The organism is Bradyrhizobium sp. JYMT SZCCT0428 (genome assembly GCF_018131075.1).
Lineage (GTDB): Bacteria > Pseudomonadota > Alphaproteobacteria > Rhizobiales > Xanthobacteraceae > Bradyrhizobium.
Window position 1 is genome coordinate 53,522 of the sequence record NZ_JAFCLS010000019.1, and the last position, 54,179, is coordinate 107,700.

The 54,179-nt window shown below is 62.0% G+C and carries 61 protein-coding genes, 1 pseudogene and 1 riboswitch (2 of these 63 running past the window's edge); of the genes and pseudogenes, 32 read left to right on the forward strand and 30 right to left on the reverse strand.

What is annotated here, in order from left to right:
• Positions 1 to 160: the 3' portion of a hypothetical protein gene (locus JQ575_RS44735; RefSeq protein ID WP_249166782.1), read on the forward strand. 38 nt of this gene lie to the left of the window's left edge; the window shows 160 of its 198 coding nt (coding positions 39-198); its start codon lies beyond the left edge, outside the window; its stop codon occupies positions 158 to 160.
• A gap of 461 nt (positions 161 to 621) precedes the next feature.
• Here the strand turns inward: JQ575_RS44735 and JQ575_RS20660 are convergent, their stop codons facing one another.
• The gene (locus tag JQ575_RS20660) at positions 622 to 1,185 is read right to left on the reverse strand and encodes a hypothetical protein (protein WP_212035118.1); all 564 of its coding nucleotides are present in this window, start codon (positions 1,183 to 1,185) and stop codon (positions 622 to 624) included.
• A 240-nt stretch (positions 1,186 to 1,425) separates the two neighbouring features.
• Between JQ575_RS20660 and JQ575_RS20665 the strand changes: the two genes are divergently transcribed.
• Positions 1,426 to 2,163 carry an SET domain-containing protein gene (locus JQ575_RS20665; RefSeq protein ID WP_212035037.1) on the forward strand — a complete coding sequence of 246 codons (738 nt, stop codon included), beginning with the start codon at positions 1,426 to 1,428 and terminating at the stop codon, positions 2,161 to 2,163.
• Positions 2,164 to 2,251: 88 nt separating this feature from the next.
• On the opposite strand, the gene JQ575_RS20670 is transcribed toward JQ575_RS20665, so the two are convergent.
• Complete coding sequence (locus tag JQ575_RS20670; protein ID WP_212035038.1) at positions 2,252 to 2,539, reverse strand: DUF6522 family protein; 288 nt, start codon at positions 2,537 to 2,539, stop codon at positions 2,252 to 2,254.
• Positions 2,536 to 2,970: an Rrf2 family transcriptional regulator gene (locus JQ575_RS20675; protein WP_212035039.1), complete on the reverse strand. Its 435-nt coding sequence runs from the start codon at positions 2,968 to 2,970 to the stop codon at positions 2,536 to 2,538. Before JQ575_RS20675 ends, JQ575_RS20670 begins: the two co-directional genes overlap by 4 nt.
• Positions 2,971 to 3,054: 84 nt before the next feature.
• On the opposite strand from JQ575_RS20675, the gene JQ575_RS20680 reads away from it, so the two are divergent.
• A complete protein-coding gene (locus JQ575_RS20680) occupies positions 3,055 to 3,516 on the forward strand; it encodes a group III truncated hemoglobin (RefSeq protein ID WP_312015978.1) in 462 nt (153 codons plus the stop codon).
• Positions 3,513 to 3,647, forward strand: coding sequence for a hypothetical protein (locus JQ575_RS45750; RefSeq protein ID WP_283842632.1), 135 nt, complete (start codon positions 3,513 to 3,515; stop codon positions 3,645 to 3,647). Before JQ575_RS20680 ends, JQ575_RS45750 begins: the two co-directional genes overlap by 4 nt.
• 25 nt (positions 3,648 to 3,672) lie before the next feature.
• Here JQ575_RS45750 and JQ575_RS20685 read toward each other — a convergent pair whose 3' ends face one another.
• The 7 genes and pseudogenes from JQ575_RS20685 to JQ575_RS20715 form a co-directional block, all read right to left on the reverse strand.
• Positions 3,673 to 4,104: a DUF1801 domain-containing protein gene (locus tag JQ575_RS20685; protein ID WP_212035040.1), complete on the reverse strand. Its 432-nt coding sequence runs from the start codon at positions 4,102 to 4,104 to the stop codon at positions 3,673 to 3,675.
• A gap of 44 nt (positions 4,105 to 4,148) precedes the next feature.
• Positions 4,149 to 4,627 (reverse strand): annotated as a pseudogene (locus JQ575_RS20690) (DUF1801 domain-containing protein).
• A 22-nt stretch (positions 4,628 to 4,649) separates the two neighbouring features.
• Complete coding sequence (locus tag JQ575_RS20695) at positions 4,650 to 4,856, reverse strand: hypothetical protein (RefSeq protein ID WP_212035041.1); 207 nt, start codon at positions 4,854 to 4,856, stop codon at positions 4,650 to 4,652.
• Between the two features lie 53 nt (positions 4,857 to 4,909).
• Positions 4,910 to 5,338: an SRPBCC domain-containing protein gene (locus JQ575_RS20700; protein WP_212035042.1), complete on the reverse strand. Its 429-nt coding sequence runs from the start codon at positions 5,336 to 5,338 to the stop codon at positions 4,910 to 4,912.
• The gene (locus JQ575_RS20705) at positions 5,335 to 5,658 is read right to left on the reverse strand and encodes a helix-turn-helix transcriptional regulator (protein WP_212035043.1); all 324 of its coding nucleotides are present in this window, start codon (positions 5,656 to 5,658) and stop codon (positions 5,335 to 5,337) included. The genes JQ575_RS20700 and JQ575_RS20705 overlap by 4 nt, the downstream gene beginning before the upstream one ends.
• Positions 5,659 to 5,932: 274 nt before the next feature.
• On the reverse strand, positions 5,933 to 6,331 hold the full coding sequence (locus tag JQ575_RS20710; protein WP_212035044.1) for a hypothetical protein: 399 nt from the start codon (positions 6,329 to 6,331) through the stop codon (positions 5,933 to 5,935).
• A gap of 39 nt (positions 6,332 to 6,370) precedes the next feature.
• The gene (locus JQ575_RS20715) at positions 6,371 to 6,580 is read right to left on the reverse strand and encodes a hypothetical protein (RefSeq protein WP_312015979.1); all 210 of its coding nucleotides are present in this window, start codon (positions 6,578 to 6,580) and stop codon (positions 6,371 to 6,373) included.
• A gap of 101 nt (positions 6,581 to 6,681) precedes the next feature.
• Between JQ575_RS20715 and JQ575_RS20720 the strand changes: the two genes are divergently transcribed.
• Together JQ575_RS20720 and JQ575_RS20725 are read left to right on the forward strand one after the other, a co-directional pair.
• Positions 6,682 to 7,503, forward strand: a complete 822-nt coding sequence (locus JQ575_RS20720; protein ID WP_212035045.1) for a helix-turn-helix domain-containing protein — start codon at positions 6,682 to 6,684, stop codon at positions 7,501 to 7,503.
• Positions 7,504 to 7,634: 131 nt separating this feature from the next.
• Complete coding sequence (locus JQ575_RS20725; RefSeq protein WP_212035046.1) at positions 7,635 to 8,447, forward strand: helix-turn-helix domain-containing protein; 813 nt, start codon at positions 7,635 to 7,637, stop codon at positions 8,445 to 8,447.
• Between the two features lies 1 nt (position 8,448).
• On the opposite strand, the gene JQ575_RS20730 is transcribed toward JQ575_RS20725, so the two are convergent.
• Positions 8,449 to 8,886 (reverse strand): MarR family winged helix-turn-helix transcriptional regulator, encoded by a 438-nt coding sequence (locus tag JQ575_RS20730; protein WP_212035047.1) that lies wholly within the window; start codon positions 8,884 to 8,886, stop codon positions 8,449 to 8,451.
• A 213-nt stretch (positions 8,887 to 9,099) separates the two neighbouring features.
• On the opposite strand from JQ575_RS20730, the gene JQ575_RS20735 reads away from it, so the two are divergent.
• The 7 genes from JQ575_RS20735 to JQ575_RS20765 all read left to right on the forward strand — a co-directional run bounded on the left by JQ575_RS20735 (position 9,100) and on the right by JQ575_RS20765 (position 16,554).
• A complete protein-coding gene (locus JQ575_RS20735; protein ID WP_212035122.1) occupies positions 9,100 to 10,236 on the forward strand; it encodes a substrate-binding domain-containing protein in 1,137 nt (378 codons plus the stop codon).
• A 144-nt stretch (positions 10,237 to 10,380) separates the two neighbouring features.
• Positions 10,381 to 11,895, forward strand: coding sequence for an amidase (locus JQ575_RS20740; RefSeq protein ID WP_212035048.1), 1,515 nt, complete (start codon positions 10,381 to 10,383; stop codon positions 11,893 to 11,895).
• A gap of 33 nt (positions 11,896 to 11,928) precedes the next feature.
• Positions 11,929 to 12,786 carry a branched-chain amino acid ABC transporter permease gene (locus JQ575_RS20745; protein ID WP_212035049.1) on the forward strand — a complete coding sequence of 286 codons (858 nt, stop codon included), beginning with the start codon at positions 11,929 to 11,931 and terminating at the stop codon, positions 12,784 to 12,786.
• A gap of 3 nt (positions 12,787 to 12,789) precedes the next feature.
• Positions 12,790 to 14,010, forward strand: coding sequence for a substrate-binding protein (locus tag JQ575_RS20750; RefSeq protein ID WP_212035050.1), 1,221 nt, complete (start codon positions 12,790 to 12,792; stop codon positions 14,008 to 14,010).
• 76 nt (positions 14,011 to 14,086) lie between these two features.
• A complete protein-coding gene (locus tag JQ575_RS20755) occupies positions 14,087 to 15,136 on the forward strand; it encodes a branched-chain amino acid ABC transporter permease (RefSeq protein ID WP_212035051.1) in 1,050 nt (349 codons plus the stop codon).
• Entirely contained in the window at positions 15,123 to 15,857 is a 735-nt protein-coding gene (locus tag JQ575_RS20760; protein WP_212035052.1) for an ABC transporter ATP-binding protein, read from the forward strand. The genes JQ575_RS20755 and JQ575_RS20760 overlap by 14 nt, the downstream gene beginning before the upstream one ends.
• 73 nt (positions 15,858 to 15,930) lie before the next feature.
• Positions 15,931 to 16,554 carry an ABC transporter ATP-binding protein gene (locus tag JQ575_RS20765; protein ID WP_249166792.1) on the forward strand — a complete coding sequence of 208 codons (624 nt, stop codon included), beginning with the start codon at positions 15,931 to 15,933 and terminating at the stop codon, positions 16,552 to 16,554.
• Between the two features lie 183 nt (positions 16,555 to 16,737).
• On the opposite strand, the gene JQ575_RS45755 is transcribed toward JQ575_RS20765, so the two are convergent.
• Together JQ575_RS45755 and JQ575_RS45760 are read right to left on the reverse strand one after the other, a co-directional pair.
• The gene (locus JQ575_RS45755; RefSeq protein WP_409364807.1) at positions 16,738 to 17,109 is read right to left on the reverse strand and encodes a hypothetical protein; all 372 of its coding nucleotides are present in this window, start codon (positions 17,107 to 17,109) and stop codon (positions 16,738 to 16,740) included.
• Complete coding sequence (locus tag JQ575_RS45760; protein ID WP_312015980.1) at positions 17,090 to 17,536, reverse strand: acyl-CoA thioesterase domain-containing protein; 447 nt, start codon at positions 17,534 to 17,536, stop codon at positions 17,090 to 17,092. Before JQ575_RS45760 ends, JQ575_RS45755 begins: the two co-directional genes overlap by 20 nt.
• A 161-nt stretch (positions 17,537 to 17,697) precedes the next feature.
• Between JQ575_RS45760 and JQ575_RS20775 the strand changes: the two genes are divergently transcribed.
• Positions 17,698 to 18,363: a DsbA family protein gene (locus JQ575_RS20775; protein WP_212035054.1), complete on the forward strand. Its 666-nt coding sequence runs from the start codon at positions 17,698 to 17,700 to the stop codon at positions 18,361 to 18,363.
• Between the two features lie 114 nt (positions 18,364 to 18,477).
• Entirely contained in the window at positions 18,478 to 19,116 is a 639-nt protein-coding gene (locus JQ575_RS20780) for an NIPSNAP family protein (protein WP_249166784.1), read from the forward strand.
• Between the two features lie 173 nt (positions 19,117 to 19,289).
• Here the strand turns inward: JQ575_RS20780 and JQ575_RS20785 are convergent, their stop codons facing one another.
• The 6 genes from JQ575_RS20785 to JQ575_RS20810 form a co-directional block, all read right to left on the reverse strand.
• On the reverse strand, positions 19,290 to 20,234 hold the full coding sequence (locus JQ575_RS20785; RefSeq protein ID WP_212035055.1) for a cupin-like domain-containing protein: 945 nt from the start codon (positions 20,232 to 20,234) through the stop codon (positions 19,290 to 19,292).
• A complete protein-coding gene (locus tag JQ575_RS20790; protein ID WP_212035056.1) occupies positions 20,231 to 21,436 on the reverse strand; it encodes a GNAT family N-acetyltransferase in 1,206 nt (401 codons plus the stop codon). Before JQ575_RS20790 ends, JQ575_RS20785 begins: the two co-directional genes overlap by 4 nt.
• 286 nt (positions 21,437 to 21,722) lie before the next feature.
• On the reverse strand, positions 21,723 to 21,926 hold the full coding sequence (locus JQ575_RS20795; protein ID WP_192734282.1) for a cold-shock protein: 204 nt from the start codon (positions 21,924 to 21,926) through the stop codon (positions 21,723 to 21,725).
• A gap of 299 nt (positions 21,927 to 22,225) precedes the next feature.
• Positions 22,226 to 23,149, reverse strand: a complete 924-nt coding sequence (locus tag JQ575_RS20800; RefSeq protein ID WP_212035057.1) for an aminotransferase class IV — start codon at positions 23,147 to 23,149, stop codon at positions 22,226 to 22,228.
• Positions 23,150 to 23,224: 75 nt separating this feature from the next.
• Positions 23,225 to 23,854: a ferric reductase-like transmembrane domain-containing protein gene (locus JQ575_RS20805; protein ID WP_212035058.1), complete on the reverse strand. Its 630-nt coding sequence runs from the start codon at positions 23,852 to 23,854 to the stop codon at positions 23,225 to 23,227.
• A 19-nt stretch (positions 23,855 to 23,873) separates the two neighbouring features.
• Entirely contained in the window at positions 23,874 to 24,362 is a 489-nt protein-coding gene (locus tag JQ575_RS20810; RefSeq protein WP_212035059.1) for a Twin-arginine translocation pathway signal, read from the reverse strand.
• 612 nt (positions 24,363 to 24,974) lie between these two features.
• On the opposite strand from JQ575_RS20810, the gene JQ575_RS20815 reads away from it, so the two are divergent.
• The 7 genes from JQ575_RS20815 (at position 24,975) to JQ575_RS20845 (ending at position 32,341) form a co-directional block, all read left to right on the forward strand.
• Positions 24,975 to 25,220 carry a hypothetical protein gene (locus JQ575_RS20815; RefSeq protein WP_212035060.1) on the forward strand — a complete coding sequence of 82 codons (246 nt, stop codon included), beginning with the start codon at positions 24,975 to 24,977 and terminating at the stop codon, positions 25,218 to 25,220.
• A gap of 148 nt (positions 25,221 to 25,368) precedes the next feature.
• The gene (locus JQ575_RS20820; protein ID WP_212035061.1) at positions 25,369 to 26,589 is read left to right on the forward strand and encodes a vanadium-dependent haloperoxidase; all 1,221 of its coding nucleotides are present in this window, start codon (positions 25,369 to 25,371) and stop codon (positions 26,587 to 26,589) included.
• A gap of 4 nt (positions 26,590 to 26,593) precedes the next feature.
• Positions 26,594 to 27,619: a hypothetical protein gene (locus JQ575_RS20825; protein ID WP_212035062.1), complete on the forward strand. Its 1,026-nt coding sequence runs from the start codon at positions 26,594 to 26,596 to the stop codon at positions 27,617 to 27,619.
• Between the two features lie 368 nt (positions 27,620 to 27,987).
• Entirely contained in the window at positions 27,988 to 28,269 is a 282-nt protein-coding gene (locus JQ575_RS20830; protein ID WP_212035063.1) for a PilZ domain-containing protein, read from the forward strand.
• 1,147 nt (positions 28,270 to 29,416) lie between these two features.
• The gene (locus JQ575_RS20835; protein WP_249166785.1) at positions 29,417 to 29,614 is read left to right on the forward strand and encodes a hypothetical protein; all 198 of its coding nucleotides are present in this window, start codon (positions 29,417 to 29,419) and stop codon (positions 29,612 to 29,614) included.
• Positions 29,615 to 30,496: 882 nt separating this feature from the next.
• Positions 30,497 to 31,075 (forward strand): hypothetical protein, encoded by a 579-nt coding sequence (locus JQ575_RS20840; protein ID WP_212035064.1) that lies wholly within the window; start codon positions 30,497 to 30,499, stop codon positions 31,073 to 31,075.
• Between the two features lie 381 nt (positions 31,076 to 31,456).
• Positions 31,457 to 32,341, forward strand: a complete 885-nt coding sequence (locus JQ575_RS20845) for a L,D-transpeptidase (protein ID WP_212035065.1) — start codon at positions 31,457 to 31,459, stop codon at positions 32,339 to 32,341.
• Between the two features lie 395 nt (positions 32,342 to 32,736).
• On the opposite strand, the gene JQ575_RS20850 is transcribed toward JQ575_RS20845, so the two are convergent.
• Complete coding sequence (locus JQ575_RS20850; RefSeq protein WP_212035066.1) at positions 32,737 to 33,498, reverse strand: IS5 family transposase; 762 nt, start codon at positions 33,496 to 33,498, stop codon at positions 32,737 to 32,739.
• A 296-nt stretch (positions 33,499 to 33,794) separates the two neighbouring features.
• On the opposite strand from JQ575_RS20850, the gene aroE reads away from it, so the two are divergent.
• Complete coding sequence (aroE, locus tag JQ575_RS20855; RefSeq protein WP_097677143.1) at positions 33,795 to 34,625, forward strand: shikimate dehydrogenase; 831 nt, start codon at positions 33,795 to 33,797, stop codon at positions 34,623 to 34,625.
• Positions 34,626 to 35,579: 954 nt separating this feature from the next.
• Here the strand turns inward: aroE and JQ575_RS20860 are convergent.
• Positions 35,580 to 35,987, reverse strand: a complete 408-nt coding sequence (locus JQ575_RS20860) for a hypothetical protein (protein WP_212035067.1) — start codon at positions 35,985 to 35,987, stop codon at positions 35,580 to 35,582.
• Between the two features lie 184 nt (positions 35,988 to 36,171).
• Between JQ575_RS20860 and JQ575_RS20865 the strand changes: the two genes are divergently transcribed.
• The 3 genes from JQ575_RS20865 to JQ575_RS20875 all read left to right on the forward strand — a co-directional run bounded on the left by JQ575_RS20865 (position 36,172) and on the right by JQ575_RS20875 (position 38,597).
• Positions 36,172 to 36,405: a hypothetical protein gene (locus JQ575_RS20865; RefSeq protein ID WP_212035068.1), complete on the forward strand. Its 234-nt coding sequence runs from the start codon at positions 36,172 to 36,174 to the stop codon at positions 36,403 to 36,405.
• 177 nt (positions 36,406 to 36,582) lie between these two features.
• On the forward strand, positions 36,583 to 38,013 hold the full coding sequence (locus JQ575_RS20870) for a caspase family protein (protein ID WP_212035069.1): 1,431 nt from the start codon (positions 36,583 to 36,585) through the stop codon (positions 38,011 to 38,013).
• 290 nt (positions 38,014 to 38,303) lie between these two features.
• Positions 38,304 to 38,597 (forward strand): HdeA/HdeB family chaperone, encoded by a 294-nt coding sequence (locus JQ575_RS20875; protein WP_212035070.1) that lies wholly within the window; start codon positions 38,304 to 38,306, stop codon positions 38,595 to 38,597.
• Positions 38,598 to 38,608: 11 nt separating this feature from the next.
• Here JQ575_RS20875 and JQ575_RS20880 read toward each other — a convergent pair whose 3' ends face one another.
• Positions 38,609 to 39,070: a PaaI family thioesterase gene (locus JQ575_RS20880; protein ID WP_212035071.1), complete on the reverse strand. Its 462-nt coding sequence runs from the start codon at positions 39,068 to 39,070 to the stop codon at positions 38,609 to 38,611.
• A 386-nt stretch (positions 39,071 to 39,456) separates the two neighbouring features.
• Here JQ575_RS20880 and JQ575_RS20885 point away from each other — a divergent pair, with 386 nt between their 5' ends.
• Together JQ575_RS20885 and JQ575_RS20890 are read left to right on the forward strand one after the other, a co-directional pair.
• A complete protein-coding gene (locus JQ575_RS20885) occupies positions 39,457 to 39,735 on the forward strand; it encodes a hypothetical protein (protein WP_211996369.1) in 279 nt (92 codons plus the stop codon).
• An 84-nt stretch (positions 39,736 to 39,819) separates the two neighbouring features.
• Positions 39,820 to 40,050 carry a hypothetical protein gene (locus tag JQ575_RS20890; RefSeq protein WP_212035072.1) on the forward strand — a complete coding sequence of 77 codons (231 nt, stop codon included), beginning with the start codon at positions 39,820 to 39,822 and terminating at the stop codon, positions 40,048 to 40,050.
• A gap of 9 nt (positions 40,051 to 40,059) precedes the next feature.
• On the opposite strand, the gene JQ575_RS20895 is transcribed toward JQ575_RS20890, so the two are convergent.
• The 5 genes from JQ575_RS20895 to JQ575_RS20915 form a co-directional block, all read right to left on the reverse strand.
• A complete protein-coding gene (locus JQ575_RS20895; protein WP_212035073.1) occupies positions 40,060 to 40,239 on the reverse strand; it encodes a hypothetical protein in 180 nt (59 codons plus the stop codon).
• Positions 40,240 to 41,078: 839 nt separating this feature from the next.
• A complete protein-coding gene (locus JQ575_RS20900) occupies positions 41,079 to 41,318 on the reverse strand; it encodes a PilZ domain-containing protein (protein WP_212035074.1) in 240 nt (79 codons plus the stop codon).
• Between the two features lie 408 nt (positions 41,319 to 41,726).
• Complete coding sequence (locus tag JQ575_RS20905) at positions 41,727 to 41,900, reverse strand: hypothetical protein (RefSeq protein ID WP_212035075.1); 174 nt, start codon at positions 41,898 to 41,900, stop codon at positions 41,727 to 41,729.
• A gap of 319 nt (positions 41,901 to 42,219) precedes the next feature.
• Complete coding sequence (locus JQ575_RS20910) at positions 42,220 to 42,399, reverse strand: hypothetical protein (protein WP_212035076.1); 180 nt, start codon at positions 42,397 to 42,399, stop codon at positions 42,220 to 42,222.
• A 773-nt stretch (positions 42,400 to 43,172) separates the two neighbouring features.
• Positions 43,173 to 43,328, reverse strand: a complete 156-nt coding sequence (locus tag JQ575_RS20915; protein ID WP_212035077.1) for a hypothetical protein — start codon at positions 43,326 to 43,328, stop codon at positions 43,173 to 43,175.
• 757 nt (positions 43,329 to 44,085) lie between these two features.
• On the opposite strand from JQ575_RS20915, the gene recA reads away from it, so the two are divergent.
• The 3 genes from recA (at position 44,086) to JQ575_RS20930 (ending at position 47,382) form a co-directional block, all read left to right on the forward strand.
• Entirely contained in the window at positions 44,086 to 45,174 is a 1,089-nt protein-coding gene (gene recA, locus JQ575_RS20920; RefSeq protein WP_192734187.1) for a recombinase RecA, read from the forward strand.
• 114 nt (positions 45,175 to 45,288) lie between these two features.
• A complete protein-coding gene (locus JQ575_RS20925) occupies positions 45,289 to 46,260 on the forward strand; it encodes a hypothetical protein (RefSeq protein ID WP_212035078.1) in 972 nt (323 codons plus the stop codon).
• Positions 46,261 to 46,335: 75 nt separating this feature from the next.
• A complete protein-coding gene (locus JQ575_RS20930) occupies positions 46,336 to 47,382 on the forward strand; it encodes a hypothetical protein (protein ID WP_212035079.1) in 1,047 nt (348 codons plus the stop codon).
• Between the two features lie 64 nt (positions 47,383 to 47,446).
• Here the strand turns inward: JQ575_RS20930 and gcvP are convergent, their stop codons facing one another.
• From gcvP to gcvT, 3 genes are all read right to left on the reverse strand, one after another.
• A complete protein-coding gene (gene gcvP / locus JQ575_RS20935) occupies positions 47,447 to 50,320 on the reverse strand; it encodes an aminomethyl-transferring glycine dehydrogenase (protein ID WP_212035080.1) in 2,874 nt (957 codons plus the stop codon).
• A 119-nt stretch (positions 50,321 to 50,439) separates the two neighbouring features.
• Entirely contained in the window at positions 50,440 to 50,805 is a 366-nt protein-coding gene (gcvH, locus tag JQ575_RS20940) for a glycine cleavage system protein GcvH (protein ID WP_192734185.1), read from the reverse strand.
• Positions 50,806 to 50,814: 9 nt separating this feature from the next.
• Complete coding sequence (gene gcvT / locus JQ575_RS20945) at positions 50,815 to 51,960, reverse strand: glycine cleavage system aminomethyltransferase GcvT (protein WP_212035081.1); 1,146 nt, start codon at positions 51,958 to 51,960, stop codon at positions 50,815 to 50,817.
• Between the two features lie 136 nt (positions 51,961 to 52,096).
• A riboswitch (glycine riboswitch) is annotated at positions 52,097 to 52,187 on the reverse strand.
• 200 nt (positions 52,188 to 52,387) lie between these two features.
• Between gcvT and alaS the strand changes: the two genes are divergently transcribed.
• Positions 52,388 to 54,179 carry the 5' portion of an alanine--tRNA ligase gene (alaS, locus tag JQ575_RS20950; protein ID WP_212035082.1) on the forward strand. Its footprint extends 884 nt past the window's final position, so only the first 1,792 of its 2,676 coding nucleotides appear in the window; the start codon lies at positions 52,388 to 52,390; its stop codon lies beyond the right edge, outside the window.

Consider the following 54,179-nt stretch of genomic DNA (forward strand, 5'->3'; position numbering starts at 1 on the left):
CTACCCGCTTTTCCGTGTCCGCGAGCGTCGTCTGAAGCGATACGATGGCTTCTTCGGGGTCGCTCTTGGCGAGAGACTGGACCGACGAGTCGAAACCAGCCTGCGCATCATGCGCGGCCACAACCCCTTGTCGCAGGCCCCGGAGGCGGTCCCGCAGTAATTTGTTCTGGCGCGCCAGGCCGTAAGCCTGCCAGACGGATGAGCCGATCAGCGCTAGAGTGGTCAGCATGATGGCGCCGAGCGCGAACCGCTGGGGACCTGGCAGCGCTGCAAGCTGAACCGATATCTGGGCTGGATCGAGTCCCAATGTCGCGCCTGCAAAAAACGCGCAAGCGCTGAACAGCACTATCCAGGCGATGATCGGAAACCACATACGGTGATCTAATCAGACTGTGTCGTAATCGATTGAAGGGGTGTTTTTTGAGGGCAAACCGGGTTGGATGCCCGTTTCCGCAAATCCACGTCCCCCTTTTGGTCGGGAACCATAACGGCTTTTGAGGTCCTGCGGTAGTCTTACAGCGCCTGCACACGCGACTTGGCGCCGCAACCCTGGCGCGTCCATGGAGAGAAGGCGGGTGGGGGTCGCGTGTCAGAACGGCGCCGGGCGCCAGACGTCATCCGCTAGCGCTTCGCCATGCTGACGGCGCGGCCGGTCTGGCCGATCACCTTCACTTCGTCCTTGCCGCAGGTGAAGCTGCGCGCGAGCTCATCTGCGGCCTTGCGGGCAAGCTCGTTGGGATTTGGGTTGGCCTGCGCGTCGATATAGGCGACGTGGCAGACGGCGCCGGGCGGCAGCCTGGTCACCGCCAGCATCGGCTTGGCGGTGGGGCGGCCTTCCTTGTCCGGATCGCTGTTGTCGGCGATGTGCCAGCGCTGGATGATCGCGAACGGCTTGCCGTCCACCGCCCGCCATTCGACGGTGTTGGTGGTCGAGTTGAACGGGCCGAACCAGCCTTGCGCGGCCGGCTCCTTGGCCGCCGCGGCGCGGTTGCGGCCGACCGAGACGGTTTCGCGTAAGTCGCCTTCGCTGATCAGCACCACCAGGCCCGCCGTGCCGGGGCAGACCCGCGTCGTGCTGCCGTCGAGCTCGCTCGGCTTGCCGATCATGCGGCAATCCTTCGGCGCCGTGGAGGTATAGAGGCTGCTGAATGTCTGGGCATTTGCCGGTGAAAACGGGCCAAGCATGGCGCATGCCGCACCGGCCAATGCCGTCAAATGCAGATTGCGGAGGTGTTTCATCCCTTGGCGTCCCTTGAGGTCCCTTGGGCCACCCCGGCCTTTGGGGGAACAATGACAGTCTGACGTGCGCAATCTGGGGAAGGTTCAAGGAAGCCAACCGAAATACCTGACATCGGCGCGGAATCGTCCTAGAAGGGCAGCTTCGCCATTCCCTTCACTCACCAGTGTGTCAGTAATTCAATCGTCATGGCTACCGTATCTGCGAACAAACCCTATCGCGTCGGCCGCTCCCGCACCGGGCTTGGCCTCTTCGCCACCAAACCGATCAAGAAGGGCGCCAAGATCGTTCGTTATTTTGGGCCACTATTGGATTCGAAGAAGAAAAAAGACGACGCGATCGAGAACAAATATCTGTTCGAGCTGACCAACCGCTGGACCATCGACGGTTCGGTGCGCGCCAACGTCGCCCGCTACATCAACCATGCCTGCAAGCCGAACGCGGAATCCGACGTCAAGCCGCGCAAGCGCAAGGTCATCATCCGCGCCATCAAGAACATCGAGCCGGGCGACGAGATCAATTACGATTACGGCACCGACTATTTCAAAGCCTATCTGAAGCCGATCGGCTGCAAATGCGCGGCCTGCGAAAAGAAGCGCAAGAAGAAGCGCGCCGAGGCGAGGGCGGAGAAGCTTCGCCTCAAGGCCAAGGCGGAGCGGAAGGCTTTGAAGGAAGCCGAGAAGCAAAAGGCGAAAGCCGCCCGGGCGCGCAAGGCCAAAGCAAAGGCCAGGGAAAAAGACAGGCAGAAGCTGGTCGCCAAGACGCTTGGGGCGAAGACGAACGGCGTCAAGGCGAATGGGACCAAGCTGAATGGCAAGTCCTTGAACGGCAAGTCGCTGAACGGACACGCCCGCAAGACCCCAGCTGCAAAGTCCGGCATTCTCGCAAAGCCGCAGCAGGTCAAGGAAAATCGGGCGACGGCGTAAAGCTCTCCCGTCATTCCGGGGCGCGAAGCGAACCCGGAATCTCGAGATTCCGGGTTCGATGCTTCGCATCGCCCCGGAATGACAACAACTAACCCGGCTTCCGCGCCGACTGCGGCAACGACGAATCCCCGAAATCTACCGCCGAGCGCTGAACGATCGCGCCCGACGCATCGACGATGACGCGAAAGCGCCGGTGCTTCGAGAAGAACGTCAGCCGATGCCGGCCCTGATCCGCATCGACGCCACGCTCGGAAACGCTGGTGATCGTGCCCGCGCGCATGCCTTCCCTGAGCCGCGGCAGCGCGATGCCGAGGCCTTCGGCGACGATCGACGCGTCGATCTCCACTTCGCCATCGGCAAATTCGATCGGCTTCATGCGGCACCTCGCGCCGGGCTCGCTTTGGATCGCGCGGGATAGGCGCATTCCGCCAGCGTCGTGCCGTCGAGTTCGCGCATGAAGGCTTCGCGCGCGGCGGCGAGTTTTCCCTTCAGCCGGCAGCGCGGCAGCAGCGAGCAACAACCGCCATCCTCACGAAAACATTCGACCAGCGCTTCGCCTTCCAGCGCGCGCACGACTTCGCCGAGCGTGATCGATTGCGCCGGCCGCGCCAGGCTGAACCCGCCGCCGACGCCGCGTTGGGTCGAAATGAAGCCGCCATCGGCGAGATCCCGCACCACCTTGGCGAGGTGATTGCGCGAGATCCCGAACTCGGCCGCGATTTCGCTGGTGGCGAACGAGCGCGCCGGCTCGCCCGCCAGCCGCATCAGGGCGCGCAGGGCAAAATCGGTGAACGATGTCAGGCGCATGGGAGGCCCTCAGAAATGTGACTTGGCAGATCATCTATAGCAATCTAAATAGGTATTTGTAATACCTATTTGAGGAGACCTGTTGTGACAGGGGCAGAACGGCGTCAGGCGATCACCGCCGAGATCATGGAAAGAACCGGCATCACGGAAGCCATGATCGAACGGCTGGTGCGCGGCTTCTATGCAAAAGTCCGCAGCGATCCGATGCTGGCGCCGGTATTCGAGGCGCGCATTAGGGATTGGGAGCCGCATCTGCAACAGATGTGCGCGTTCTGGTCGTCGGTAGCGCTGATGTCGGGCCGCTACCACGGCACGCCCATGGTCAAGCATATGCCGCTGCCGGTCGACGCCGCACATTTCGACCGCTGGCTCGAGCTGTTCGAGGCTGCGGCGAACGAAATCTGTCCGCCGGTGGCCGCTGATCATTTCGTCGAACGGGCGCAGCGGATCGCGGCAAGCCTTGAACTTGGCGTCGCCAGCGGGCAGGGCGTCATGCTCGCACCCGGCGAAAGATTTCGGCGCAGCGAAACAGGAGGCCTGCAATGACCAACCAGACGCGTGCGATACAAGGCAAGGATCAGGCTGATCCGTATGCCGGCAGCAGCCTTGTACCAATGCTTGTCATCGGGCTGGTGCTGACGCTGGCCGGAATGTTCGCTGCGCTGGCGTTGAGTTAGGCGTCGCGCAGCGACGCCTAGTCGGCTAGCGGGGTTTTTTCTTTGAGCTGTTCAGGGCGGCCGCGGCGCGTATCAGCGTCTTGAACGCATCCGCATTGATTTCAACGCCCTCATGGATATCGATCGCGCGTCTGGTGTTGCCTTCGAGGCTGGAGTTGAACAGCTTTGACGGGTCCTTGAGCGAAGCGCCCTTGGCGAAAGTCAGCTTCACGGCGCTCTTGTAGGTCTCGCCGGTGCAGATGATCCCGTCGTGCGACCAGACCGGAACGCCGCGCCACTTCAACTCCTCAACCACATCAGGCACGGCCTGTTTGATCAGCGCGCGGACACCGGCGAGCGTCTTGCCTCTCCAGTCACCCAGATCCTTGATCTTGATGTCGATCAGCCGGGAAGGGGATTCTTCCTTGGTGGTCTCCTTGGTCGCTGCGCTCTTCTTCACCGTTGCGCTCTTCTTCATATTGTTTTCACCTCATGCGGCTGCGTATTTGGTTTGCGAAGATATCAAGGCGCGAGATAGCCGGGCAACGCGGCGGCCTGCTTCAGCCATTTGGTCAACTGCGCCTCGTCGAGTTCGTCGTCTTCATGGATGTCGAGGTAGCGGACATCCTTGTGCTTGCTGGCGCCGGGCGGCAGCGGTCGCAGTGATGCGCCGCGGAAGAACGCCACTTTGACGTAGCGCGTGTAGACGTGGAGCGAAAGGAACCAGCCCTGGCCCTCGATCCCGTAGAAGGGCGAGTTCCACTTCACGGCCTTGCGCACATTGGGCACTGTCCGCACGATCAGCGCGTCGAGCCGCTTGCCAAGGTCGCGCTTCCAGCCCGGCATCGCGGCGATATAGGCCTGCACCGGAGCGTCGCCGTCCGCCTTCGCGATCTGCGGATTGTCGCCCGACAGCAGCTCGGCTTCGTGGCAACCCGCCTGGTGGCGGTTTTCTTTGCGACCTTCTTCGCCGGCTGCTTGGACGTCTTGCCCGCCTTCATGCCCACTCCTTAGCCCGGTGCGTCAACCGCTACGCCACTTGGTGGCATAGGGCAGCGCGAACAAGTACAAACCGCTGAACAGCAGCAGGAACAGCGGCAGCAGCGCCAGGAAGCCGATCCAGTCGGCATGCGTCCCCATTGCCACGGCGATGAAGTTGATGATGACGGTCACCGTAAAGGCAATGGATAGCCAGCGGTGGATCTGTCGAATCCAGACGTTCCAGTTCAATGGAATCTCCTCTTGTTACGTGCCTGAATGTTTACTCAGCCGCAGCTTCGGCTTCACTCGCCCCGTTCCAGCAACTGCTCCAGCTTTGCAAAGAACTCCTGCCAGCCCGCCTTGGCGCCGCCATAGGCCTGCGGCTGATCCGGCCGGAAGCCCGACTGCTCCATGCGCAGCAGGGTCCCGGTGCGCGTCGGCGTGAGCGTCCAGGCGACGACGCTCGACAGATTGTAGGCCGCTTGTTCGTGCTTGAAATTCCAGGTGTAGGTCAGCTTCTTATTCGGCTCGACGGCGAGAACCTCGCAGTCCAGCACGCCGCCCCATTCGCCGCGCAGATTGAAATTGTGACCCACGACAGGCTTGAAGTCGTTCTTCATCAGCCACTCCTCGATCAGATGCGGTTGCGTCAGCGCGCGCCAGATTTTTTCCGGCGGATGCGGGATCTCGCGTTCGACGACGACGGAGCGCGTTTCGGTCGCAGTGTTCATTGGTCCATCCTTTTGAGGAGATCTTCGAGGTCGTCGAACCGGTTCTGCCAGAAGCCGGCCATCTGGCTGGTCCAGTCGATCAGCGGGGAAAGCGCGCCGAGCTGCGCGCTGTAATGCGTCTGTCGTCCTTCATGGCGGTCGCGCACCAGCCCGGCCTGCTTCAGGAGGCCGAGATGCTTTGAGACCGCCGGCTGCGAGACGCCGGCGCGCGCCGTCAGGGCCCCGACCGTCTGCTCGCCGTCGCGGCACAGCCGCTCGAAGATCGCCCGCCGCGTTGGATCGGCAAGGGTTCTGAACAGCACGTCATGAACGTTTGGCATCTGGTATCGATAACCCGTTGGCTATGGGTAGACGTATAACCGTCTGGATATATGTTAGTCAAGCGGGGAATGAGGAGCAGCCGAACAATTGCATCAGGCCGCGGCCAATATGAGGCGCTGAAGGTGGTTGGCGTACCTCGGACAGGATTTGGGTCGGCCGACAATTACCATACCCTGTTGGTTATGCATCCAGCGGGAGGGCGCCAGCGGCCCACGCGAATTCGCGCCCGATGACAAGAGCTGTCATCGGGCGCGCTCTCAATTCACAGCAAGCTCAGGCGGTCACCGCGCTCTCGCTCTTGCGCAGTCCGATATATTGCAGCTCGGCAAATACACCGGTTGCAATCGCCTGCGCGACGACGAAGAGGATGCCGAGCAGGTTCGGGCTGACCGCGCCCGAGAACAGCAGGGCGATGCTGCCCAGCGTCCACGCGGCGTTGCCGACGATCACCAGCAGCACCAGCGCCTTCAGCACCGATTGCCGCGTGCCGAGCCAGCCGACCAGCGCGGTGTAGGCGATCAGAAACAGCCCGCTCTCGCGCAGCAGGGCTTCCGGCAGATTGAGGAACGGCGCGAGCACGCCGGCGCCGAGCGTGAGGAGCACCGCCGCGACGCCGCTGAAGACGGCGTCGGCAAGTAGAGCGCGGCTCAGGAATGAGGACGGGTTGATCATAGTTCTCTCCTTTGGTTTTACGGGGTGGGTGGTTGGGATTTAGCGGAACCAGGACTGGAACTGACGCCAGCGCCGCATCGGACAGAGCGCCTTGCCGATCCGGGTTTCGATCGTCTGCACCTGCGCAACGACGAAAACGCCGGTGTCGTGCACCAGCGGTTCCGGCATGTTGAGGGAACGGGCTAGGGCCCAGACCGCCAGTCTGTGCAGGGCACGAACGATGAGCAGAAAAAGAGGAAGCATCAGCATGGGTCATCTCCTGTGGTTTCGAAGATGACCCCGTCCGCGACCCAATTCGATTACGTCGGAGGTAATGGAAGCTGAGAAATTCGCATGGTAGGTTTTCCACCATGAATGCACATGCTTCCACGGCGCGAGCCGAACGTCCCCAGCCCGTCCATATCGGCGACCACCTGCGCGAATGGCGGCAGCGCCGCCATCTCAGCCAGCTTGATCTGGCCGGTGATGCCGAGATTTCGGCGCGTCATTTGAGTTTCGTCGAAACCGGCCGCGCCGCGCCGTCACGCGAGATGGTGCTCAAGCTGGCCGAACGCCTGGAGGTGCCCTTGCGCGAACGCAACGTGTTGCTGGTGGCGGCCGGCTATGCACCCGCCTTTCCGCAGCGCTCGCTCGACGATCCCGCGCTGAAAGCGGCGCGGACGGCGATCGACCTCGTCCTGAAGGCGCACGAGCCCAATCCGGCGCTGGCCTATGACCGGCACTGGAATCTCGTCACCGCGAACCGCATGGTGGCGCCGCTGCTCGAGGGCATTCCGGCGCGGCTCTTAGGCCAGCCTTTCAATATCCTGCGGCTGGCCTTCCATCCCGAAGGGCTGGCGCCGCGCACGGTCAATCTCGCCGAATGGAGCAGTCACCTCTTGGAACGGCTGCACCGCCAATGCGAGGCGACCGCCGATCCCGAACTGCTAAAGCTCTATGCCGAGCTGAAGGCCTTTCCGATGCCGGCGCGCTCCGGCCCGCTGTCGCCGGACAATGTCGCGATTCCCTTCAAGTTTCGGCTCAATGGCGAGGTGCTGAGCTTCATCTCGACCACGATGATCTTTGGAACGCCGGTCGACGTCACGCTCTCGGAACTGGCGCTGGAGACGTTTTTCCCCGCCGACGATCTGACCGCACGGCGGATGCGGGAGATCGCGGCGGCGCTCACGTAGGATGGGTGGAGCGAAGCGATACCCATCAGCACCAGCAGTCTAGACTACCGAAATGGATGGGTATCGCTGCGCTCCACCCATCCTACAAAGTTGCGATTTACAGCGCCGTCCGCCCTTCGCATAATCGGCGGATGGACTCCCGCCAACATGCACCGCTGCCCGCCAATCCCGTCGGCGATCTCCTGCGCGGCTGGCGCAACCGCCGCGCCATGAGCCAGGCCGATCTGGCGTTCGAGGCCGGCATCTCGATCAAGCATCTGAGCTACGTCGAAACCGGCAAGGCCGTGGCGAGCCGCGAGATCCTGCTGCAACTGGCCTCCGCACTCGGCCTGTCGCTGCGCGACCGCAATGCGCTGCTGGAGTCCGGCGGCTTTGCGCGGCAATATGGCGAGCGCGATTTGTCCGCGCCCGAAGTCGCCGACGCCAAACGCGCCATCGACCTGCTGCTGCGCCGGCACGAACCGTTTCCCGCCATCGTCACCGACCGGCGCTGGAACGTGCTGCAGGCCAACGGCGCGGCGACGCGGCTGATGACGATGCTGCTCGGGACAGAGCGCATGGCGCGTCCACTCAATCACATGCGGATGTTTCTCTCACCCGACGAATTGCGGCCCTATGTCGAAAACTGGCCGAAGGTCGCGTCCGCGCTGCTGGTTCGCGCCCGCCACGAGGCGATGGCCGCACCGCTCGATCTGGCACTGCAATCGACCTGGCGCGAATTATTGAAACTACCCGACCTGCCGGTCGCGCAGTTCGACGAGCACGAAACCCCGAGCCCGCTATGCGAGGTGCGCTTGCGCAAGGGCGACGTCTCGATCGGCCTGATCGGCGCGGTGCTGACATTGGGCACGCCGCAGGACGTCACGCTGCAGGAACTGCGCGTGGAAATGTTCATGCCGGCGGATGCGGATTCGGAAACAACGCTCACCGCGTTGGCGGCGTAGCTCAGTTCGCCTTCTCGATCAGGCTTTCCAGCAGGCGCTTCAGATCCGCCGTGGCCTTGTTGCCGTAATTCTCGGCGATGAAGGCTTCCTGGCTCAGCGCCAGCGAGTTCAGGCGCTGGGCCAGCGCCTTGCCGCGGTCGGAGGAGAACATCAGAACCTTGCGCCGGTCGTCGGCATCCTGGACGCGGTAGACGAGGGCGTCCGACACCATCCGGTCGACCATTTTGGTCAGCGTCGGATGGTTGAGCAGCACGGCTTCGGCAAGCTCACCCATCGAGTGGCCCTTGCCGTCAGACAACACCTTCAGGATGCGCCATTGCTCGACCGGCACGCCTTCCTTGCGGAAGCGCGCGTCGAGCTGGCGATTGATCTCCCGGTTCGCCTGCGCAAGCAGGTAGGCGAGATGTTCGGTGATGGGTTTACTGGGCGATTTGGCCAAGGCTTTGAACTGCGTAATGGAGTTTTGGATGAATATTTAGCGCTCTTGCTTGAACTCTATGCACGGGAATCGTTGAATATTCAATATTTTCCACTAGGATTTTTGTTGCCGATCACCTTGCCGATGGTAGTCTGATGGCGCCGGACTAAAAGAAGCTGAAAGGAGAGCGAATTGCTCTCGCTGTCGCAATTAGAAAAGTTCGGCGGGCCGCCGATGCCGCCGGAATTGCTGTTGAAGGGGTTTCCGGGGATGGGGACGGGCACCTCGGAGCCGGCGCTTGGCCCGTTCCGGGCGCCCCGCGACCGCAAGAAATTGCGGATTGCCAATTTTGTCGGGCTGTCCGGTCCGTCCGGAATCTGGGGGCCGGCCTCCATCAACAGTACGCTGCTGGGGATTTCCGAGATCAACCGCCGCGGCGGCATTCTCGGCCGCGAACTTGAAGTCGCGTTCCATGACACCGGCGGCGATATCGACGACGTGACGCGCACGGCTTCCGACATTGTCGCGGCCGAAGACGCCGATCTCATCATGGGCTCGCATATCAGCGCGGTCAGGGTGGCGCTGCGCAAGGTCGTCGCCGGTCACATTCCCTACCTGTACACGCCGGTCTATGAGGGCGGCGAGCGAACGCCGGGCGTGATGGCCATCGGCGAGACGCCGGGGGCGCAATGGCGCCCGTCCATCGAGTGGCTCGCCAACACCAAACAGGCGACGAACTGGTACCTGATCGGCAGCGACTATGTCTGGCCATGGCTGTCCCACAAGGCGATCAAGAAATACATCGCGGACGCCGGCGGGCGTGTCGTCGGTGAAGAATTCGTGCCGATCGGCGAGCACAATCACGGCAACCAGCTCGCGCGGATCCGGGCCGCGAAGCCCGATGTCGTTCTGATCACGTTGATCGGCGCCGACAGCGTCGTCTTCAACCGTACCTTTGGCGAACAGGGGCTCGGCACCCGAATGCTCCGTCTGGCCGGTGCGATGGACGAGACGGTGCTGCTCGGGATCGGCGCCGACAATACCGAAAACCTGTTCTGCGCATCCGGCTATTTCATCGACAAGGCCTCGCGCGAGAACGACGCTTTCCGCTGCCAATACGAAACCTCGTTCGGTCGCCACGCGCCGCCGATCGGCTCGATCGCGCAGTCGAACTACGAAGGCCTGCGGTTTCTCGAGACGGTCGCAGCGCGCGCAGGATCGTTGGCGAGGAAGCCGCTGCTCTCGGCGGCCGCGAATGTGGACTATCAGGGCGCGCGAGGCACCGTCGGCATTCGCCGCGGCAGCGCCAGGATGCCGATCTATCTTGCAGCCGCCAACGGGTTGGACTTCAGGCTGATCAAACAGTTCTGACCTCGAACGCGTCACGCTTCGCAAAAGGAGGTGTTGCAAAATAATACTTGAAAAGGAAAACATTTCCGTTTCTAGTGATGAGCATGGGGTTGGGGCCCTTCGCAATTTCCTTCGCGAGCCGTCAAAGAAACAGGAGAATCCATCGTGACAGTAGCGCTTCCTACTCCCGATCAACTGCGCGCAGTTGCCGACCAATGCGGTCTGGCCTTGACCGATGAGGACGTCGCTTCCTTCCGCGGATTAATGCAGGGCTCGGTCGATGCCTACAATGCCGTGGGCGCGATGGCCGACGAAGTCCCGATCGTGAAGTACCCGCGGACCCCTGGCTATCGCCCGTCGCCGGAAGAAAATACGCGCAACGCCTGGTACCGCAAATCAACCGTCAAGGGCGCCGCCAGCGGCAAGCTGAAGGGCAAGGTCGTGGCGCTGAAGGACAACATCATGCTGGCCGGCGTGCCCATGATGAACGGCTCCGCGACGCTCGAAGGCTATGTGCCGGATTTCGACGCCACCATCGTCACGCGCATGCTCGATGCCGGCGCGGAGATTGCCGGCAAGGTGCATTGCGAATCGTTCTGCATCTCCGGCGGCAGCCATACCAATTCGACCGGCCCGGTGCATAACCCGCACAAGATGGGCTATTCCGCCGGCGGATCGTCGTCCGGCAGCGCGGTCGTGGTCGCGCTCGGCGAAGTCGACATGGCGATCGGCGGCGACCAGGGCGGATCGATCCGGATGCCGTCGTCCTTCAGCGGCACCTACGGCATGAAGCCGACCTGGGGCCTCGTGCCCTATACCGGCATCATGCCGATCGAAATCTTCGTCGATCACACCGGACCGATGACCGCCAACGTCGCGGATAATGCCTTGCTGCTCGAAGTGATCGCCGGTGACGACGGCTATGATCCCCGGATCAAGTCGCCCGAGGTGAAGGACTACACCAAGGCGCTGGGCGCCGGCATCAAGGGCATGAAGATCGCCATCGTCAAGGAAGGTTTTGAGCAGGCCGGCGCCGAAGCCGACGTCAACAGGAGCGTGATGGAAGCGGCGAAGCGGCTGGCGAGCCTCGGCGCGACAGTCGAACAGGTTTCAATCCCGATGCACATGGTGGCACCGGCGGTCTGGACGCCGATCGGCGCCGAAGGTATCGCCCAGACCATGATGTTCGGCGACGGCTATGGTCTCAGCCGTGCCGATCTGTACTCGACGTCGCTGATGGATTTCCATCGCGGCTGGCGCGGGCAGGCGGACTCGCTGTCGGAAACGACCAAACTGTTCCTGATGCTTGGCGTCTACATCAACAATAATTTCGGGCCGCGCTACTACGGCAAATCCGTCAACATCTCGCGGCGCATCACCGCCGCCTATGACAAGGTGCTGGCGAACTACGATCTGCTGTTGATGCCGACCACCCCAATGAAGGCGACGCCGCTGCCGGCGCCCGGAGCCTCCCGGGAGGAGGTGTGCCAGCGCGCCTTCGAGATGATCACCAACACCGCGCCGTTCGACATCACGCACCACCCGGCGATGTCGATGCCCTGCGGCATGGTCGACGGACTTCCGGTCGGGCTGATGCTGGTCGGCCGGCATTTCGATGAAATGACCATCTATCGCGCGGCGCACGCCTTCGAGCAGGCGGCAGACTGGAAGAAAATGTAAGCAGCCGAACCTGCAAACGCTGCTGGATGCCAAATGGATAATCTGTTCGTCGCACTGTTCGAGATCCTGAGTTTTGGCGCGATCGTCGTTCTGGTCGTGCTGGGGCTCGGGATCATCGCCAGCATGATGGGCATTTTCAACTTCGCGCAGGGCGAGTTCGTCCTGCTCGGCGCCTACGTCACCTATATCGTGCACAGCGCCGGCGCGCCGGTCTGGGTCGGAATGGCCGCCGCACCGTTTGCCGTCGGTGCACTGGGATTTGTGCTGGAGCGGAGCATCGTCCGGCGATTTTACGCCGCACCGATCGTGGCGATGCTGGGCACCTACGCGCTCGGGCTCATCATCCGCGAAATCGTCCGCGGCCTGATCGGCGGGCTGTATCTGTCGGTCCCGGAGCCGCTCGGCGGCTCGGTCAATATCGGGACCATGCACTTTTCGAGCTGGCGGCTGGTCATCATCCTGATCACGGCGCTGGTGATGATCGGCAGCTACCTGCTGCTGGCGCGCACCGCCTTCGGGTTGCGCATCCGGGCGTCGCTGGAAAACCCAGCGCTGGCCCGCGCCTCCGGTATTTCGACCAATGCGATCTATGGCGCCACCTTTGCGTTCGGCGCTGCGCTTGCAGGCCTTGCGGGGGCGCTGATCGTGCCGGTGTTCTCGCTGTTCGCCGATCTCGGCCTGCGCTTCCTGATCCAGGGTTTTGTCGCCGTCATGGTCGGCGGGGTCGGCTCGTTCGCGGGACCCGTCGCGGGCGCCGGCGTGATCGGCACGCTCGCCGCGGCACTGCCCTGGATCATTCCGCCCGTGATCGCCGACGTCCTCGTGTTCGTACTCGCCATCATCTTCATCAAGTTTCGGCCGCAAGGCCTGATTTCAGGAAAAGGGGTCTAGTCCATGTCCAGCGATCGCAGCCAACTCAACCGCAGGCGGTTTCTCTCCAACTTCGCCTTTGCCAGCACTGCCATTGCCACCGGCGTCGGCAGCTGGGTTATTCGCCCCGACTGGGCCAACGCCGCGGGCCCCCCGATCAAGGTCGGCATTGCGACCGATTTGACCGGTCCGATCGGTTACGCCGGCAACGCGGATGCGAACGTCGCCAAAATGGTGGTCAAGGAAATCAACGATTCCGGCGGCTTGCTCGGCCGGCCGCTGGAACTGTTTATCGAGGACACCGCGTCGAATGAATCGGTCGCGGTCGGCAACGTCCGCAAACTGATCCAGCGCGACAAGGTCGATCTGGTGCTTGGCGGCATCACCAGCTCGATGCGCAACGCCATCAAGGACGTCATCGTCGCGCGCGGCAAGACGCTCTACATCTACCCGCAGCTCTATGAGGGCAAGGAATGCACGCCCTATCTGTTCTGCACCGGCCCGACGCCGGCGCAGCAGTGCGACGAATTCATTCCCTGGCTGATCAAGAACGGCGGCAAGCGGTTCGCGCTGCCGAGCGCCAACTATGTCTGGCCGCACACCCTGAACGTCTATGCCCGCAAGGTGATCGAGGCCAATGGCGGCGAGGTGGTCTTCGAAGAGTATTACCCGCTCGACCAGATCGACTTCAGCGCCACGGTGAACCGGGTCATCTCCAACAAGGTCGACGTGGTGTTCAACACCGTGATTCCGCCGGGGGTCGGGCCGTTCTTCAAGCAGCTGTACGAGGCAGGATTCCTCAAGAACGGCGGCCGGCTGAGTTGCGTCTACTACGACGAGAACACGCTCAACATCAACCAGGCGGCCGAGATCGAAGGCCTTGCGAGCTGCCTCGACTACTTCAAGGCGCTCACGCCGGAAGATCCGTTCAGCGCCAAGCTTCATGCGACCTACGAAAAGCAGTTCCCGGGCACCTTTCTGTTCGCCGCGGGCAGTGCCGCGACCGGGACCTATCGTGGCCTCAAATTGTGGGAGGCGGCGGTCAAGGAGGCCGGCAAGATCGATCGCGACGGGGTCGCGGCGGCACTGGACCATGCCAAGATCGCCGAAGGTCCCGGCGGACCCGCCGAAATGGTTCCCGGCAAGCGGCATTGCAAGATGAAGATGTACACGGCGGTTGCCAAGGGCGGCAATTATGAGATCGTCGCGCGTAGCGCCGGCCTCGTCGATCCCAAGGAATGCTAATGCCAAAGCTAACATTGAGCATCGCGCGGCGGCCGCAAGCCGCCGCCAAGTCAGGAGCAGGTTTGCTGGACTTTTGATGACAGAAACGACACCGACGACGTCGCTGCCGCTTCCCCTTCGGGTCGGCCGCCAGCGCCGATGGCAAGTGCTGCCGATCATTGAAATCGTGGTGCTGGCGATCGCCGTGCTGCTGCCATTCGTCCTCAAGGACTATCTGACGATCTACGCCACGCGGGTCCTGATCCTGTGCCTGTTTGCGCTCTCGTTCGATCTGGTGTGGGGCTACGCCGGCATCATGAGCTTCGGGCAGGCCGTGTTCTTCGGCACCGCCGGGTATGGCGTGGCGCTGATCGCGCGGGATCTCGGCGTGACATCTATCCTGCTCGTGCTGCCGGCCGGGCTTTTGATCGGTTTTGCCTTTGCGCTGCTGCTCGGCGGGTTTCTGCTGCTCGGACGTCATCCATCCAGCGTGATCTTTGTTTCATTGGGCACGCTGACCGGCTCCTACGCGGCCGACCGCGTGGCGCGGGGCTGGTATTATCTCGGCGGCCAGAACGGCATTCCCTCGATCCCGCCGATGAGCCTCGGCAGCTACGACATCACCGAAGGACCGGTCTATTACTACCTGACGCTCGGTATTCTCCTGGCGGTCTATTTGCTGTGCCGTTTTCTGGTGCGATCGCAATTCGGTCTGGCGCTCGCCGGTCTGCGCGAGAACGAGCAGCGGATCGCCTTCTTCGGCTACCAGGTGCAGCGCCTCAAGGCGATCATCTTTTCCTTTGCCGGCGCCGTCGCGGGCCTCGCGGGCAGTCTGTATGCGTTCCACGAAGGGTTCGTCTGGCCCAACATGCTGGGCGTGGTGATCTCGACGCAGGTGGTGCTCTACGTGCTTTTCGGTGGCTCCGGTACGCTGATCGGCGCGGTGATCGGCACGGTCGCGATCGAGGCGGTCAGTTTCTGGCTGTCGAACTCCTATCAGGATATCTGGCCGATCATCCTCGGCGTCTTGCTGCTGCTGGTCATCCTGTTTCGCCCCGCGGGCCTCATCAGCCTGATCCTGAGTGAGCGCGAGCGTGTCGGCAATTTCGGCCGGCTGCCGGAGGAGGGCGATCGTGGCTCTTCTTGAAGCGCGCGGCCTGATCAAGATTTTCGGCAAGCTGACGGCGCTGAACGGCGCCGATCTCACGGTGGCCGAAAACGAATTCCACGGCCTGATCGGACCCAATGGTTCGGGCAAGAGCACGCTGATGAAATGCGTCGCCGGCGCGGAGATCCCGACTTCGGGCACGGTGACGTTCGGCGGCCGCGACATCTCGCAGGCGTCGCCGGCGGAGCGGGCGCGCGCCGGCATGAGTTTGAAGTTCCAGATCACCAGCGTGCTGCCGGCATTGACGCTGTATGACAACATCCTGCTGGCGCTGCAGGCGCAGTGCTCGCTTCCCAGCCTGGTGTTTTCGCGTACCCGCGGCGTGCTGCACGATCGCGCCATGGCCATGCTCGAGCAGTTCCGTCTGGTCGATCGCGCGGCGGAACCGGCGTCCGCGCTGTCGCATGGCCAGCAGCAATGGCTCGAGATCGCGATGGCGCTGGCGCCCGAGCCGAAGCTGCTGCTGCTCGACGAGCCGACCGGCGGCATGAGCCTCGAGGAACGCCGCGTTACCGGCGAGCTCTTGCAGCCGATCAAGAAGAAATGCTCCCTCGTCATCGTCGAGCACGACCTCGATTTTATCAGGGACATCTGCGACCGCTTGACCGTGCTCGATCAGGGCAGCGTGCTCGATTGCGGATCGGTTGCGCATATCCAGTCGAGCGCCCGGGTTCAGGAGGTCTATCTTCGCCGTGCCTGACCAGGACAGATACCTCAATATCCAGAGCGTCGACGCCGGCTATGGCCGCAGCCAGGTGCTGTTCGGCGTCAGCATGGCCGTGCCGTGGCGCGGCGGCGTCGCCATTCTCGGCCGCAACGGCGCCGGCAAGACCACGCTGATGAAGGCGATCGTCGGCGAGTTGCCGTTGCTCGGCGGCGCCGTCAGCCTCGATGGCCGCAGCGTCGGCGCGCTGCCGACCGAGCAGCGCATTCGCCTCGGCGTCGGCTACGTCCCGCAGGAGCACTCGGTGTTCGGCAGGCTTTCGGTGCGCGACAATCTTGCCGTCGGCGCATTGACCAACCGCGACAGCCAGGCCGTCAACCGCGTGCTGGAGATTTTCCCAAAACTCGGCCAGCGGATGGATCAGGTCGCCGGCACATTGTCCGGCGGCGAACGCAAGATGCTGGCGATCGGGCGCGCGCTGTTGTCCAACCCGCGGGTGTTGTTGCTGGACGAGCCGACCGAAGGCGTCTGGATCGGCGTGATCGAGGAAATCACCGAGCGCCTGATCCTGCTCGCCAAAGATATCGCCATCGTCATCGTCGAGCAGCATCTCGATCTCGCGCTTCGCGTCGCGGACCGCGCCTTCGTGCTCGACCGCGGTCGGGTCGCGCTATCAGGATCGGCGCAGCAAGTCCGCGACGATCCAAGGCTGCTGCAGTATCTGGCGCCTTAGGGTGTGATGCGGGTTAATCCAGCGTGCCCCGTCATCCTGAGGTGCGCGCTCTTGCGCGCCTCGAAGGATGAATCGGCCACAGTCGGGCCGTCGTCCTTCGAGGCTCGCCGAAGAGGCTCGCACCTCAGGATGACGGGGAAAGTGCGGTGGCTCCGCCAATCTATTTTCATTATCAACTATCCCTCAAGACGCCTGCGCCTGCGCTTCCCGTCGCTCGAAGGTCATCGCCTGCAGCACTTCGGCGAACGCGCCTTTGCGGTCGCTGAGCGTCGCCATGGTCAGCCCCGCGCCATTGGCGCCGGCGCGGGTGCGCGAGCGGATCAGGATCCATTCGCCCTCGGGCGGGCGGAAGAAATACAGGCTAATCTCTGGATTGATGAACGTCCATTCGCGCATGTCGACGATCTGCCCGACGCCTGAGGCAAAGTCCGCGGCCTGCACCGCCTGCAGCAGCGGGGTGTTGGTCTCGCCTTCGACCATGGGTACGTCGAGCCTCATCCATGCTGCCGCGGGTCCCGGCTTCTCCAGCGCGCCTTCAATGAGGCGCACGGACACGTTCTGGAAATAGCGGCTCCATTTCTGCGCAAACGCCGGCGGCGGTGTGCCTTGCTCCGGCGGTGCATCGCTGGCCGAATTTTTGGAGGAAAGGATCGGCCGGCGACTCGCTGCCCTGCGCCGTCAAGAGCGCCGTGCAGCGGCCGATTTCGCTCTCGCCGTCCGTCAGCCGCACCTGGATGGTCTTGGCCTTGCGGCCGTCGCGCAACATCTCGGTCTCCAGGCCGAAGGCGCGCAAGCCCGCCGGCCGCCACAAATCGAAGGTGAGGCGGCGCACGGCGAATCCGGATGCATTGGTCAGCCGCTCGATCTCGCGCGTCATCAGCGCGGTGGTCGCGCTGCCCTGCAGCATATCGGGCGACCACGGCCCGCCGGCGTGTTCGGTGGCGCGAAAGAGGGGGCCTTCCGGCTTGAAAATGGCGGTCATATCGGGCTCCGCGGTTAAATCCTTGCCCGATTTCTACGAAGACCCGCCCGCGGCCACAATAACCGCGGAGGTTATGTAATGGCGGCATGCGGCCCGGGCCCTTGTCCCGGGCCTCAATCGGCTTACTTTCCCGCCATCATTTGAAGCCCGAGGACGCGCCCATGAGCACCATAAAGCCGCTGAAGATCGACATCGTCTCCGACGTGGTCTGCCCCTGGTGCTATATCGGCAAGCGCCGGATCGAGAACGCGCTGGCGCTGGTGCCGGATGTGCCGGTCGAAGTGCGCTGGCGGCCGTTCTTCCTCAATTCCTGGGTGCCGCGCGAGGGCATCAGCCGCGACGAATATCTCACCGCCAAGTTCGGCTCGGTCGAGGCCTATAAGGGTATTGCCGGCCGCGTCGTCACGGCCGCGGGCGAAGAGGGCCTGACCTACCGGCCTGAACTGGTGAAGCGCCAGCCCAACACCACCGATTGCCATCGCCTGATCCACTGGGCGGAAGCGCAGGGCAAATCCGGCGAGATGAAGCAGCGCCTGATGGAATTGTACTTTCGCGATGGCGGCGATCTTACCGACGTCGACGTGCTGGTGCAGGCCGCCGCCGATATCGGCCTCGATGCCGATGACGTGCGCAAGCGCCTCGCCACCGACGAGGATGTCGCGCTGATCTCGGGCCAGGCGCAGGAAGCGTCCGAGAAGGGTATCTCCGGCGTGCCGACCTTCGTGCTGGCGCAGAAATACGCGATCTCGGGCGCCCAGCCCGCCGACCAACTCGCCCGCGCCATCCGTCAGGTGTCCGGCGAGATCAACGCGCAGGCGGCGGAGTAGCTGAGTTCGTCAAGCCCGGCCATGACAACTGAGAGCTACGCCCCCCACAGTTGTCACCGCGCGCCTTTCATGCCCTGATACTTCCACAGAACCAAGAAACCACAGGAAAACGCCATGATCTATGAGTTGAGGACCTACACCGTAAAGCCCGGCACGCTCGGCGACATGGTGAAGGCGGCGAGCACCGTGTCGGCGGACATCCGCAAGAACGACTACGGCAAGCTTGAAGGCTACTGGATGACCGAGATCGGGCCGCTCAACCAGGTCCTGCATATGTGGAGCTACAACAGTTTCGAGGAGCGCGGACGCCTTCGTGCCGAGCTCGCCAAGAACCCGCGCTGGACCAGTGAGTATATTCCGCTGATCCGTCCGCTGCTGGTCCGTCAGGACGTCCGCCTGATGAACGCGGTGAAGCCGCCGGTGGCTCCGGCATCCTCAGGCAATGTCTACGAACTGCGCAACTATCGCGGCAAGCCGGCCGGCGGCCTCAAGCAATGGCTTGATGCATTCACGGCGGTGCTACCGGCGCGTGAAAAATACTCAAAGATCGTGGGTCTGTGGACGACCGAAGCGGGGCAGCCCAACGAGGCCTGCCACATCTGGGCCTATCCTGATCTCAACGCGCGCGCGGAAGCGCGTGGCAATGCCATGAAGGATCCGGCCTGGCAGGAATTCCTCGGCAAGGGCCCGGGGTTTTTGGAAGAGATGCACTCGACCATCATGCTGCCGGCGCCGCACTCACCGCTGAAGTGAGGTAAGGCTTTTCTTCTCCCTCGCCCCGCTCTTGCGGGGAGAGGGTCGGGGTGAGGGGCCTCTCTCCGCTGATGCGGTGTCGCGATTGGCAGTGTGCCTCGCCCCTCACCCGGATCGCAAGGGCGATCCGACCTCTCCCCGTAAAGGACGGGGAGAGGTGAAGAGGCAGGCTGTTACGCCTTCTTCAAATAATAATTCGCACGCTTCCCCAGCGCGATGCGGCGGAGCACGCGGCGCATCGCCATCGAGGCGCGGAGCGGTTTGATCGCCGTGGTCACCGTGCGGTAGAAGGCGAGCTTGAGCGCGTCGCGCACCGGCTGCTTGCCGGGCGGCTGCTGCGGCATACCAATACCGCGCAGCATTGAATTGAAGAAGTGCAAATCGTTGAGGCGGCGCACCTCGCGCGTCTTCCAGGTGATCGCCATCGAAATCGAGAATGAGTCAGCGGTGCGCACCCAATGCGGCCATTGATACGGCACGTAGCAGCCGTCGCCCGCGAACAGATGAAACTCCTTGCCGCGCGCGGCAAAGCTCTCGTCATATTTCAGATTACGGTGCTTGGTCATCGAGCGCTCGATCTCGTCGTCGGAGACGATGCTGCGGTCGGTATTGTCCAGGATGGTGAAGAACTTTTCGCCGTGGATGTGCACGAAGAAATTGTCTTCGCTGTCGAGATGGAACGGCGTGGTCGAATTCGGCGAGGACACGAACAGAAAACCTTCGAGCTGTTCGAAGCCGGCGTCGTCTAAGCTGTTGAAGCCGCGGGCGCGCGCCACCGATAGCAGGGTGTCTTCCAGCAGCTGTCGATATTCCGGTGAATTTTCGACGCGCTTGAGCACCATCCAGGCGCCGGCGGTCTCGATGCTCTTCACCACCTCGACCGGGTCGAGATCAACCGAGGGAATGGCGTCGGGATCCTGGCTGATCGCGACCTTGCCGGAATTGTATTCGATCAAATCGCGCGGCAACTCAGCAGCCAATTGCGCGATGCGCGGCAGCATCAGAAGCGGATGGCCGGCCAGCTTGTGGCGGATCGCGAACGGTTTTAGCGGAAAGTCGCGGCGCAGCGCGTCGTTATCGGCCGTAATGACCGGAGCTACGGCGGTCTGGGTATTCATGAGGATTTCTCCTGGCGTTCCCTGATGAAGCGGATGGCGCGGCGCGCCGGCTCGCGGGCGAGCTGGCGCAGCGTCAAGGCGGTTTGCGCCAGCGTAGCGACCACGTCGCCGCGCTGCAGCGGAAACAGCACGTCGCCGATCGCAAGCCGTCCGCGCCAGATCGGATTGATCATGGGGTGGTCGGCATTGGCGGTGGAATCGACGAAGCGGATCGCAGGATCGGCGCAGAGATGCCGGGTCAGGTCGAGCGTCAGCTGCACGCCCGGTGAAAATTTCGAAAAGCGTTCGTCGACGCCGAGCTTGAAATAGAACGCGCGATCCTGATGCCGCAGTACGATGGCTGCTGCAACCGGCGTTTCGCCGGCGCGCAACGTCACGATCTCGCATTGGCCGGTGGCCGCGAGCGCGCAAGTGGCACGGCGGATAAAGGCGGCATCGCCGGCATGCTGCACCAGCGCCGTGCCGCGCTTGGCTTTCCAGCCGCTGGCTTCCAGCTTGAGGAAGGTCTCCAGCGCGGCCGTAACCTCGGCGGGCGTGCGCGCAATGTCGAAATGCACCTCGCCATGATCGCCAAGCCGATTGCGCTGCCGGCGCAATTCCTTGAGTTTCTTCGGTCCCAGCCCCTCGCGCAGCAACTCATCGGGGTCGAGGGTGGCATCGAGCGCGGCGCGGACATGCGATTGCAGCACGCGCGGCGCGCGACCGTCGCGGGCCAACACTTCGGTGAAAGCTTTCATCGCGGCGCCGTCCAGCGACATGTCGCGCAGCATCAGCGCGTGGGCGCCGGCTTTTCGCGCGCTCTCCAGCAGGCGCCCGGCCGCCTGTTCGGCATGATCGCGGCCCAGCAGCGGCGTGGACAGCGAGCCATAGGGATCGGCGCTGACCCAAACGGGCAGGGGAATCTTGTAGGCGCGCCACATCGAAATAACCGGCAGCAACCCGGTCAGCTCGGCGGCATCGCTCCAGGCACTCAATGCAGAAGCACCGATGCGTCCGCGCGCGGAAGCGTTGACCGCCAATTCCCATTCCGGGAGGTAATAGCCGTTGGGCTCGGCGACGCGCTCCGACAGCGCGCGCCATTGGGCGGTGAGGATTTCGGCAAGCGGTGTCAGCGCACCGGCAGGCGCCGCCGGCGCACGCGTGCGTGCGGCATCCCCTGGCGATGCACGACGGACTACCGATGTCTCTGCAATCTCGGCCACTTCCCCGTTTCCCCGGTCGCGATGTCGAGAGCGGCACCAACAGGGTGCCGCCTGCTTCCATCACGTTCTGGGAGCAACGCTAGCGTAGAGAAATGGAAAATGCCGGTGGGCCGACGCCCGGATTTGACCGGTTATGTTAACGGCTGATTCAGCATGCCGCCGCGTGCAGGTGCTGCGAGGATGAGCGTTCAACCATCTCCGGCCGGGCAAGCGGCTGTTTTTACGGCCCGGATCGCAGGAGTGGGGACGTAGCCCCGCCGGCGTGAACCGGCGGGAAATATCTTCGTTAGCCAACTCTCAGATTTTCAGCCGAGGTCTTGCCGCGGTTTTCTTTTTCTTCGTAGCTGACCTTGGCGCCCTCATTCAGGGAGCTCAGTCCGGCTTTTTCCACCGCCGAGATATGCACGAACACATCCTTGCCGCCGCTGTCGGGCTGGATAAACCCGAATCCCTTGGTTGCGTTGAACCACTTCACAGTACCTGTCGCCACGTCCGCACTCCCTGTTTTGATCGAGGCCGACAACCTAGGGCGGTCCGAGGGTCCTGCGCAAGGAAAGAAAACCTGCTGAAGCGAACCGCCGGGCGGCAGGCGCGGCCAAAACCAGCTGTTTTGACCGGATTGGGGCTGTCGTTGACCCCGCGCCTGTCTGTGGCTGGTGTCACCGACCATCGGTCGGGTTCCATGGGGAATTATCGGATCTTCGAATCCACGGAGCGAACCCATGAACAAGATCGGGTCTGAGGAAGAACCCGGATGTCGCTATCGCTCATCCGGGCTACGCGCGCCGCTCATTCGCCCGCTTCGGCCAGCTGGTACCGGACCGGCGTGTGGTGCCATCCCTCGTCGTGCTTCTTCCAATAAATATCCTTGAGCCGCGTCGAGATCGGCCCGGGCCGGTCGTTGCCGAGAATGCGCGCGCCGATGCGCGACGCCGGCATGACGCCGCCGGCGGTGGTCGCGAGAAAGACCTCGTCGGCGTGGTCGAGCGCCGACCGCGGGATCGGCTCGACCGCCGCCTCGATGCCGAGTTCGGCGCACAGGTCCAGCACCGATTGCCGCGTGATTCCGCGCAGGCTGCCGCGATCGGGCGTGCTCACCCTTCCGTCCCTGACGATAAAGACGTTGAAGCCCGGTCCCTCCGTGAGAAAACCCTGCGCGTCGCACAGCACGGCGGTGTCGAAACCGGCATCGTGCGCCTCCATCAGGCCGGAGGTCAGGTCGTTCCACTGATAGTTCTTCACCGTGGGATCGACCGAGGCGTCGGGCACCCGCGGCGTCGAGGCGATGAATACATGGGCGCCGCGCGCCTGCACGTCTTTCGGCACGACGTCGATCCAGGGCAGCGCATACGCAATCAAATGGTTTTCGCAATCCGCCGGCCGGCGCGATCCCATCACCCGCGGCCGTCCGCGCGAGGCCACCATCGCCACATAGGCATCCGCCAGGCCGGTCAGCGCGACACAGCGATGCAGGACCGCCTCGATCGCGGCGCGGTCTTCCTGCGGATGGATTCTGCGCTTTTCCATCGAGCGCTCGAAGCGGTCGAGGTGATCTCGGAGCCGGAAGAAGCCACCCTTGAACACATGCACGACGTCATAGACGACATCGGAGCGCGTAAAACCCCAATCGGTCACCGGCAGCGTCGCCTCGGCGATCGGGACATAGCGACCCCGGACGTAGCCGGCGCCATCGGGGTAGGGGGCAGTGGTCATGGGTGGTCTCCCGGTTCATATCCCATAAGTAGATTAGCCGACTTGTCCGACGGAGCTCGCTCAATTCCGCCTGGTCTACTGTCGCGCAATGCTCTCTCCGCGCAACGTTCCTCGCTTTCTCCGCGCCCGCAGGTCAGCCATGACTTTTATGGCCGCTGCGAGGACCAGCGCGCAAAGCGCCGCCTTCGACATCGTCTCCATCGTGCCCTCGATCAGTATGGCATGGACCACGCTTCCTGCGACGATGACAATCGCGAGGGGCATATGGACGATACGCCACGTTCGCGCCCGCAGTCCCAATCGCCGGCGAAGTGCAGCTATGATCGCGACGGCGACGATGGCCCACATGGCGATCACACCCCAGGGCGAGAACGGCGTCGGTGATGCGAACAGAAGGGCGTCAATCATATCAGGCGGACTGGTGATCCAGAGGCCCGCGACGTGGACCACCACCGCCACGACCAGCGCGCCTCCGATCCAGTGATGTGCACGCCGTCCACGATAAGCCGACAGTCCCGGTAAGTATCCGCCAATCAGCAAGGGCTGGACGAGCACAAGACCCATTGCGACAATCCCTGCGAACCCGGCCAGTATGTAGACCGGACCGCGCCATGCGAGCAGCGGGCTCGCTGCCGCGGCGGCGATCGGCACGCAAATGGCTGCTGCAAGGGCGGCCCAGGTCAGGGTCACCTTCGCCAATTTCATTCCCGTGTTCCCAACTCGGTCAGGCCGGCTGAAGGACGAAGTGCGCCTCGAGGCTGGTATCTTTGGCGCTGCGCATCACGGGACGCAGAAAGACGGTTTTGAATTCGCCGCTGTCATAGGCGAGGTGACCATGCGGCTGGCCAAAGATCGGAATGATCTGCGGCATCTCGAGGCGGAACGCCCCGTTCTTGTCGGTGAGCGTGGCCCCATGACTCTGCGGTTCATGCTCCTGCCCTTCGGTGGTGTGCGCCCAGATCTGGATGCGCTGCCCGGCAAGCGGAGTCCCGTCGCCGGCGCGGCGCACGGTGCCGCTCATCCAGAAGCCACCCTTGCCGATCCGATCCACGGTCGCCGCCCCCTTGCGGTAGTTGTTGGCTCCGCCCGGCATCGAAGCGGTCGGTGCGAGGCCTTCCGCGCGGGCGGGCAACAGCAGCCCGGAAACCCCGGTTGCCAGGACGGAGCCGCCGGCGGCGAGGAGGTTGCGGCGGTTGAGTACGAAGGTGGTCATGTAAGTTCCTCCTGCGACCGTGCAGTTGCTTCGCGGAAGAGTACAACAACAAGCGCGAGAGGCCCAGTTGAGGGAGGCGAACGGCGCGACAGGGCGCAATAACAGTGTTGTGAACGGGTGTGCCGGCCGCTCAACCAGCGTCGTTGACGAGGCATACTCAGCAGCGTCCGGGGGTATTGGTCCTTCGCTCCTGGTCGCCGATGGATGCCAGGCGATCGATGGCTTGTCTGCTTCCGGGACCCTAAACGGACATTTCTGCCGATCCGAGCTTTCGTCCTTTGCTGCAGCAATTGTTTAGTCGCAGAATTCGTCCGGGTTCGCCGAGAGACTGGTCAGAGGAGGGGATAATGCGCGCGTTTCTGCCAGCTGTCTTCTTGCTCATTTCGCTTTCCTCTACCGCGAGCCGATTTTGCTGACGATGGCCGCTTACGGGGATAAAGCAGACGATCACAGCCACGGCCGCCGACGTCTGCCAGGGGCAATTTGAATTTGGGACACCTGCGTTGTCCGATCTGTACATTCTCACAATCCATACTGCTTCGCATTGCTGTTGAACCTTCGCGAAGTTCCCGTGACCCACGCTAAGGGGCGTTGGGACCATAGGAGGTTCTGATGACGAGGCATCGAACGATTACTGGGTTCGTCGCTGTCGCTCTGCTCGCTGTTGCCGCAACCGCTGCCACCATGAGGTCGTCCTCGGTTTGGACCAACGGCTTTGTCGACCCTACCGGCACAACCATGTTGAAGGGCCTCGTGGTTGACGCGAACAAGCTTCCGGCCGCGAGTTTTGACGATCGCTGGTCCGCGATGACAACTTCGACAACTGGTACGCCCGAGCGCATGCTCGCGGATCGCTAGGTGCCTCCGCAATCGGCGTCTGCTGGACGAAATTTGTAATGACCTTAGCGGTTGTATGCGGCTGCATGCACGACGGGATGATCAGGGAGGTACATTCACACCACATTGGCAGTCGTTCGAAATTCCAAACTTTTTGAGGGAGGCAATGATGAACGTACTGAAATCTGCAATCGTCGGCATGGTCCTGATTTCAGCCAATACGCCGGTCCGCGCGGACGTCATCGGCGACTGGAACAACACGGCAATTGACGTGATGAAGGCGGTCAACGTCACCGGCAATCCGTGGACGCGCAGCATGGCTCTGGTGAACGTATCCATGTCTGACGCGGTCAACTCCGCGCAGAACCGATATTCGCGCTACATACCGGAGCTTCCAACTGACCCGAACGCCTCGGCGGAGGCCGCGGCTGCCGCGGCTGCCCGCGAAATACTCATGCGCCAGTATCCTGGCCAGAAGGAGCGGATTGAAGCAGCCTTCGCAGAAACGATGAAAACCGTTCCGGACAATCCCGGACGGGCTGCGGGTATTGATCTAGGCGCAAAAGTTGCGGACGCTGTTTTCGCGGAACGGCAGAGTGACGCGACAAACACGCCCGACACATATCGTCCGCTCACGACGCCTGGCGTGTGGGTACCGACCACGCCGCCGCTCTTTCCTCAATATGCCACGGCCAAGCCCTGGGGCATGGAAAGCGCGAGTCAATTCCGCCCGGGTCCGCCCCCGGCACTCAGCAGTGCGCTTTATGCGCTTGATTACAACGAAACCAGGGAAATGGGCGGCGTGAAAAGCACGAAGCGCACCGACGCGCAGTCCGATGTCGTGCGCTTCTGGACACAGGCCAACCTTGGGCCCGCATGGTTCCAGGCCGCCAGGCAGGCTTCCGCTCGTCATAACCTCTCCCTGGCAGAAAGTGCGCGAGTGTTCGCACTGATGTCGATGGCTCTCGCCAATTGCTTCATCCTCGATTGGGACGCCAAATTCCAATACAATTTCTGGCGGCCGATCACCGCGATCCGCAACGGCGACCAGGACAGTAACGATGCGACTGAACGCGACGCCGGCTGGCAACCTCTGAACACCACGCCGATGCATCCGGAATACCCGTCGCAGGCGGGCATCAACGCGGGTGCGGCGCGAACCGTTCTGGAAGCCGTTTTCGGCAACGGGACGGAAGAATTCGTCGCGACCGACATTTCCGACGCCCGCCTTTCACGCAAGTTCACCAGCTTTGCGCAACTGGCCCAGGAGCACAAAGAGGTGCGCATCTGGGGCGGCATTCATTTCCGCAATTCGCTGGACGTCGGGGATGCGATGGGTCGCAAGGTCGCCGATCATCTCGTGGCAAACTACATGAAGCCGACGAGGTAGGCCCTTGCTCGGAGCCATCTCAAGGCGCCTGCTGACCGGCGGCGCGTTGTTGCTCTCCGTGTTCCTTGCCGCCGATGCCGCGGAGACCGACGACGATCTGCCCGACCTTGCGGACCGGGTCAAAGGGATGGCCTCGGAGGTCGCGCTCGAGTTGCAGCAGATCTGTCCGCCTGCTGCCCCCTCGGACCAGGCAGCCTTCGACCAATGCCGGCGCCGCCTGTTCGGCGACTCCGCGCTGCGGCGGAGCCTCGCGACGAGGCTCCTGTGGGGCCGCCGGAATCAGGACGCCGGGGCATCGCTCAACGACACCAACCTCACGCAATTTGCGCCCGATGTGATTGCCGGCCTCTACCTCCCGCTGTTCATGTACAGCGGCGAGTACGGCACCGAGTACGTCGAGCGCGAACGATTGTACCTGATCCGTCTGCGCGCAGGGTTCCGCAACCTGTTGCAGCCTGGGCAGTTTCCGTATCCGTTCTGGCATCAAGAGGCGAAGTGGGGTGTTTATCAGTCCGCCAATTCGGTTCTGCTCTGGGTCAATCCCAAGACCGCGAAGATCGTCATCGGGCAATTTACCGAGCGGGGCAGCGATAGCCCTGTTGTCTCCAGCGAACCGATATGGCCCAGGTTTGACGGCAAATGGATGTGGATGGACAAGGAAGGACGCATCCAGCCGCGCGTGACGCTCTTCGACGGCTTGTTCCGACAGAACAATCCTTATCTGCCAAAGCTCGACTCCACCTACAGGACGCTGGCGCTGCGGATGCGTGACGCGCAATGCGATAATTGTCACGTGCCGAACAACCCCATGCCGATGCGCCGCTTGGTGCTTATGCACACACCGGCCCACGCGGCAGGCGAGATTGCGCGGTTAATGACGGCGGTGCGCGAGGACAGGATGCCGCTGGACGATACCGGCGCCGAACAGCCGCTCGAACCTGCGCTCAAACGTGCGCTACTCGAAAGCGGCGCAGCTTTCGAAGAGTCGGTGATGGCTGCAAAAGATTGGGAAACGGCACACCGGGATTGAAAGGCACGCGACGGATCTGGCGGTCATGGCAGGTCAAGCAGATAATCACAGCCCCATGTGCCGGTGTCTGCTAGTGGGCACTTTTCCGAAGTGGCGGCCTTGATGCGTGATATCCGCTGTTTGGGAAACAGCGGACGTCAGGTTTGAGGCCACGACCGCATCCGGTTCCAGAATTAACCCGCAGCGAGCGTATCAAGCTTAATACGCGAGTTTCGTTGCCGCGTGCGAACGCAGGCCTATCATGCCGGGTAGTCGTGCGGATCTGAGAGGTGTTCAGATCACCAATCAAGCGTACCGCTCGACCAGGGGCGCCGCTGTAGGCGGCGTCCCGCTGAAATTGATCCTGCTGCACGCTTCACGGGACTGCCATGTCGACTGTCGAGCAAGTGCTGAAGTCCGCAGGTCGAGAGCGTCGCGCGATCGGCCGGACGCACATCAATCGGGGCGCGCTGTTATATTTTCATGGCGGGGCCGGTGTCCTTCCTTGTTGCGTTCGCGACGTCACGAATTCTGGAGCCGGCGTTCGTTTGGAGCAGCTAAACGTGTTGCCGGTGGAATTCGATCTGTCGTTCGATAATTTTCGGACGGTTCGGGAATGTCGCTTGGTCTGGCGGGACGCTGACTTCGTCGGCGTCGCGTTCGGGGCCTGACGTTGGCATGACGAAACGCGAACGCGGCGATCTAGTTTATGGGGTCGTCGCGACTGCGGTCGTATTTGTATTCATGATCATCATGATTTTCTCGCAATGATGGATTCTCTTATCGGAGGTTACGCAGCGGCGCGCTGAGAGACCTGCAGATTGATCTGGACCAGTTCATAGACGGCGAAGACCGGGTGCAACGTCCCCCACAGTGTACCCGATGAAAAGACGGCCCCAGTCGCTGCCCCGCCGCTGGGGCCGTTTTCGCCTTGTTTGGGGCTCAGGAGCCCAACATCTCAATCAATGGCCAGGTCTGTGCCGTCGCCGATGTGGTTTGGGCTCAGGAGGGTCTGTTCCAGTAATTGCGCGATACCACGCGGCGTCTGATTGTGCGCGCGCTCTGTCAGCGGCAAGATTGGATTGTCCACGATAGAACTGACTTAGGCCGAGGTAGCAATCGGTGCGCGCGGGTCCGTGAGGTATGGCTTCGCAATTTACCTGCGCGCTCGCAACGACGGGAAAGACCACCAACAAGATTGCGACGACACCCGCGGTCCAATATGTCATGCCGCCTCCAGGCGATGTGCTCACGCCGGCTGGTCAGACTTTCATCGAGTCGCTTGTTCTTGTCCGCCTGGGACGGAAGGCACGGATGCTTGCAACTTCGGCCGTCGTTGCGGCACTCTCCGAGTTAATGGCATGGATGTAGGATCAATATCAACGAAGGCCTGGTCGTTCGGGGTTCGTATCCGAGGACGACAAGCTGTCCGCTCTTCCGCGCCCGTGGTGTTGACGTGATCGGCTAAGCGGCGGCCATGAAGCAGCCGCGCGAGCGGACTCGTTCGGAGGGTTAGAACCGCGCTGACCCTCGAGCGAGTCCACTATCGCCGCGCCGCCGGTTATGGAAGCTAATGATCCCTTCGATGGCGTCTGCACTGAAAACAACACAAGTAAGCGAAACTCATACCGTGTGGCAAAACAGCTACGCTCGTCAGGTGGCGCGGCATTTGGCTTCGGCGAGCGTATGCGGTTCGATCCTACCTCTCGTTTCACAATCCCTTTTGAGCTGAGATGCGAAAATATGTGAAAGCTCTTGGCTCATAGCCGGGTTGGTGTCTAATCTTCTCTTTTGGTCTGCTTTTTTTTGAGGCCACGTATGAATTATTCCCAAATGAAGGACGAACGCCTGTTGGCGTTTTACGAGAACGTCCGTCAGCAGGTCGCATTGGATGCAGGAAGCCGCTATCGCTTCGCAGGCGAAGGAGTGCGCGCATATGCGGATAAGCTTCGCGAAGAAATGGACCGACGGCGGCTTAGGTTCACGCCCATCAATTGGCCGGAGGATGGTCGCTGATTTATGGGAGAACAAAATCGAGGTGCCAGTTCAGGTTCGCGGACCGGTCTCGCTCGGCATTGGAAATGCTAAAGAGGCGCGGGTCTCTCGTCGTGCGGCTAGATCGATTTCACCCAGCTCTGCGGGATAGCGCGGCGTGTGCCCGGCCGTCCCAAACGGCAGCCCGGGCTTTGCGATGCCAAACGTGCTGTGCTGCCCCTTAAGGGTTTAGTTACTAGTCATTGTCAAGCTTTCCGCCATTGCAGATAGGTCGCGACGAGCGATAGCGAATTTCCGAAACGCTTTAATCCGACCAGCCCGGTTGGCGGTCTCCACAGGAGGCCCACTATGTTCAAGGGCTTCGTGATTGCAGTCTTGCTTATGCTTGGTGCATCGCAGCTAGATCAGTACTTCTGTAACGGCAGGTACACCGACGGTACTATGTCGATGCTGCGACAAATCAGGCACTCGTTTCGCAGTTGAAGGTCGCTTCGGTGGACGCCGCTGCGCGCAGGTTCCCGCGTCTGCGAGCCAATCGTGCCTCGGCGGTTGGCGCAGTCGATCGCTCGGAGCCCTATAACTGCTGCTGGTAACTTCCGGCCAGCGACTGTTGCTCGCCCCTTGGTGCACGGCTCCGCGCATCATCGTATCCAGCGCGCAGACAACACGAATGGCGCCCGATTACCCCGGTGGTTGGCTGCTGGTATGCCCGTTCACCGGGGTAGGCGGGAAGTCGCCGTGGTCCGGTCAAACCGACGCGAACCCAAAGCGGCCGTCAGCCGTCCTCCTTGCAGCGATGATGCGAACCGTTAGTATCACGCGGAATGATCGCAATGTCCGCCTTGGCGCGAAGAGCAGACATACAACGACGTATCATGAGAAGTTGAGAGGGAGACCCGTTACATGAGCATCGCCGATCCCAACAAGACGATCCTGACGGGCGAGAACCCGTTTATCCGCTTGAGCCCGAAGGACGGCGAGCCGAACTCGACAGAGGCGAGCTATTGGCGGATCATCTTTTCGCCGGCTGGTCCCGGCCACGTTCTCTACTTGAAGAGCGAACTGACGGAAGGTCGCTGGCGGATTTACTCCGACAACATCGCGATGGCGCGGTGGCTGCAATCTACCGTACAGGGCATGCTCAATGCCGAACTTTCCGACACAACTATCCCCTGTGCGGACGCGCAATTCTCCAAGGCGGGAGATCCGCGCTACTTCTGGACTGAACATATCAAGTCGCACGGCGAAGACATCTCACTTACCTGGTTCGATATCGGCGAGCCGCTGCTGATCCACTCGCAGCCGAACCAGATTCCCGACCGGCGCTACGGCGTGTGCACCGTGCTGATCCCGGCGCTCGGCACCCGTCTCGTTCGCAACGGCGTCGAGGCCAAGGGGCGATCCTGGCCGCGGGAACGCGAGGGACGGCCATTCTCGACGTCGGCGTTGGCATTTTCGGAGAGCTGGACGGAAGCGGTCTGAGGCGGAGCTGCCAATCAGTCTCGGCCTTCTCCTAAGTGTTGCATCAGCCGGAACATGTCGAATTGATGAGAAGGCGCGTCATACTGCCGGCTACGCACTCATGATCCCTGTACGTCCGCCCTTTGGTGTCTGCTGTCGGCACCTGGCGGACCTGGGCAAACTGTCGAAGGTCCGCTTTTGCGCCAGGAGCAGACATTCGCGCCATTTGACCAAAGCCGCCGTTAACGAAAGCGCGGAGCGTGTCTGCTCCGCCCAATTTTTTGTTGCCAGCAAGATTTCGGCGTTAACCATCGCTAGCGGTTCCAGTCTGAGCGAAATCGCTTCGAAGTTTCTTAAATTTTGCTGTGTACCCCTTCCAGGCACGGTGACATGGGGAACGATATGAGTAAGCGGGCTAAACGTGGAAAGGCAGAGACGCTCGCACTACCAATGGTCGGGAGAGTTGCAATTGGCGCAGTGGCCGTCGCCGCATTGGGATACAGCTTGCTGTCTCGCCCGACGAGCGTGCAACCGACACGGAAGCCGTCCGCGCACCAGGCCATGGCGTCGTCAACTCCGGTCTACGTGTCAACTCCGGTTCATGCATCAGCATCAGCGTCGGCTCCGGCTCCGATTGCAGCTCCGGCTCCGATTTCGGTCCCGGCGCCTCAATTCGAAACACCAAAAGCCGCTGACGCTCCCGGAGCATTTGTTCGGCAGGTGGTTGACTACGCCAGCCACCAGACGCCGGGCACCGTGATTATCGATATCAAAAACACATTCCTTTATTTCGTTCTGAACGACACGCAAGCAATGCGCTACGGCATCGGCGTCGGCCGTGAAGGTTTCACATGGTCCGGTGAACAGACGGTGGCCCGTAAGACAGAATGGCCGGATTGGCGTCCGCCTGCAGATATGCTTGTGCGTCAGCCTTATCTGCCGCGGTTTATGGCAGGTGGTCCCGGCAACCCGCTCGGCGCTCGGGCGATGTATCTAGGCGAGACTGAATATAGAATTCACGGCACCAACAAGCCCGATACGATCGGGAAGCGGGTTTCGTCCGGCTGTATCCGGCTGAACAATGAGGACGTCGTGGACCTCTATGAGCGGGTGAAAGTCGGAGCGAAAGTGATCGTGCTTCCGGCAACCGCTGCCCGTCGACCATCCCAGGGAGCGCCGCCCGAGGCCGCTTTCCGATCGCCGGACCCGGCATTGCCGCCGAACCGGCCCTCGGCAACTAACGCGCAGATGCTGTCATCTGGACCGGAGATCGCCGAGGTCCGGTAACTCAGTCCTCGGTCTGCAACATCGGCTCGCCGCTTTGTCTCCGGCACCAGAAGCGGACATTCCAGTCAGGTCGTCTCTTTGACCCATTCGAGACATTCCGGCTCAGTTACAGCCGACCGTCACAGTCCATTTATCGCGCGAAAGCCACGTATATGGGCGTCGCTAGCAGCACGCGTTCGATTGCTCGCGGACGTACTGGCGCTTGTAATCTCGAGCGTTTGGCGTTTTCGCCAGAAACTCAAAATGATACTGCGGACCGGTCATCTGGCTGCTAGCTAGGTCGAAGGTCCTCTCTTGGCACCTTTTCGGACCCGTGCCATGCCTGAATCGGGTTCGCAGTGCACGGTAAAGCGACGTCCCGTGATCGCTTGAACGGATGGGTTCACCGCCGCAATCTAGGGCGTGGACTCATAAGCGCGAAGCCATAGCCTGATCGAGGCAAGTTGTACGAAGGCAAGGTAGTTGGCAGCCAGCTTGTCGTAGCGCGTTGCAACGCGACGGCATTGCTTGATCCTATTGAAGAAGCGCTCGATCCGGTTGCGGTCGCGGTAGAGATAAGGACTGAAGTTGATCGGATTACTGCGATTGCGTTTTGGGGGGATATTGGCCCATGCGCCTCGCCGCATGGCGAGCCCTCTGATCCAATCGGCATCATAGCCGCGGTCGGCAAGCAACATCGATCCAGACTTCAAGCGAGACAGGAGTTTTCCTGCAAGCCGATTGTCGTGTGTCTCGCCGCGCGTTAGCGCAAGGCGGACCGGCAAGCCGTTGGCGTCTACAACCGCATGAATCTTGCTGGTCAATCCACCCCGTGATCGCCCCATCAGCTGCCGTTGGTTCCGTTTGATGCATGCTCCATGCTGGTGCACGCGGACAATAGAAGTGTCGATCATCTGGACAGCCGCATCGTGGGCAGCGGCGAGCGCGTCTATGATACGGCTCCACACGCCCGCCCGGCGCCAACGGACGAAGCGATTGTAGCAGGTGGTGTAGGGGCCAAAGGCGCCCGGTAGATCGCGCCAAGGCGCGCCGGAGCGCAGAACCCAGAAGATGCCGTTGAGTACGCGACGGTCATTTACCCGAGGGACGCCGCGCGGTTTGTTGGGTAGCATTGGCTTGATGGCGGTCCATTCGTGTTCGGTGAGTTCGTAGCGCATGATTCGAGCCCCTGGCGACGCGAAGGGCTTGAATCATGGTTCGCCGCCAAGGCTCAACTGGCCGCTACACTCCGCAAAGCGGACCTATTATGCTCAGGGTGAGTTTTGTCGTTCATGACCCGAGGCGGACATTGCCGCGGTCGAACTCGAAGGGGTAGCATTGGAGAGATTTTGGCGCGGGACGCGTGTCAATCGAAAAGGCCGCATCTCGAAAAAGGAGGACGCAGCCGAAGTCAGCGAAGGCGTGCTGTATGCGAGCCTGCCGTCAACGAGGCGAAGGCGTGGGGAGCGACTTGATGTCTGACAAATATGCCGTGGTCGGCAATCCGATCGACCACACGAAATCGCCGCTGATCCATCTCAGCTTCGCAAAAGAGACCGGGCAGACTATCGACTACGTCGCCATTGAAGCTCCTGTCGGCGGCTTCAGCGACGTGGTGGACAGGTTTCGGCGCGAAGGCGGCCTGGGCCTCAACATCACCGCTCCGTTCAAGATGGATGCGTTCGCGTATTGCACCGTTCTCAAGGAGCGCGCCCGGCTCGCCGGTGCCGTCAACGCGATGAAGTTCGAGGCAGACCGGGTGACCGGAGAGAACTTCGACGGCATCGGCCTTACCAACGATATCACACGCAATCTCGGCTGCTTGATGCAGGGGCGCCGGGTAGCGCTGCTCGGTGCGGGTGGGGCTGCACGAGGCGTCGTGCTGCCGTTCCTCGAACAGGGGCCGGCGGAGCTCGTTATAGCAAACCGCACCGTAACCAAGGCGGAAGAGCTTGGCCGTAAATTTGAGCAATATGGGCCCGTTACTGCTATCGGCTATTCGGCCCTCGCTGACAAAAAACTTGGCCGGTTCGATCTAGTCGTGAACGCAACTTCTGCCAGCTTGCTCGGCGAGCTTCCGCCGATAAGCCCGGAGGTTTTTGGCGACGATTGCCTTGCCTATGAGTTGCTCTACGGAAAGGGCCTTACGCCATTCCTCCGGCTGGCGCGGAACGCCGGCGTGAAGCGGCTTGCGGACGGTGTCGGTATGCTGGTCGAGCAGGCGGCGGAGGCGTTTGTGTGGTGGCGTGGCCTGCGTCCCGACACCCGGACCACAATCAAAAGACTTACCGTGCCGCTCGAATAGTCCAATCAGAGAAACTTCGGAACCGATCCAGAAGTCGTCAGCCGATTGTCGGCTCGCGTTGATGTCGCTTATTGGCCCTTTTCGGACCTCCAACCATGTCCGCTCTTGTGCCACTGTTGGGGGAAAAGCGGACATCAGATCGGCCGTGACCAAGCTTTCCGATTTATGAGTACACGGCCTAGTATGCCTTGAAAACTCCGTCGCCTCCTGCGCAAGAGCAGTCGGCGCGCGACGGATGCGACAAATTAACCCGACGGGCAAATCACTTCCGTTTTTCGGAAATCATGTCAAGTCCTAAATTTCCGAAAATCAAAAACATTTTCCTTCCCTTCCACCCCAAATCACCTGCACATCAATGGCCATCCCGTCCCACTCAGAGGGGCGTTGGCCATCGTCACAACGAGGGACGGGTCGCGGTGGACGCTGAAGTTGCGATTGACGGTCGCGGCTGAGGCGTACGGCGAAAGCGTGTGGTCCTGGCGCCCGTAACGGCGTCAAGTCTTTCGGGAGCTAACGCTTCCGAGGGGCGACGGTGGCAATGGAGGCCGTCTCACCGGGGAGAGCGCGTTATAAGCCGTAAAGCCATTGCGCAGGGAATGTCGGATGCTCTCCGCTGCCCTGTATGCTCGTGTGCAGCTTTGTTTGCACTATTCGCACACGAGACCGCGGGTGCAGCGCGCATCCGGCATTCCCTGCGCCCTCTGGATTGAGAGGGCGAGAAGATTTCGAGCAAGCCTCGGGCGCATCGCGCCGCGAGAAGGCGGACGCATATCTTCGTCGTCCCGGCCTTGAGCCGGGACTCATACGCCGCGGCTCCAATTGTCAATAAAGAAAGATAACGACTACCGCGCAAAACAATTACCGCCGGTGGTTATGGGTCCCGGCTCAAGGCCGGGACGACAGTGCTCTTTGAAATTCGAATCCGTTGCAACCGACCAGCCCAAAACAGCCCCGCTAAACCGGCTCGTAGCTCTCCGTTGCGCAGGCGTCGTCGGCTTCGACGTGGCGGCGATCGAAAACCGCGCCGTTGGAAATCGTGATGCGATAGGTCTGCGTGCCCAGCGGCTTGCCGTTCACCGAGGTCAGATCGGCTTTGACGCAGGCGGTCCAGCCCGTTCCGCGCAGCTCGGGGCGCGGCGCCGAGAACTGCACCCCCCTCGGATTGGACGCCGCCAGGAACACCGAATCCAGTTTTTCGCTGAGCAAACGCTTGAGGTCCGGCGGCGCCTCGAGCGGCGGCGGTTCGGGCGCCTTGGCGCGCAGGAATTCCGGCACCGGCGAGCGGACGTCGGCAAAGCCGCAGCCCGCCAGCACAAGCGCTCCGCCCGCGATCAACGCAATGTGAACAATGACCCGCCCCATCGTCGGCTTTCTACCCCGGGACGGCGAAAATTGCGCCCCCCGGCGGCGATCAAATTGTGCGGCCGATCGGGCCGCGCCGATCAACATTTGCTGAACAGCGCGTCCGGACAGGCTATGATGCCCCGGTCCCGGGATTGCCATCATCCCGACGGAACGTCGCCGGGATGGCGAAGAAAGCAGGGCGATGAAGACCATTACGATTGCGGCATTCATTCTGGCGTTGCTTGCGATGCCGGCGCACGCCCAGGGCCGGCGACAGCAAGGTGGTGGCGAGGAAACGAGGGCGAAGCAGGACACCAAGCCGAAGGTGGACGAGAAAGCCTACAAGGCCGCGCTCGAGCGCATTCCCGAACCGAAGGAAAAATACGATCCCTGGGGCGTCGCGCGCCCGGCGGAACCCGCCAAGAAAACCAAGTAATCCAATCCAAGTATCCAGGTAAATCAAATTGATTACATCGAATCGCGCGGGCTTTATGCCTGCGACAAATTCGTCGTTGAAGTGAGTCTGTGTCCCACCTCACACTGCCTGACTTGCTTGAACCTTTACCACCAAGACCTTGACCAATTTGCAGCCTGCATTGCCGGAGGTGGCCCCATGTTTCGTCACGCGCTTTTCCATTTGGTATTTCCGGCGGCGCTGCTGCTGGGCGTGCATTCCGCCTCCGCCGAAAGCCGCCTCGCGCTGGTGATCGGCCAGTCGGCCTATAAATCAGTTCCGGCGCTGCCCAATCCGATCAACGACGCCAAGGCGGTCAGCCAGATGCTGATCGATTCCGGCTTCGAGGTTTCGACCGTTTCCGATCTGTCGCAAAGCCAGATTCGCGATCAGCTCTCGGAGTTCGCCGGCAAGGTCGCGTCCAAGGGCGGCGATTCGATCGCGCTGGTGTATTACGCCGGACATGGCGTGCAGATCGACGGCGAGAATTTTCTGGTGCCGGTCGACATCGATCCCAAGCGCGAATCCGACATTCCGATCCAGGCGGTGCGGCTGAACGACGTCCTGAACACGCTGACCTCGGCGCCGAGCAAGATGCGCATCCTGCTGCTCGATGCCTGCCGCAACAATCCGTTTCCCGGAATAGCCAAGAGCGCGGGCGGCGGGCTCGCGATCATCGACGCCAAGATCGGCGCGCCGAACACGTTCCTGTCGTTCTCGACCTCGCCCGGTGCGGTGGCCGAGGACGGCACGGGCAGCAACAGTCCCTACACCACCGCGCTGATCGCCGCGGCCAAGGAAACCAACATTCCGATCGAGGAAACCTTCAAGCGGACGCGCGTGTCGGTCAACAAGGCGACCGACGGGCGGCAGACGCCGTGGGACAGTTCCTCGCTGACGGAGGATTTCAGATTTTCCGGCGCCCCGGTGGCCGGCCCGAAGCTGGCCGCGACCAAGAAAACCGTCGAGGAGTGGACGCGCGAACTGAAGGGCAAACCGGTCGAGGCCGCGAATGAAATCATCGTCGCCGACGGCACCGATGAATCCTACGAGGCGTTTGCCAATCTGTACGCGCAGACGCCGCTCGGTGCACTGGCCCGCGACTGGCTCAATCGACACAAGCGCATGGTGGCGTGGAACAATGCTGTCATCGCCAACACCGCGGCGGGCTATCGCGTCTTCCTGACGAGCTTCCCGGACAGCGATCTGACGCCGACCGCGCGCACGATGGAAGAACGCCTGCGCAATCGTCCCGAGATCATCCCGGCGGTGGCGGTGAGCGGTGGCGCTACACCGCAGAACGTCGCGCTGACCTGTCCCTGCACCCCGCCGGCGTCAGCGCCGCAGCTGAAGAAGAACATTGCGCCGATCAAGCGCGTCGATCCGGATCCGCCCAGGCGTGTCGAGCGCGCGCCGCCGAAGCGGGCGCGCGGGCCCGACTACTATGATGATGAAGTGGTCTATCGCCGCCCGCCGCCGCGCGAGGTGTATGAGCCCGTCGGGCCGCCTGTCGGCGTCGGCATCGGGATTGGCATCGGTGGCGGCGGCTATGGTGGCGGCGGTCATCAGGGCGGCCGGGGCAGATACTGAGGCGGCAATCACGTCATCGATGTTGCAAGAGAGCGCCGCCGGTGCGGCGCTTCTCGTTGTCGCGCTGCTGGTGCTCGCGGCGTGGCGCCGGCGCCGCCGCCGTGAGAAAACGTAATCGTGCTCTGTTTGAGAATCCCAACTAGCGCAGCGTAATTGCGAACAATCGATTCAGCACAAGCGGTGCTTGCGCATGCATTCGGATTTCGTTTACGACTTGGCCGGGAAACGTGCTGGCGCGGTTTTCCGGCATTGGTGCCGGCTTTCGCCGCCATGCGCCAACGGAGAGCATCATGAAGACGACTGTTTCGATCCTGTTTGCGGCGGCGCTCACGCTGTCATCCATTCCTGCGCATGCCGTCGTGCTCGATCTGTCGACCATGACCTGCAAGCAGTTCGTCGATGGTGGTGATGACACCATCAAGATGGTGTTGACCTGGATGGACGGCTGGTACAAGGGCGATTCCGACGAGGCGATCATCGACACCGACGTGTTCGTCGAGAACGCCAAGAAGTTCGGCACCTATTGCGGAAAGAATCCGACGATGAGCATCGTCAACGCCGCTGAATCGGTCCTCGGCAAGTAACGCCTGAATAACTACAGCATCGCGAACGCGCTCGAGACCATCGCCACCGGCTTGTTGTCGGTGGCGATGGAGAGCGTGACGCGGCCGAAGCTCATGGTGCGTCCGAGACGAACCACGCGCGCATCGGCCAGCACGTCGGAGGCGGTGACCGCGCGCATGAAATGCGTGGTCTGATCGACCGTCGTCATCGGGCGATAGCCGCGATTGGCGGCGACGTTGGCAATTACCATCGCGGTGTCGGCAAACGCCATCAGCGCCTGGCCGGAGACAACGCCGCCATTGCGGCACAGCCGTTCCGAGAACGGCATGCGCAGGATCGCGCCAGGCTGCCAGTCGGCCGATCCATCCGGCGGCGGAGTGAAGTCGAAACCCTCGATCGACAGATTGAGGTCAAGCACCCACGGTGCAAACACCTCGTCCAGCACCCGCTTTGCTTCCGTGATGCCGAATGCCGCGGTCTGTTGCTGTTGCATGAATGGTTGTTCCTCGGACGATATTTTATCCGCCCATTGTAAGGGGCATTCGGTCGCAATGACCATGGCAAGCCCGCTCGGCATTCCCAAACATCCGGCCTGCATTGGCTTGAAAATGCCAGACTTGAGAGGCATGATCGCCGCTTCGGGGAGTGGGGCGCCTTCATGTTTCGCCGGGTGGTGTTGATTTCGGGCCTGCTTGCCGTGGGCCTTGCGCTTAGCGGCTGCACCAAATGCGGTCCGATCTGGGACGACTGGATGCAATCCCCCAAATCCTGCAAGTCGGACCGGCTTTGATCGACCGTGGGCGTGCTTGGCGGCGCGGCTGCGGCGGTGATATACCGCCCGAAAACGCCGGGGGAGAGTGTCCCAAAGGAGAGCCTGTTATGAGAATTCTGAGCGCGGCCGTGATGATGGTGTTGCTGACGGCGCCCGCTTACGCGCAGATGCCCAACCTGAACCTGATGCCGGAAGTCGTCACCAGGACTCCGGAAGAGAAGGAACAGGATGCGATCAAGGATAAGGCTTACAAGGAATCGCTGAAGAAGATTCCCGACTCCAAGGCGTCTTCCGATCCGTGGGGAACCGTGCGCAGCAACGACACGCCCAAGGCGGCTGCGCCAGCCAAGCCGAAGACCGGCAGCGCGGCCAATACCCCTCGCTAGCCGAAAGCCCCCATAACGCAGACTCGGAATTGTTCTCCGCCGGTCCTATATTGAACGTGTCGTCATGTGTTTCGGAGTTGCGACATGGTCATGCGTCCGCGCGATCTGGCCAGCCGGATGGCCGCCCGGCGCAAGCCGGATGACGGCTATCTGCGCGAGACCTTCACACTGCCGCGCGAGGTAGCGCGGACGAAGGCGCGCGATTTCCTCAACCGATATCCCAAGGCGGCCTATTTGAGTGCGGTCGAAAGCTGGCGCGAACTACCCGGCGGTGACATCGAATTCACGATGCGGCGGCTTCCCAGCGCGGACTAGAAGGGCGAACTAGCCAGATGCGCTTTTTTTCCGTTCGCGGTTGATCCGCAGCTGTACCCGTCTCACCGCGAGCAGATAGAGTTTGGCTTCGGTTTTGCCGGTGACGACCCTGTCGTCAATCCGGAATTGCCATTTCCAGATACCCGGAGCAACCGCAGTCACGGTGTATTCGACGCCCTTGTAGATCATGAAGCAGCCCTGTCCGACCCAAGCCGCATTCAATCCGAGATTGTCACTTTAGATTGTAAATATTATTTGATACCCGTTGAGGGAATGGGTGGGTGCGGGGCCCCGAACGGGGAGCTCGCTTCGCGCCCGGTGAGCCTCAGCTCGCGGTCAATCTTCAGCTGAACGCGGCGCATCGCGAGCAGCAGCAGTCTTGCTTCCGTTCTTCCCGACCTGACGAGGTCACCGATCCGGAATTGCCAGTTCCAGATCCCCGGGGTTTCCGATCGTGTCAGCGTATATTCTATACCTTTGTGATTCATAGGGAATCTCCCCATGCGTCAACTGGATCAACTGGGTTGGGCGGGTAAAGTTTCCGTTCGTCCGATAGGCGTACTGTACGGTCGTCTAACGATAAGCGCGCCTGTGACACGCCGTGATCGCTACGTAAGAGGCAATCCCGCGTTCGGCAGTTGGGCGGCATACGGCCTTGCCGGCGCTCCCACGAGCCGCGGCTTGCTGCCTTGCCGGCGGCGACCTGGAATGCCCGCAGAGGCAGTCTCTGGCCTTCCTGACCTGTCCAAAACGCACCGCGCCGCGCAAGCGGAATATGGTCGCTTGGCGGCGCAGGCTTATACCCCGAGTGATGCAATGTCCCAGGCAGCTATATGTCTTGGCGGCCCTGCAAAAGGTTCAACGTCTGCTGTTAAAAAAATCCGATGCTGAAACGAAGCGATCGCTGGCGCCGTATCTGTCTGACGGTGGGGTGGTCCTCCAGATTATTCCCCGCTGTCGGCGACCCCGTCTGTATGGCCCCATGCGGCGGGGTCGTTTTGCTCTGGCGACGAGACCGGCGCGGCGGCTCAATCGAACGTGACGCCGATACGCTTATCCTTGCGCCAGACGATATGGCACGGCCGCTTCAATTGTTCTGATGGCACGAACAATGTGAAGCGGTCCGGGATGAACAGCGGGGTCACGACCTCGAGCGCTGCGCCGGAGGTCGAGAGATTCCGAACGGTGCAATCGATCGCGCCGCCGCCGAACTCGATGGTTCCGGCCTTCAACGTGCGACGCCGCAGTGCGATCCGGGTCTCGTCCATAGCCCCAATATAGCTGATTCACACGCAAATGGATGGTGGGCTGGGGTTCGCGCGGGGGTAAGGCGCGAACACAAGGCGAAAAACTGGCGACCATCCGGCTGGGAACTTTGTTCTTGTCCGGAGAACTACGGGGGAAGGCCGCCTTGCAACGACGGCCTGGCGCCGCATTATTGTTCGCTCGCCGGAGCCTTTGCGGATCCCGTCCTTGAACGCATTTTTAAGGTCGAAGCGGACAAGCAGCCTGCCTCCGACATCGGACAACGATGCCCGAGCTTCTGAACGGAGAACCACGGGCAACCTTCAAGGCGCGGACAGGGCGCGTTCTGCTGCAAGCCCGGACGGCTGATCTTCGGATAAAGTCTCAAATGAAAGAGGCCGCCAATGAAAGGCGGCCTCTTCAACCGTCGGTTACGGCAGGGTTGTCGCGATGTTCCTGATGGTGCCGGTATGGAAGCGAATGACGGCCACGATATGGTGGTAAAGATCGCTCAAACGGCCGCCCCCGTTGACGGCGTCCAGTTCGTCGATGGTCAGTTCGCAAGCGTTCAGGTCGTCGATGGACTTTTGGCCAAGCTCAATCATGCGTCTCTCCGTTATTGGGGATTACGACAAGCACGTTGCAAGGGTGCGCTCGGATGTTCCCGTTGGCTGTGATGGCTGGCACACTCCAAACTGAGCCGCTGCACGTTTCAAATCTGGCCGGTGCCGTACTGAAATCGCGTCGAGCGAAGGCACCGATCAATTCGCCGATCGTCGCCGCACAATTTGCGTTGAGCGGATACGCGGTCAGCACAGCTTCTCGCAACTTGCCGAATGAGGACGTCAGGCATGACGCTGGCGGCGTCCTCAAACAAAAGAGGCCGCCAAGGCGGCCTCTCAAATCCGGTTTGCCGGACCGGCCTTATCGCATGTGCAGGGTCATCTTCTGCGGCGGTACCAGCGGCTGGTGCACGGCGTCCAGCAAGCGGGCGCCCAACGCCTTGAGGTACGCGTCGACGATCCGGTCGAGGATGGCGCCGCCGCTGACCTGTTCGAGTTGTTCAAACGACATTTCGCAGATTTCGTTGTTGAGTTCGGTCATGTCCGTCTCCTGTTTGCGTGGGCAGGACCATTCCCGCCACCCTGGATGTCAGGGATAGGCTGCCCCTCGACGCACCGCTGTGATGACCGTCACACGACGGCTCAGACGCAAAATCGCGAAAACAACCCCATGCAAAGTAGAATGGGGTCCCGCCGACGTCGCAGAGCCGGAACTGGCCGAATGGAACACCCGAGAAGGCAAAGTCGGCCGTTAAAAAGCACAGCGCTGCCAAGCTGAATAATGCTTAGCGGCGCTGCACCAGAGCTGGAAATTGCAATGCCCCAGCCTGGAGTATACGTCCGGGACAGGACAAGGTTGCTAAAGAGTGCCGCAGAATTTCGGGAACAAGTGGCAATGGGCGGAGTTGTGAAGGTGCTGCCAGTTCCCAGTTGCCCCGGCAGCACAAGCGGCCCCAGTGCCTCTTCCCCGAGGCTGGGGCCGTTTCTTTGGGCGCGAGACAGTTTCGACGGCAGGGCAGGCGCCAGTGCTTCGACAACCACAGCGCGCCCTTTGCTGAGAGACAACGATCAGGATAGCAATACGCTGGCTGCGGGTTCGATGCGCAACAAAGTCGGTCGCGAGATCAATGTGCGGTTGTTGGTCGAGGAGAGGATGGACCGATAGAGATCGGCAAACCGATCAAAGTTGCTCGCGGCCAAAAGCAAAAGGAAGTCTTAGGACGATGACGAAGAAAGGGGCCGCCAACTGAGGCAGGCTCGGAACCCTGTTCACGGTCGGAGAACTACGGGCAGTGCCGACTCGAGCGGCCTCGATTACGCGACGGGCGGGTAGCTGGGCTTTGGAAGGCTGATTGCACTCGAATTGATGACGCCCTTCGAAATGACTTTACCCCCTGAGACCGATTCAAGCGCATCGTCGGTCAGTTGCTCCGCATCGGTCCGTTCGCGAATTTCATTCTGGTTGTTCATGTTCCCGCTCCGCGCTGTGGCGCCTTGTGCGCCGTTGATCTGGGGCGAGCATGCCGGGCGGCTGTCGGGGCGACTGTGACAGTCGTCACGAAAGCGTTCCTGCAAAAGAGAGAGGGCCGCCAACGCCAGCGAGGCGCCCTTGCTTTCTCTAGGCTGGTTCTGGTGGTTGAAGTCCGGGAGAGGAAAGCCACTCGTTTATGTGAGAGGCCGTCTCTAGCTGCCTGATCTTCCTGAGCAGCACTTCCTTCTGAGGACCGGGTTTGAGTTTGGTTACCTGTGCTTCCAAGCGGGCCTTCTCAGCTGCAATTCGATCTTCAAATGTGTGGGGCATGGATCGGCGACGCTGCATGATACAACCTCGTTGCTTACGGGTCCTAACCGTTGGGTTTGCATGTCCGATCCTATAAAATTCCGATTCCGGGCGTCGGTTCCAAAGTGAACATTCCAAAAAGTGCGCATCTCATCCCAGGTATTGGGACCAAACAGGCCAACACCGGCCGGTTCGGACTACCCACTTTGGGGGATGAACAGAGCACGGCAACATCGCGGCGCTGGTGAGGGCCAAAAAGGGCCACCTCAAAATCAAAAGGGATCATTAACTTAGCACGGGATGGAAGGGGGCCAGTACCTCGATCTTTGAAAGAACATATTGCGAACAGAGAACAAAGGTGGTACAAGTTTTCACCGTCAGTCGAATCCCTGAGATCCCTCGTCGTCCGTTTGTCCCGCTAGCGAATCCCCGCCATAAGGAGCACCCATGTCCGCCACTGCCCTGCGTATCGTCGAAGGATCCTCCATGGATAAGACCAAGGCCCTGTCCGCCGCGCTCTCCCAGATCGAGCGCCAGTTCGGCAAGGGTTCTGTGATGAAGCTGGGCAAGAACGATCGCTCGATGGATATCGAGACGATTTCGTCAGGCTCGCTCGGGCTGGACATCGCGCTCGGCGTCGGCGGCCTGCCGAAAGGCCGCGTGGTCGAAATCTACGGGCCGGAATCATCAGGCAAGACCACGCTGGCGCTGCACACGGTGGCCGAAGCCCAGAAGAAGGGCGGCATCTGCGCCTTCATCGACGCCGAACATGCGCTCGACCCGGTCTATGCCCGCAAGCTCGGCGTCAACATCGACGAACTCCTGATCTCGCAGCCCGACACCGGCGAGCAGGCGCTGGAAATCTGCGACACGCTGGTGCGCTCTGGTGCGGTCGACGTGCTGGTGGTGGACTCCGTCGCCGCCTTGGTGCCGAAGGCCGAACTCGAAGGCGAGATGGGCGATGCGCTGCCTGGCCTGCAGGCGAGGCTGATGAGCCAGGCGCTGCGCAAGCTCACCGCCTCGATCAACAAATCCAACACCATGGTGATCTTCATCAACCAGATCCGCATGAAGATCGGCGTGATGTACGGCTCGCCGGAAACCACCACCGGCGGCAACGCGCTGAAATTTTACGCCTCGGTTCGCCTCGACATCCGCCGCATCGGCGCGATCAAGGAGCGCGATGAAGTCGTCGGCAACCAGACCCGCGTCAAGGTCGTGAAGAACAAGCTGGCGCCACCGTTCAAGCAGGTCGAATTCGACATCATGTATGGCGAGGGCGTCTCCAAGATGGGCGAAATCCTCGACCTCGGCGTCAAGGCCGGCATCGTCGAGAAGTCCGGCGCCTGGTTCTCCTATGACAGCCAGCGGCTCGGGCAGGGGCGTGAGAACTCGAAAGCGTTCCTCAAGGCCAACCCCGACATGACCGCGAAGATCGAGGCGGCGATCCGCCAGAACTCCGGTCTGATCGCCGAACAGATTCTCGCCGGCCCCCCCGAGCGCGACGCAGACGGGGAAGAGCCGGCCGACGAATAGGACTTTCCGAAATCTCGGATCGCACGATTCGGGTTTCGACATAGCGGGTGCTGAGGACGTTGAGTTGCCGACGTTTTCAGTGCCCGTTTTGTTTTGCGTATGTGGGTGACTGACATGACGCGTTTGATTTTGACGTCAAGCGACTCGGCAGGCGGGTGTCTCCTGCGCGCCGACGTCGGTGACATCGTAATTCCGATTGGTCTTCGGTTCGTCTGGGACGAGTTGCCATCCGACGCGAAGCTGGAGGCCATGCTGGGGCCGGGTTCGCTGGATCATTTCCCAGATCATCGGCTTGGAAAGTTTCATTCGGAAGGAATGGGGGCGCTCGATCTCTGCGAGCGTTGCGAAGCCGTTGAACTATGGTTTGATCCGGGGCCCAACGCGCAACTCATCCTCGTGCAGCTTCTGGATTGCCTGAGCTCGCGTGAGCGTATTGTCTCGAAGCTGACCCTATTCCAGGCAGACGTCGACATTGCCAAACAGGTTCCGGAAGCGATTTCAGAATGGAAGCCTCCGGCTGTCAACATCCAGAACGAACATCTCGAAGCCGCCAGCATAGCCTGGGACGCCTACCGACGGCCGACGCCGCAGCATTGGGCTGATTTGCTCGACAAGGACGTTAGCGTCCTGCCGCAGCTTCGGCAGACCGTGCTGGAATTGCTCGAAGAGCTTCCCAAGCCCGCAACCGGGCTCGGCGCGACCGAAATGCGAATGCTGGAACTGGTCGCTGCCGGTGACGCAACTCCGTTCGACCTCTTTCCGGGCCACAACAAGCGCAACACGCGACGTGTACTCGGCTATTGGGAGGTTGGTGGGCTGCTGGATGGGCTGGCGCGCGGTCCGGCGCCTGCCGTGGCCGGCCTTGAGGAGGGGCCGTTCACGGACGAGATGCACGATGAAGCTGCGCGCCTCGCGCGATACAGGCAGAGCAAACTGTCGCTGACCCCGCTCGGCGAGGCCGTCTTGGCGCAGGCTGAAGATTTCAGCCGGCACAATCCGATCCATCGCTGGTGGGGCGGGACGGAATTGACCAATGACAATTTGTTGCGTTGGGACACGCTGAATCGCGCGTTGATCGCGCCGTGAATTGCCTCGCCGCTGATGAGAAGAGTTCAAATATACTGAGTTGCTTTATTCTGATGCGTAGAATTGGTGAGGTCCATGAAGCCACTAATCCTTGCCGGCGAGTATGGCTGGAATTTCGAACGTTCGGGGCGGACCGAAGCGCCTGCCACATTCTTGTTTCGCCTTGTAGATGGGAAGTTGCCCTCTGCGGACGAACTCGCGGCATATGCTCGGGAACTAACGGAGAAGCACGGTCCCGGAGCCCACTGGTCGGTCTACACGGCCCGCTGGCATCGCCAGCACGACAGTCTCAAGACCCTCAGCCTTGTCGACGTCTGCCGGTCATTCGAGACCGTCGAGCTGTGGTTCGATCCGGCACCGAACGATCAGTTGCAACTGGTCTGGCTGCTCGATCTTCTCAGCTCGCATCCGGAGGTCGTGGCTAAGTTGAAGGTGCGGCTCGTCGATTTCGATCTTCTCATGGCGAAGCCTGAAGAACTTGCCAGATGGAAGGTGCCCGCCGTCGAGGTCACCGAGAGTGAGATCGAGACAGCGAGCATGGCATGGCAGGCGTATCGGTCTGCGACGCCGGAAGCCTGTTTCGATTTGTTGGCCAAGGATTTGAGCGCGTTGCCTTTGTTGAGACCGGCGTTGCTTGACCTGCTCGAAGAACTGCCTTCCTACGCGACTGGACTCGGCGCGACGGAAATGCGCTTGCTGGAACTCATTGCGCGAGGCTACACGCTCACGAATGCGTTGTTCTATCTCTCATCCGTTCGGCAGCGGCGGGTCTTCAACACTCGGGAAATCGGTTTCCTGCTCGAAGGGCTGGCGCATGGTCCTAATCCAGCGATCGCCGGCCTTGACGATGAGTTGCGTACGCTTGACAAGGAGAACGAGCGCGGCCGCGACGAGGCTTACCGACGAAGCTTTCTGTCACTGACTGAGCTTGGCTGGGCAATTGTCGAGCACAAGGAAGATTTCAGCCGCTACAATCCGATCGATCGCTGGTGGGGCGGGACCAGGCTGACCAATGACTGTCTGTGGCGCTGGAATCCGGCGCTTGTCGCGCCTCGGCCATCTCGACCTTTATCGACTTTTGTACCTGGGCCGAAAACCCACCCGTCTCGTGAGCCGCTTTGATCGATGCGAATGAGTTGGCTTCACTGAAGTTCGGCGAAGCCAACACCTTTCACAACGCACAAGCTCACTCCGCCGCCTGCGCGTAATCCTCGACCGGCGGGCACGAGCACACTAGGTTGCGGTCGCCATAGACGTTGTCGACGCGTCCGACCGGGCACCAGTATTTGTCCGTCCGCGACGTGCCGGCCGGGAAGCAGCCCTCGGCGCGGCTGTAGGCGCGGGCCCATGCGTCGTCGGCGATGTCATGCACGGTGTGCGGGGCGTGGCGCAGCGGCGAGGCTTCGATCTTCCAGCGGCCTTTCTCGACCTCGGCGATCTCGTTGCGGATCGCGATCATGGCATCGCAGAAGCGATCCAGCTCCGCCTTCGATTCGGATTCGGTCGGCTCGATCATCAGCGTGCCCGGTACCGGGAAGCTCATGGTCGGCGCGTGGAAGCCGTAGTCGATCAGCCTTTTGGCGATGTCGTCGACGGTGACGCCGCTGGTCGCCTTGAGCGGGCGGGGATCGACGATGCATTCATGCGCGACGCGGCCTTTTGCATTCTTGTAGAGCACCGGGAAATGCGGATCGAGTTTGCTCGCGATGTAGTTGGCGTTCAGAATCGCGATCTCGGTCGCCCGCGTGAGGCCTTCGCCGCCCATCATCAGGATGTAGATGTAGGAGATGGTGAGGATCGATGCTGAGCCGAACGGGGCGGCCGACACCGGCCCGATCGGATGGGGCACCGTGCCATCGGTCGCGGGATGACCGGGCAGGAAGGGCGCCAGATGCGCCTTGACGCCGATCGGTCCCATGCCGGGGCCGCCGCCGCCATGCGGAATGCAGAACGTCTTGTGCAAATTGAGATGGCTGACATCGGCGCCGTAATCGCCGGGCCGCGACAGGCCGACCTGCGCATTCATGTTGGCGCCGTCGAGATAGACCTGTCCGCCATGGCCATGCACGATGTCGCAGATATCGCGGATGTGCTCCTCGAACACGCCGTGCGTCGAGGGATAGGTGATCATGATCGCGGCGAGATTCTTCGAATGCTTCTCGGCCTTCGCGCGCAGATCGTCCACGTCGACGTCGCCTCTGATGTCACAGGCGACCACCACCACGTCCATGCCGACCATCGCGGCGGAGGCCGGATTGGTGCCGTGCGCGGAGGAGGGGATCAGGCAGATTTTGCGATGCGGCTCGCCGCGTGCGGCGTGATAGCCGCGGATCGCCAGCAGCCCGGCATATTCGCCCTGCGCACCGGAGTTCGGCTGCAGCGAGATCGCGTCATAGCCGGTGATGTCGCACAGCCATTTTTCCAGCCGCTTGAACAGCGCGTGATAGCCCTTGGCCTGTTCGGCCGGGGCAAACGGATGCAGGCTGCCGAACTCGGCCCAGGTCAGCGGGATCATTTCCGCCGTGGCGTTGAGCTTCATGGTGCAGGATCCCAGCGGAATCATCGCGCGGTCGAGCGCGAGATCGCGGTCACTGAGCTTGCGCATGTAGCGCAGCAGCTCGGTCTCGGAGCGGTGGGCATGAAACACCGGATGGGTCAGGAATGCAGTTCCGCGTTTCAGCTCGGCCGGAAGCGCCTCGCGTGCACCAATTTCGACCTCCGCGTAGGACAGCTTGCCGCCGAACGCGCGCCATACCGCCTCGATCACGGACGGCGTCGTGGTCTCATCCGCCGAAATTCCAAGCGTGCCGTCTCCGAGACGCAGATTGATCTTCTCAGTCCGGGCGCGGGCGACGATCTCGTCCTGCTTCGCGCCTGATGAAACCGTGACGGTGTCGAAGAAATTCTGTGACGCCGGCGCAAAGCCGAGTTTTGTCAGTCCCGCCGCCAGCACGGCGGCACGTCGGTGCACCTGGCGCGCGATGTACGTCAGTCCTTCGGGGCCGTGATAGACCGCGTACATCGAGGCGATCACCGCCAGCAGCACCTGCGCGGTGCAGATGTTGGAGGTCGCCTTTTCACGGCGGATATGCTGCTCGCGGGTTTGCAGCGCGAGGCGATAGGCCGGCTCGCCGCGCGAATCCACCGACAGCCCGACGATGCGGCCGGGCAGCGAGCGCTTCAGCGCGTCGCGCACCGCCATATAGGCGGCATGCGGCCCGCCGTAACCCATCGGCACGCCAAAGCGTTGCGCCGATCCGATCGCGATATCGGCGCCGAGTTCGCCAGGCGAGGCCAGCAGCGTCAGCGCCAGCAGATCGGCGGCGACGACGGCGAGCGCCCCCCTGGCGCGCAGCGACGCAATCGCGGGGCGCAGATCACGCACCGCGCCGGAGCTCCCAGGGTATTGCAGCAGCGCACCCAACACATCAGCTTTGTCGAGATCGGAGAGGGGATCGCCGACGATCAGTTTCCAGCCCAGCGGCTCGGCGCGGGTGCGCAGCAGCGCCAGCGTCTGGGGATGGACGTCTTTGTCGACGAAGAAGGCCTGTGCCTTCACCTGGGAATGCCGCTCCGCCAGCGCCATCGCTTCGGCCGCAGCCGTGGCTTCATCGAGCAGCGAGGCGTTGGCGACATCGAGGCCGGTGAGGTCGCAGATCATGGTCTGGAAGTTGAACAGCGCCTCCAGCCGGCCCTGGCTGATCTCGGGCTGGTACGGCGTATACGCCGTGTACCAGGCCGGATTCTCCAGGATGTTGCGCTGGATTACCGCGGGCAGGATGGTGCCGGAATAACCCTGGCCGATCAGCGAGGTGAACACCTGGTTCTGCGCTGCGAGTTCCCCCATATGCGCCAGCGCTTCGGTCTCGCTCAAGGCGCGCCCGAGATCGAGCGGCGTCTTCTGCCGGATCGAGGACGGCAGCGTCTGGCTCATCAGCTCGCCGAGACTCTTGGCGCCGACGCTCTCCAACATCGCCTGGATGTCGCGGGGCGAGGGGCCGATATGGCGGCGCACGAAATCGGTAGCGGGTTCGTTCAGGGGCTTGAAGGGCGCGTTCATGGGTGAGTCCTTGTCACGTCGAATTCGATAAATCCGTCATGGCCGGGCTTGTCCCGGCCATGACGGAAAGAGTGTGTTGGGTCGGGCCTGATTCAAACGAACCTCCAACGCCTCAACTCTCACGCGGTGTGCTTGGCGTAGGCGGCTTCATCCATCAGGCCGTCGAGTTCGCTCTTGTCCGCAATCTTCAGTTTGAAGAACCAGGCCTTGCCGGCGGCGTCGGAGTTCACCAGCGCGGGTTCGGCGGCGAGTTCTTCGTTGACCTCGAGCACGTCGCCGGAGATCGGCGCGTAGACGTCGGACGCGGCCTTGACCGATTCGACCACGGCGGCGGCTTCGGCCTTCTTCAGGCTGCGGCCGACCTTGGGCAGTTCCACGAACACGACATCGCCGAGCTGCGACTGCGCATAGTCGGTGACGCCGATAGTGGCGACGTCGCCCTCGATGCGGAGCCATTCATGGTCGGTTGTGAACAAGATCGTCATGGAACTTCCTCAGCGTTTATAGGTGTTGGGAACGAATGGCATGGGAGCGACCTGCAGCGGCAGGCGCTGGCCGCGGACTTCGGCGAAAACCTGCGTGCCGGCTGCGGCGAGCTGTGACGGCAGATAGCCCATCGCGACGGGTGCATTGAGGCTCGGGCCGAAACCGCCTGAGGTGACCTTGCCGATCGGCTCGGCCGAGGCGCTGTCGGCAAACAACACCGCGCCTTCGCGCACCGGCGCGCGGCCTTCGGGCCGCAGGCCGACGCGGCGGCGCGCGGCGCCTTTTTCAAAATGGCCAAGAATGTTTTCGGCACCGGGAAAACCGCCGGCGCGCGCGCCGCCCGTGCGGCGGCTCTTCTGCACCGACCATTCCAGCGCGCCCTCGACCGGGCTGGTCGTGGTGTCGATGTCGTGGCCGTACAAACAAAGTCCGGCCTCGAGCCGCAGGCTGTCGCGGGCGCCCAATCCGATCGGCAGCACGTCGCTGTTCTCCAGCAGCGCGGTCACCAGCGCTTCGGTGTGTTCAGCCGGAACCGAAATCTCAAAACCGTCCTCGCCGGTATAGCCGGAACGCGATACGAAGCAGTCAAAGCCCGCGACCTTGCGCGGACCGGTGTCCATGAATTTCATCCCGCCGACGTCTGCACAAAATTTCGCCAGCGCGGATTCGGCCTTCGGGCCCTGCAGCGCGATCAGCGCGCGGTCGGCCAGCGAATCGATGACGCAGACATCCGAAAGGTGCGCGCGCAGATGCGCCTCGTCCTCGGCCTTGCAGGCGGCGTTGACCACCAGGAACAGGTGGTCGCCGAAATTCGCCACCATCAAATCGTCGAGAATGCCGCCATCGGGATTGGTGAACTGCGCGTAGCGTTGTCGCCCGGGCGCCACCGCAACGATGTCCTGCGGCACCAGCCGCTCCAGCGCCAGTGCGGCGTCCTCGACCTTGCCGGATTTCGGCCGCAGCGCGAGCTGGCCCATATGCGAGACGTCGAACAGCCCGGCGGCGCTCCGCGTGTGCTGGTGTTCCCGGAGCACGCCGGCAGCGTACTGCACCGGCATTTCATAGCCGGCGAACGGAACCATCTTGCCGCCGCGCGCCACATGGAGCGCGTGCAAGGGTGTGTGATGTAAAGGAGATTCGTCGCGTGCCAGCATTCAGGGACCCTCCAGGGTTCGGGGACCAGTCCCCAAAAACCCAAAGAAAGCCCCATCTGTCGCTGTGCCTGAGAGTATTATCCCGTCGGCGGACACCCCTGGGCCAAAGCCCTTCGGCGTCTCTTTCCAGATGTTAGTCCGTCACGGGGTCCGTTTGCCTGAGAGTTTCCGGGGCGGTTGCTCCTTCGGCGCCGGCGCTTAAGCCGATCTCTCCCGACGTGACGTCTTGAACAGGGGTAAGGAAAACACGGCGCCACCATGGCTGTCAACGCGCACAAGCGCCTATCAACCAGTCTTGTGTGCTGCGGCAAGCCTATGATCCGCCTGCACAGTTTCTGGACACCGCCTTTGGCCTTGTCTAAAAGCGTTCGGCCGGCAGAAAAGGCTATTTGCGGCCTGACCCGGTCCTATTTCCGATTGGATGAACATGAGCGGCGTCAACGAGATCAGGTCGACATTTCTGAACTACTTCAAGGCGAATGGTCATGAGATCGTGGCCTCGTCGCCGCTCGTGCCGCGCAATGACCCGACCCTGATGTTCACCAATGCGGGCATGGTGCAGTTCAAGAACGTCTTCACCGGCGTCGAGAAGCGACCGTACCAGCGCGCCACCACCTCGCAGAAATGCGTCCGCGCCGGCGGCAAGCATAACGACCTCGACAATGTCGGCTACACCGCGCGCCATCTCACCTTTTTCGAGATGCTCGGCAATTTCTCGTTCGGCGATTACTTTAAGGAGCGCGCGATCGAGCTTGCCTGGAACCTGATCACCAAGGATTTCGGGCTGAAGAAGGACAAGCTGCTCGTCACCGTCTATCACACCGACGACGAGGCGGCCGCGCTTTGGAAGAAGATCGCGGGCTTTTCCGACGATCGCATCATCCGCATCCCGACCTCGGACAATTTCTGGGCCATGGGTGATACCGGGCCCTGCGGTCCCTGCTCGGAGATTTTCATCGACCGCGGCGAGCATATCTGGGGCGGTCCGCCAGGCAGCCCGGAAGAGGATGGCGATCGCTTCCTCGAATTCTGGAACCTCGTCTTCATGCAGTTCGAGCAGGTGACGAAGGAGGAGCGCCAGCCGCTGCCGCGTCCCTCGATCGACACCGGCCTCGGGCTGGAGCGCATGGCCTGCATCCTGCAGGGCGTCGAGAGCGTCTTCGAAACCGATCTGTTCCGTCACCTGATCGATGCCACCGCTTCCGCGCTCGGGGACGGACCGCAGGAGCAGAACGTGGCGTCGTTCCGCGTCATCGCGGACCATCTGCGCTCCTCCGCCTTCCTGATCACCGACGGCGTGCTGCCCTCGAACGAGGGCCGCGGCTATGTGCTGCGCCGGATCATGCGCCGCGCGATGCGTCATGCGCAGTTGCTCGGCGCGCGCGATCCCTTGATGCATCGTCTGGTCTCGGCGCTGGTGCGCGAGATGGGCCAGGCCTATCCGGATCTGGTGCGGGCGGAAAAGCTGATCGAGGAAACGCTGCGGCTGGAGGAAACCCGCTTCCGCAAGACGCTGGCCCGCGGCCTTTCCATTCTCGACGAGAAGAGCAGTTCGCTGAAGAAGGGCGACATGTTCGACGGCGATACCGCGTTCACGCTGTACGACACCTACGGCTTCCCGCTCGATCTGACGCAGGACGCGCTGAAGTCGCGCGGCATCAGCGTCGATCTCGCCTCTTTCACCGATGCGATGGAAAAGCAGAAAGAGAAGGCGCGCGCGTCATGGTCGGGAAGCGGGGATACCGCGAGCGAGAACATCTGGTTCCCGCTGCGCGAGAAACTCGGCGCCACAGAGTTCTTGGGCTATGAAACCGAAAGCGCCGAGGGCGTGGTTTCCGCGCTGGTGAAGGACGGCAAGGATGCCGACAGCCTCAAGGCCGGCGAGACCGGTTCGATCGTTCTGAACCAGACGCCGTTCTATGCGGAGTCCGGCGGCCAGGTCGGCGACACCGGCGTGATGATCGGCGAGGGCGTCAAATTCCGTGTGACCGATACGCAGAAGCGGGCCGGCGATCTGTTCGTGCATCAGGGCATGGTGGAGCAGGGCACGCTGAAGGTCGGAACTGCGCTGCAGCTCGAGGTCGACCATGTCAGGCGCTCCTCGATCCGGGCGCATCACTCGGCGACGCATCTCTTGCATGAGGCGCTGCGTCAGGTGCTCGGCGACCACATCGCCCAGCGCGGTTCGCTGGTGGCGCCCGATCGCTTGCGCTTCGATT

Excerpts from the sequence above, each read along its gene's own strand:
- JQ575_RS20820 (WP_212035061.1), top strand. The coding sequence starts at position 25,369 with ATGAACGTACTGAAATCTGCAATCGTCGGCATGGTCCTGATTTCAGCC.
- JQ575_RS20685 (WP_212035040.1), bottom strand. The coding sequence starts at position 4,104 with ATGAAGAAGAGCGCAACGGTGAAGAAGAGCGCAGCGACCAAGGAGACC.
- JQ575_RS20895 (WP_212035073.1), bottom strand. The coding sequence starts at position 40,239 with ATGATCTACAAGGGCGTCGAATACACCGTGACTGCGGTTGCTCCGGGT.
- JQ575_RS20850 (WP_212035066.1), bottom strand. The coding sequence starts at position 33,498 with ATGCGCTACGAACTCACCGAACACGAATGGACCGCCATCAAGCCAATG.
- JQ575_RS20830 (WP_212035063.1), top strand. The coding sequence starts at position 27,988 with ATGTCGACTGTCGAGCAAGTGCTGAAGTCCGCAGGTCGAGAGCGTCGC.
- JQ575_RS20885 (WP_211996369.1), top strand. The coding sequence starts at position 39,457 with ATGAGAATTCTGAGCGCGGCCGTGATGATGGTGTTGCTGACGGCGCCC.
- JQ575_RS20725 (WP_212035046.1), top strand. The coding sequence starts at position 7,635 with ATGGACTCCCGCCAACATGCACCGCTGCCCGCCAATCCCGTCGGCGAT.
- JQ575_RS20840 (WP_212035064.1), top strand. The coding sequence starts at position 30,497 with ATGAGCATCGCCGATCCCAACAAGACGATCCTGACGGGCGAGAACCCG.
- JQ575_RS20670 (WP_212035038.1), bottom strand. The coding sequence starts at position 2,539 with ATGAAGCCGATCGAATTTGCCGATGGCGAAGTGGAGATCGACGCGTCG.
- JQ575_RS20705 (WP_212035043.1), bottom strand. The coding sequence starts at position 5,658 with ATGCCAAACGTTCATGACGTGCTGTTCAGAACCCTTGCCGATCCAACG.
- JQ575_RS45750 (WP_283842632.1), top strand. The coding sequence starts at position 3,513 with ATGACCAACCAGACGCGTGCGATACAAGGCAAGGATCAGGCTGATCCG.
- JQ575_RS20910 (WP_212035076.1), bottom strand. The coding sequence starts at position 42,399 with ATGACCGAACTCAACAACGAAATCTGCGAAATGTCGTTTGAACAACTC.
- JQ575_RS20700 (WP_212035042.1), bottom strand. The coding sequence starts at position 5,338 with ATGAACACTGCGACCGAAACGCGCTCCGTCGTCGTCGAACGCGAGATC.
- JQ575_RS20805 (WP_212035058.1), bottom strand. The coding sequence starts at position 23,854 with ATGAAATTGGCGAAGGTGACCCTGACCTGGGCCGCCCTTGCAGCAGCC.
- JQ575_RS20800 (WP_212035057.1), bottom strand. The coding sequence starts at position 23,149 with ATGACCACTGCCCCCTACCCCGATGGCGCCGGCTACGTCCGGGGTCGC.
- JQ575_RS20865 (WP_212035068.1), top strand. The coding sequence starts at position 36,172 with ATGAAGACCATTACGATTGCGGCATTCATTCTGGCGTTGCTTGCGATG.
- JQ575_RS20875 (WP_212035070.1), top strand. The coding sequence starts at position 38,304 with ATGAAGACGACTGTTTCGATCCTGTTTGCGGCGGCGCTCACGCTGTCA.
- JQ575_RS20765 (WP_249166792.1), top strand. The coding sequence starts at position 15,931 with ATGGCCGTGCCGTGGCGCGGCGGCGTCGCCATTCTCGGCCGCAACGGC.
- JQ575_RS20785 (WP_212035055.1), bottom strand. The coding sequence starts at position 20,234 with ATGAATACCCAGACCGCCGTAGCTCCGGTCATTACGGCCGATAACGAC.
- JQ575_RS20660 (WP_212035118.1), bottom strand. The coding sequence starts at position 1,185 with ATGCTTGGCCCGTTTTCACCGGCAAATGCCCAGACATTCAGCAGCCTC.
- JQ575_RS20925 (WP_212035078.1), top strand. The coding sequence starts at position 45,289 with ATGACGCGTTTGATTTTGACGTCAAGCGACTCGGCAGGCGGGTGTCTC.
- JQ575_RS20720 (WP_212035045.1), top strand. The coding sequence starts at position 6,682 with ATGAATGCACATGCTTCCACGGCGCGAGCCGAACGTCCCCAGCCCGTC.
- JQ575_RS20715 (WP_312015979.1), bottom strand. The coding sequence starts at position 6,580 with ATGCTGATGCTTCCTCTTTTTCTGCTCATCGTTCGTGCCCTGCACAGA.
- gcvH (WP_192734185.1), bottom strand. The coding sequence starts at position 50,805 with ATGACGATCTTGTTCACAACCGACCATGAATGGCTCCGCATCGAGGGC.
- JQ575_RS20755 (WP_212035051.1), top strand. The coding sequence starts at position 14,087 with ATGACAGAAACGACACCGACGACGTCGCTGCCGCTTCCCCTTCGGGTC.
- JQ575_RS20775 (WP_212035054.1), top strand. The coding sequence starts at position 17,698 with ATGAGCACCATAAAGCCGCTGAAGATCGACATCGTCTCCGACGTGGTC.
- JQ575_RS20810 (WP_212035059.1), bottom strand. The coding sequence starts at position 24,362 with ATGACCACCTTCGTACTCAACCGCCGCAACCTCCTCGCCGCCGGCGGC.
- JQ575_RS20710 (WP_212035044.1), bottom strand. The coding sequence starts at position 6,331 with ATGATCAACCCGTCCTCATTCCTGAGCCGCGCTCTACTTGCCGACGCC.
- JQ575_RS20665 (WP_212035037.1), top strand. The coding sequence starts at position 1,426 with ATGGCTACCGTATCTGCGAACAAACCCTATCGCGTCGGCCGCTCCCGC.
- JQ575_RS20675 (WP_212035039.1), bottom strand. The coding sequence starts at position 2,970 with ATGCGCCTGACATCGTTCACCGATTTTGCCCTGCGCGCCCTGATGCGG.
- JQ575_RS20745 (WP_212035049.1), top strand. The coding sequence starts at position 11,929 with ATGGATAATCTGTTCGTCGCACTGTTCGAGATCCTGAGTTTTGGCGCG.
- JQ575_RS20835 (WP_249166785.1), top strand. The coding sequence starts at position 29,417 with ATGAATTATTCCCAAATGAAGGACGAACGCCTGTTGGCGTTTTACGAG.
- JQ575_RS45760 (WP_312015980.1), bottom strand. The coding sequence starts at position 17,536 with ATGACCGCCATTTTCAAGCCGGAAGGCCCCCTCTTTCGCGCCACCGAA.
- JQ575_RS20860 (WP_212035067.1), bottom strand. The coding sequence starts at position 35,987 with ATGGGGCGGGTCATTGTTCACATTGCGTTGATCGCGGGCGGAGCGCTT.
- JQ575_RS20930 (WP_212035079.1), top strand. The coding sequence starts at position 46,336 with ATGAAGCCACTAATCCTTGCCGGCGAGTATGGCTGGAATTTCGAACGT.
- gcvT (WP_212035081.1), bottom strand. The coding sequence starts at position 51,960 with ATGCTGGCACGCGACGAATCTCCTTTACATCACACACCCTTGCACGCG.
- JQ575_RS20890 (WP_212035072.1), top strand. The coding sequence starts at position 39,820 with ATGGTCATGCGTCCGCGCGATCTGGCCAGCCGGATGGCCGCCCGGCGC.
- aroE (WP_097677143.1), top strand. The coding sequence starts at position 33,795 with ATGTCTGACAAATATGCCGTGGTCGGCAATCCGATCGACCACACGAAA.
- JQ575_RS20880 (WP_212035071.1), bottom strand. The coding sequence starts at position 39,070 with ATGCAACAGCAACAGACCGCGGCATTCGGCATCACGGAAGCAAAGCGG.
- gcvP (WP_212035080.1), bottom strand. The coding sequence starts at position 50,320 with ATGAACGCGCCCTTCAAGCCCCTGAACGAACCCGCTACCGATTTCGTG.
- JQ575_RS20750 (WP_212035050.1), top strand. The coding sequence starts at position 12,790 with ATGTCCAGCGATCGCAGCCAACTCAACCGCAGGCGGTTTCTCTCCAAC.
- JQ575_RS20915 (WP_212035077.1), bottom strand. The coding sequence starts at position 43,328 with ATGAACAACCAGAATGAAATTCGCGAACGGACCGATGCGGAGCAACTG.
- JQ575_RS20735 (WP_212035122.1), top strand. The coding sequence starts at position 9,100 with ATGCCGCCGGAATTGCTGTTGAAGGGGTTTCCGGGGATGGGGACGGGC.
- recA (WP_192734187.1), top strand. The coding sequence starts at position 44,086 with ATGTCCGCCACTGCCCTGCGTATCGTCGAAGGATCCTCCATGGATAAG.
- JQ575_RS20905 (WP_212035075.1), bottom strand. The coding sequence starts at position 41,900 with ATGATTGAGCTTGGCCAAAAGTCCATCGACGACCTGAACGCTTGCGAA.
- JQ575_RS20870 (WP_212035069.1), top strand. The coding sequence starts at position 36,583 with ATGTTTCGTCACGCGCTTTTCCATTTGGTATTTCCGGCGGCGCTGCTG.
- JQ575_RS20780 (WP_249166784.1), top strand. The coding sequence starts at position 18,478 with ATGATCTATGAGTTGAGGACCTACACCGTAAAGCCCGGCACGCTCGGC.
- JQ575_RS20845 (WP_212035065.1), top strand. The coding sequence starts at position 31,457 with ATGAGTAAGCGGGCTAAACGTGGAAAGGCAGAGACGCTCGCACTACCA.
- JQ575_RS20900 (WP_212035074.1), bottom strand. The coding sequence starts at position 41,318 with ATGGACGAGACCCGGATCGCACTGCGGCGTCGCACGTTGAAGGCCGGA.
- JQ575_RS20815 (WP_212035060.1), top strand. The coding sequence starts at position 24,975 with ATGACGAGGCATCGAACGATTACTGGGTTCGTCGCTGTCGCTCTGCTC.